Source organism: Paenibacillus jamilae, assembly GCF_050482105.1.
Taxonomy (GTDB): domain Bacteria; phylum Bacillota; class Bacilli; order Paenibacillales; family Paenibacillaceae; genus Paenibacillus; species Paenibacillus jamilae_B.
On sequence record NZ_JBCNHI010000018.1, the window covers coordinates 173,014 to 230,684 of the forward strand.

The 57,671-nt window shown below is 44.2% G+C and carries 53 protein-coding genes and 1 pseudogene (1 of these 54 running past the window's edge); 40 read left to right on the plus strand and 14 right to left on the minus strand.

Annotated features, from left to right (window positions below; translation table 11 throughout):
• Positions 1 to 519: 519 nt before the first annotated feature.
• Positions 520 to 1,146, minus strand: coding sequence for a hypothetical protein (locus ABEW32_RS15890; protein ID WP_430189133.1), 627 nt, complete (start codon positions 1,144 to 1,146; stop codon positions 520 to 522).
• Between the two features lie 448 nt (positions 1,147 to 1,594).
• Positions 1,595 to 2,089 (minus strand): annotated as a pseudogene (locus ABEW32_RS15895) (Y-family DNA polymerase); the annotation flags it as partial.
• Between the two features lie 188 nt (positions 2,090 to 2,277).
• Here ABEW32_RS15895 and ABEW32_RS15900 point away from each other — a divergent pair.
• Positions 2,278 to 4,803 carry a transglycosylase domain-containing protein gene (locus tag ABEW32_RS15900; RefSeq protein WP_430189135.1) on the plus strand — a complete coding sequence of 842 codons (2,526 nt, stop codon included), beginning with the start codon at positions 2,278 to 2,280 and terminating at the stop codon, positions 4,801 to 4,803.
• A gap of 262 nt (positions 4,804 to 5,065) precedes the next feature.
• Here the strand turns inward: ABEW32_RS15900 and ABEW32_RS15905 are convergent, their stop codons facing one another.
• The 3 genes from ABEW32_RS15905 to ABEW32_RS15915 form a co-directional block, all read right to left on the minus strand.
• Positions 5,066 to 6,157 carry a GerAB/ArcD/ProY family transporter gene (locus ABEW32_RS15905; protein WP_430189137.1) on the minus strand — a complete coding sequence of 364 codons (1,092 nt, stop codon included), beginning with the start codon at positions 6,155 to 6,157 and terminating at the stop codon, positions 5,066 to 5,068.
• Positions 6,150 to 7,676: a spore germination protein gene (locus ABEW32_RS15910; protein WP_430189140.1), complete on the minus strand. Its 1,527-nt coding sequence runs from the start codon at positions 7,674 to 7,676 to the stop codon at positions 6,150 to 6,152. Before ABEW32_RS15910 ends, ABEW32_RS15905 begins: the two co-directional genes overlap by 8 nt.
• A gap of 90 nt (positions 7,677 to 7,766) precedes the next feature.
• Positions 7,767 to 8,180: a YhjD family protein gene (locus tag ABEW32_RS15915; protein ID WP_430189142.1), complete on the minus strand. Its 414-nt coding sequence runs from the start codon at positions 8,178 to 8,180 to the stop codon at positions 7,767 to 7,769.
• Between the two features lie 303 nt (positions 8,181 to 8,483).
• Here ABEW32_RS15915 and ABEW32_RS15920 point away from each other — a divergent pair, with 303 nt between their 5' ends.
• Together ABEW32_RS15920 and ABEW32_RS15925 are read left to right on the plus strand one after the other, a co-directional pair.
• Positions 8,484 to 9,386, plus strand: a complete 903-nt coding sequence (locus tag ABEW32_RS15920; protein ID WP_430189144.1) for a DMT family transporter — start codon at positions 8,484 to 8,486, stop codon at positions 9,384 to 9,386.
• Positions 9,387 to 9,823: 437 nt separating this feature from the next.
• A complete protein-coding gene (locus tag ABEW32_RS15925) occupies positions 9,824 to 10,528 on the plus strand; it encodes a YitT family protein (protein ID WP_430189147.1) in 705 nt (234 codons plus the stop codon).
• Positions 10,529 to 10,622: 94 nt separating this feature from the next.
• Here the strand turns inward: ABEW32_RS15925 and ABEW32_RS15930 are convergent, their stop codons facing one another.
• Positions 10,623 to 10,814: a DUF2188 domain-containing protein gene (locus tag ABEW32_RS15930; protein ID WP_430189149.1), complete on the minus strand. Its 192-nt coding sequence runs from the start codon at positions 10,812 to 10,814 to the stop codon at positions 10,623 to 10,625.
• 153 nt (positions 10,815 to 10,967) lie between these two features.
• On the opposite strand from ABEW32_RS15930, the gene ABEW32_RS15935 reads away from it, so the two are divergent.
• Positions 10,968 to 11,771, plus strand: coding sequence for a lipid II flippase Amj family protein (locus ABEW32_RS15935; RefSeq protein ID WP_430190393.1), 804 nt, complete (start codon positions 10,968 to 10,970; stop codon positions 11,769 to 11,771).
• A gap of 95 nt (positions 11,772 to 11,866) precedes the next feature.
• Here ABEW32_RS15935 and msrA read toward each other — a convergent pair whose 3' ends face one another.
• Both msrA and ABEW32_RS15945 read right to left on the minus strand, forming a co-directional pair.
• A complete protein-coding gene (msrA, locus tag ABEW32_RS15940; RefSeq protein ID WP_430189152.1) occupies positions 11,867 to 12,838 on the minus strand; it encodes a peptide-methionine (S)-S-oxide reductase MsrA in 972 nt (323 codons plus the stop codon).
• A 179-nt stretch (positions 12,839 to 13,017) separates the two neighbouring features.
• A complete protein-coding gene (locus ABEW32_RS15945; protein WP_430189155.1) occupies positions 13,018 to 13,635 on the minus strand; it encodes a TVP38/TMEM64 family protein in 618 nt (205 codons plus the stop codon).
• 349 nt (positions 13,636 to 13,984) lie between these two features.
• Between ABEW32_RS15945 and ABEW32_RS15950 the strand changes: the two genes are divergently transcribed.
• The 5 genes from ABEW32_RS15950 (at position 13,985) to ABEW32_RS15970 (ending at position 18,347) form a co-directional block, all read left to right on the plus strand.
• Entirely contained in the window at positions 13,985 to 14,674 is a 690-nt protein-coding gene (locus ABEW32_RS15950) for a TerC family protein (protein WP_430189157.1), read from the plus strand.
• 170 nt (positions 14,675 to 14,844) lie between these two features.
• Positions 14,845 to 15,789, plus strand: a complete 945-nt coding sequence (locus ABEW32_RS15955; protein WP_430189160.1) for a Gfo/Idh/MocA family protein — start codon at positions 14,845 to 14,847, stop codon at positions 15,787 to 15,789.
• Positions 15,790 to 15,845: 56 nt separating this feature from the next.
• The gene (locus tag ABEW32_RS15960; RefSeq protein WP_430189163.1) at positions 15,846 to 16,163 is read left to right on the plus strand and encodes a hypothetical protein; all 318 of its coding nucleotides are present in this window, start codon (positions 15,846 to 15,848) and stop codon (positions 16,161 to 16,163) included.
• A 98-nt stretch (positions 16,164 to 16,261) separates the two neighbouring features.
• On the plus strand, positions 16,262 to 16,540 hold the full coding sequence (locus ABEW32_RS15965; RefSeq protein WP_430189166.1) for a hypothetical protein: 279 nt from the start codon (positions 16,262 to 16,264) through the stop codon (positions 16,538 to 16,540).
• 322 nt (positions 16,541 to 16,862) lie between these two features.
• Positions 16,863 to 18,347, plus strand: coding sequence for an alpha-N-arabinofuranosidase (locus tag ABEW32_RS15970; protein WP_430189168.1), 1,485 nt, complete (start codon positions 16,863 to 16,865; stop codon positions 18,345 to 18,347).
• An 83-nt stretch (positions 18,348 to 18,430) separates the two neighbouring features.
• On the opposite strand, the gene ABEW32_RS15975 is transcribed toward ABEW32_RS15970, so the two are convergent.
• Entirely contained in the window at positions 18,431 to 19,249 is an 819-nt protein-coding gene (locus tag ABEW32_RS15975) for an AraC family transcriptional regulator (protein WP_430189170.1), read from the minus strand.
• Positions 19,250 to 19,737: 488 nt separating this feature from the next.
• Here ABEW32_RS15975 and ABEW32_RS15980 point away from each other — a divergent pair, with 488 nt between their 5' ends.
• The 6 genes from ABEW32_RS15980 (at position 19,738) to ABEW32_RS16005 (ending at position 25,438) form a co-directional block, all read left to right on the plus strand.
• Positions 19,738 to 20,505, plus strand: a complete 768-nt coding sequence (locus ABEW32_RS15980; protein ID WP_430189172.1) for a sugar phosphate isomerase/epimerase family protein — start codon at positions 19,738 to 19,740, stop codon at positions 20,503 to 20,505.
• Positions 20,498 to 21,580, plus strand: a complete 1,083-nt coding sequence (locus ABEW32_RS15985) for a Gfo/Idh/MocA family protein (RefSeq protein ID WP_430189175.1) — start codon at positions 20,498 to 20,500, stop codon at positions 21,578 to 21,580. Before ABEW32_RS15980 ends, ABEW32_RS15985 begins: the two co-directional genes overlap by 8 nt.
• Positions 21,581 to 21,656: 76 nt before the next feature.
• Entirely contained in the window at positions 21,657 to 22,625 is a 969-nt protein-coding gene (locus ABEW32_RS15990; protein WP_430189178.1) for a sugar phosphate isomerase/epimerase family protein, read from the plus strand.
• 20 nt (positions 22,626 to 22,645) lie between these two features.
• A complete protein-coding gene (locus tag ABEW32_RS15995; protein ID WP_430189181.1) occupies positions 22,646 to 23,377 on the plus strand; it encodes a ThuA domain-containing protein in 732 nt (243 codons plus the stop codon).
• A 243-nt stretch (positions 23,378 to 23,620) separates the two neighbouring features.
• Positions 23,621 to 23,965 (plus strand): winged helix-turn-helix transcriptional regulator, encoded by a 345-nt coding sequence (locus ABEW32_RS16000; RefSeq protein ID WP_013371810.1) that lies wholly within the window; start codon positions 23,621 to 23,623, stop codon positions 23,963 to 23,965.
• A gap of 705 nt (positions 23,966 to 24,670) precedes the next feature.
• The gene (locus ABEW32_RS16005) at positions 24,671 to 25,438 is read left to right on the plus strand and encodes a DODA-type extradiol aromatic ring-opening family dioxygenase (RefSeq protein ID WP_430189185.1); all 768 of its coding nucleotides are present in this window, start codon (positions 24,671 to 24,673) and stop codon (positions 25,436 to 25,438) included.
• A gap of 84 nt (positions 25,439 to 25,522) precedes the next feature.
• On the opposite strand, the gene ABEW32_RS16010 is transcribed toward ABEW32_RS16005, so the two are convergent.
• Positions 25,523 to 26,239: a Crp/Fnr family transcriptional regulator gene (locus ABEW32_RS16010; protein WP_430189188.1), complete on the minus strand. Its 717-nt coding sequence runs from the start codon at positions 26,237 to 26,239 to the stop codon at positions 25,523 to 25,525.
• Positions 26,240 to 26,497: 258 nt separating this feature from the next.
• On the opposite strand from ABEW32_RS16010, the gene adhE reads away from it, so the two are divergent.
• From adhE to ABEW32_RS16050, 8 genes are all read left to right on the plus strand, one after another.
• Positions 26,498 to 29,110 carry a bifunctional acetaldehyde-CoA/alcohol dehydrogenase gene (gene adhE, locus ABEW32_RS16015; protein ID WP_430189191.1) on the plus strand — a complete coding sequence of 871 codons (2,613 nt, stop codon included), beginning with the start codon at positions 26,498 to 26,500 and terminating at the stop codon, positions 29,108 to 29,110.
• A gap of 328 nt (positions 29,111 to 29,438) precedes the next feature.
• The gene (gene pflB / locus ABEW32_RS16020; RefSeq protein ID WP_430189194.1) at positions 29,439 to 31,700 is read left to right on the plus strand and encodes a formate C-acetyltransferase; all 2,262 of its coding nucleotides are present in this window, start codon (positions 29,439 to 29,441) and stop codon (positions 31,698 to 31,700) included.
• Between the two features lie 65 nt (positions 31,701 to 31,765).
• Entirely contained in the window at positions 31,766 to 32,524 is a 759-nt protein-coding gene (gene pflA, locus ABEW32_RS16025; protein WP_430189197.1) for a pyruvate formate-lyase-activating protein, read from the plus strand.
• A gap of 218 nt (positions 32,525 to 32,742) precedes the next feature.
• On the plus strand, positions 32,743 to 34,962 hold the full coding sequence (locus ABEW32_RS16030) for a copper amine oxidase N-terminal domain-containing protein (RefSeq protein ID WP_430189200.1): 2,220 nt from the start codon (positions 32,743 to 32,745) through the stop codon (positions 34,960 to 34,962).
• Positions 34,963 to 35,218: 256 nt separating this feature from the next.
• A complete protein-coding gene (locus tag ABEW32_RS16035) occupies positions 35,219 to 35,710 on the plus strand; it encodes a Fur family transcriptional regulator (RefSeq protein ID WP_430189203.1) in 492 nt (163 codons plus the stop codon).
• 1 nt (position 35,711) lies between these two features.
• Positions 35,712 to 36,002: a membrane protein insertion efficiency factor YidD gene (gene yidD, locus ABEW32_RS16040; protein WP_430189206.1), complete on the plus strand. Its 291-nt coding sequence runs from the start codon at positions 35,712 to 35,714 to the stop codon at positions 36,000 to 36,002.
• Between the two features lie 411 nt (positions 36,003 to 36,413).
• The gene (gene metG, locus ABEW32_RS16045; RefSeq protein ID WP_430189209.1) at positions 36,414 to 38,432 is read left to right on the plus strand and encodes a methionine--tRNA ligase; all 2,019 of its coding nucleotides are present in this window, start codon (positions 36,414 to 36,416) and stop codon (positions 38,430 to 38,432) included.
• A 157-nt stretch (positions 38,433 to 38,589) separates the two neighbouring features.
• Positions 38,590 to 39,306, plus strand: coding sequence for a cytochrome c biogenesis CcdA family protein (locus ABEW32_RS16050; RefSeq protein WP_430190396.1), 717 nt, complete (start codon positions 38,590 to 38,592; stop codon positions 39,304 to 39,306).
• On the opposite strand, the gene splB is transcribed toward ABEW32_RS16050, so the two are convergent.
• The gene (gene splB / locus ABEW32_RS16055; protein ID WP_430189212.1) at positions 39,299 to 40,363 is read right to left on the minus strand and encodes a spore photoproduct lyase; all 1,065 of its coding nucleotides are present in this window, start codon (positions 40,361 to 40,363) and stop codon (positions 39,299 to 39,301) included. The two genes, ABEW32_RS16050 and splB, sit on opposite strands and share 8 nt — an antisense overlap.
• Positions 40,364 to 40,613: 250 nt before the next feature.
• Here splB and mntR point away from each other — a divergent pair, with 250 nt between their 5' ends.
• The 3 genes from mntR to ABEW32_RS16070 all read left to right on the plus strand — a co-directional run bounded on the left by mntR (position 40,614) and on the right by ABEW32_RS16070 (position 44,006).
• Positions 40,614 to 41,039, plus strand: a complete 426-nt coding sequence (mntR, locus tag ABEW32_RS16060) for a transcriptional regulator MntR (protein WP_007430946.1) — start codon at positions 40,614 to 40,616, stop codon at positions 41,037 to 41,039.
• 136 nt (positions 41,040 to 41,175) lie between these two features.
• Positions 41,176 to 42,921, plus strand: coding sequence for a family 10 glycosylhydrolase (locus ABEW32_RS16065; RefSeq protein ID WP_430189215.1), 1,746 nt, complete (start codon positions 41,176 to 41,178; stop codon positions 42,919 to 42,921).
• Positions 42,922 to 43,016: 95 nt separating this feature from the next.
• Positions 43,017 to 44,006, plus strand: a complete 990-nt coding sequence (locus ABEW32_RS16070) for a patatin-like phospholipase family protein (RefSeq protein ID WP_430189218.1) — start codon at positions 43,017 to 43,019, stop codon at positions 44,004 to 44,006.
• A 116-nt stretch (positions 44,007 to 44,122) separates the two neighbouring features.
• On the opposite strand, the gene ABEW32_RS16075 is transcribed toward ABEW32_RS16070, so the two are convergent.
• From ABEW32_RS16075 to ABEW32_RS16085, 3 genes are all read right to left on the minus strand, one after another.
• Positions 44,123 to 44,443, minus strand: coding sequence for a hypothetical protein (locus ABEW32_RS16075; RefSeq protein ID WP_430190399.1), 321 nt, complete (start codon positions 44,441 to 44,443; stop codon positions 44,123 to 44,125).
• 7 nt (positions 44,444 to 44,450) lie between these two features.
• The gene (locus ABEW32_RS16080) at positions 44,451 to 45,443 is read right to left on the minus strand and encodes a DUF1385 domain-containing protein (RefSeq protein WP_430189221.1); all 993 of its coding nucleotides are present in this window, start codon (positions 45,441 to 45,443) and stop codon (positions 44,451 to 44,453) included.
• A gap of 262 nt (positions 45,444 to 45,705) precedes the next feature.
• A complete protein-coding gene (locus ABEW32_RS16085) occupies positions 45,706 to 46,707 on the minus strand; it encodes an ABC transporter substrate-binding protein (RefSeq protein WP_430189224.1) in 1,002 nt (333 codons plus the stop codon).
• 261 nt (positions 46,708 to 46,968) lie between these two features.
• Between ABEW32_RS16085 and ABEW32_RS16090 the strand changes: the two genes are divergently transcribed.
• The 14 genes from ABEW32_RS16090 to accC form a co-directional block, all read left to right on the plus strand.
• Positions 46,969 to 47,556, plus strand: a complete 588-nt coding sequence (locus tag ABEW32_RS16090; protein ID WP_430189227.1) for a YqhR family membrane protein — start codon at positions 46,969 to 46,971, stop codon at positions 47,554 to 47,556.
• A 74-nt stretch (positions 47,557 to 47,630) separates the two neighbouring features.
• Positions 47,631 to 48,704, plus strand: coding sequence for a M24 family metallopeptidase (locus ABEW32_RS16095; protein ID WP_430190402.1), 1,074 nt, complete (start codon positions 47,631 to 47,633; stop codon positions 48,702 to 48,704).
• 33 nt (positions 48,705 to 48,737) lie between these two features.
• Positions 48,738 to 49,295 carry an elongation factor P gene (efp, locus tag ABEW32_RS16100; RefSeq protein ID WP_013371789.1) on the plus strand — a complete coding sequence of 186 codons (558 nt, stop codon included), beginning with the start codon at positions 48,738 to 48,740 and terminating at the stop codon, positions 49,293 to 49,295.
• Between the two features lie 195 nt (positions 49,296 to 49,490).
• Positions 49,491 to 50,744, plus strand: coding sequence for an aspartate kinase (locus tag ABEW32_RS16105; RefSeq protein WP_430189230.1), 1,254 nt, complete (start codon positions 49,491 to 49,493; stop codon positions 50,742 to 50,744).
• Between the two features lie 391 nt (positions 50,745 to 51,135).
• On the plus strand, positions 51,136 to 52,131 hold the full coding sequence (spoIIIAA, locus tag ABEW32_RS16110) for a stage III sporulation protein AA (protein WP_430189233.1): 996 nt from the start codon (positions 51,136 to 51,138) through the stop codon (positions 52,129 to 52,131).
• Positions 52,124 to 52,642, plus strand: coding sequence for a stage III sporulation protein SpoIIIAB (gene spoIIIAB, locus ABEW32_RS16115; RefSeq protein WP_430189236.1), 519 nt, complete (start codon positions 52,124 to 52,126; stop codon positions 52,640 to 52,642). Before spoIIIAA ends, spoIIIAB begins: the two co-directional genes overlap by 8 nt.
• A 12-nt stretch (positions 52,643 to 52,654) precedes the next feature.
• The gene (spoIIIAC, locus tag ABEW32_RS16120; protein ID WP_010345636.1) at positions 52,655 to 52,858 is read left to right on the plus strand and encodes a stage III sporulation protein AC; all 204 of its coding nucleotides are present in this window, start codon (positions 52,655 to 52,657) and stop codon (positions 52,856 to 52,858) included.
• Positions 52,859 to 52,866: 8 nt separating this feature from the next.
• Positions 52,867 to 53,256, plus strand: a complete 390-nt coding sequence (gene spoIIIAD / locus ABEW32_RS16125; protein WP_430189239.1) for a stage III sporulation protein AD — start codon at positions 52,867 to 52,869, stop codon at positions 53,254 to 53,256.
• A 12-nt stretch (positions 53,257 to 53,268) separates the two neighbouring features.
• Entirely contained in the window at positions 53,269 to 54,459 is a 1,191-nt protein-coding gene (gene spoIIIAE / locus ABEW32_RS16130) for a stage III sporulation protein AE (RefSeq protein ID WP_430189242.1), read from the plus strand.
• Between the two features lie 38 nt (positions 54,460 to 54,497).
• The gene (gene spoIIIAF, locus ABEW32_RS16135; RefSeq protein WP_430189245.1) at positions 54,498 to 55,265 is read left to right on the plus strand and encodes a stage III sporulation protein AF; all 768 of its coding nucleotides are present in this window, start codon (positions 54,498 to 54,500) and stop codon (positions 55,263 to 55,265) included.
• Between the two features lie 16 nt (positions 55,266 to 55,281).
• Positions 55,282 to 55,923 (plus strand): stage III sporulation protein AG, encoded by a 642-nt coding sequence (spoIIIAG, locus tag ABEW32_RS16140; protein WP_430189248.1) that lies wholly within the window; start codon positions 55,282 to 55,284, stop codon positions 55,921 to 55,923.
• Positions 55,924 to 55,985: 62 nt separating this feature from the next.
• Positions 55,986 to 56,810, plus strand: coding sequence for a SpoIIIAH-like family protein (locus ABEW32_RS16145; RefSeq protein ID WP_430189250.1), 825 nt, complete (start codon positions 55,986 to 55,988; stop codon positions 56,808 to 56,810).
• A 138-nt stretch (positions 56,811 to 56,948) separates the two neighbouring features.
• Entirely contained in the window at positions 56,949 to 57,440 is a 492-nt protein-coding gene (gene accB, locus ABEW32_RS16150) for an acetyl-CoA carboxylase biotin carboxyl carrier protein (RefSeq protein ID WP_430189253.1), read from the plus strand.
• A gap of 60 nt (positions 57,441 to 57,500) precedes the next feature.
• On the plus strand, positions 57,501 to 57,671 hold the beginning of the coding sequence (gene accC, locus ABEW32_RS16155; protein ID WP_430189256.1) for an acetyl-CoA carboxylase biotin carboxylase subunit. Its footprint extends 1,173 nt past the window's final position; the window shows 171 of its 1,344 coding nt (coding positions 1–171); the start codon lies at positions 57,501 to 57,503; its stop codon lies beyond the right edge, outside the window.

Genomic DNA, 57,671 nt, shown 5'->3' on the forward strand with positions numbered 1-57,671 from the left:
TTTCACAACATCTTAGTCGGGGTTTTACTAATGCAAGAAAAAGAATAATTAAACAAGAGCATCTTTATTTGGATGATATACCTGCAAGCAATAAGAAAGGAGTTAAGTTCTAATTTGCTCAGATAGCTGATGTAATTTATGAATATTAGTGCAAAGTCAGTTCCCACTACATATTGGCCTGAAGGTTCTTGGGAAACAGGTAAAACTAAAAAACTGTTAATCTTTGAATTAAAGTCTAAAAAAATTATTGCTGGACTTTGTTATTACAATGCTATTTGGTATTTTAGCTGTGGTTTATACTTTTTCTTCAGTTCTGAAAATAAAAGGATCTACATATTAGTTATGGGCAATATGTAAATCCCTTTAATTTAATTATTTTTCTCAACAAGGTCTTGATAATTTTCGGTCTAAAAAAGTATTAGACTCATCCCCAAAATCGAGATAGCAGCAGTGTAAGGAGAAAATTATGTTCTAGACTGCTGTTATTCTGTTTGGCTATCACTTAGCAAAAGGAAGTCATTATTTGTAAATCCTGTGACAAGTTGCTGCTGCAATAGAAGGGGATTCCGATTGAATATATGCTGCCAACGCAAGAGTAACTACAGAGGCGGCTGCAGAGGTGGGGTTCGTGAGTCCCACAGTAGCTTGAGCTTCAAAGTAAACTGCAGCTGCCCCAACAGAAATTCTTACAAAATCTACACAATCATCATAATTTCCTCTTTCACCATCTGGCTGTTTTTCTACGTAAACTTGACCAGATAATTGGGCGATATCATGGATAAAAGCAACCTCTTCATCAGAAAGTTCTTTGTTTAGTTTTTTAATCCAATCATTAAATCCATGAAACAAATTATCTAGATGTGGAGAGCGGAGATAGGTAACACGATTATTAGCTATAGCATCAGTGAACAGTTGGTAAACTTTGTCGGGGTCATCTCCGATCTCTTGAAACATTTCTCTAACCGTCATTCCGTTCTGTAATTTGATATATAGCTTCTTAATTTCATCATTGATAATCACAGGAAGTCCAGGAAGTCCAGGAATCCCGGGAATCCCAGGAATCCCGGGAAGCTTAGGAATATCACATAAGTCTGGATGAATATCACAAATAGGATTGTGTATACCACTAACAATGTTATCAGGCATGTTAACCCTCCTTTTAATTTTCAAACATTATACTGAGTTTTCCCTAGTTATTTATAAATATTCAAAAAATTTAGTGACATGTTTAAAAGAGCCAAAGAAGACTTGGTCATAGCCAGTTTTAACACCCTAATCTCGCTCCAAGGGGGAGTATCTAAGCTACTTGTATCAATCCAACCAACCTTTTTAGGCTCGGGGCGTCTCTTTCGCTGGTTAAGGCTTAGCAGTAGGAATAGCTCGTTAAAGGTTCGCTTCGCAAATGCAGCATATGAAGCCTCCCTTTAGAGCTAATTGAATACCTTATTCCTAGTCTACAAATCTAATTTTACATTTTAAAATCTTCCTGAAGCAATAAATAAAGGAATTAATTACTGTACATTAATTATTCGTTAAAAATCTTGTTCCTACAGGATTTATAATTATGTACACGGAATTTAGTTTGTCTTATTACTGTTTTAGCCAGCATTTTATTGGGACCCATACCTATTCGAATCCATACTCCTGTTTGTGCCAGCACTTTCTGCTGAATTTCACTTGCAATACTCACCGGATCTCCGAACAGGGAGAGACTTCCACTCATATCCAGAAATTGTTCATCAATGCTGAAAACCTCAACCAAATCCGTATATTCATTATAGATTTCTATTATTTTTAATGAGACATCGATATAATGCTGCATGCGCGGGCGTACAATGATAAGGTCAGGACATTTTTTTACAGCTTCACCCAGACGCTCTGCGGTGGATATACCATATTTTTTGGCCAGCGGGCATGCAGCTAAAATAATGCCTGAACGAAGTGCAGGGTCACCGGCCACAACGAGCGGCTTATATTGGTAGGTGGGGTTATCCGCTTTTTCGACGCTGGTATAAAAGCTTTGACAGTCCGCTAGAAATATGGTTCTACTTTTACACTCCTTCAAAATGCCAATCTCCTCTCCTGACATGTGATTAGTCATATTCCAAAATATTCTTGAACGTATACTCTTATAGTAGTATTATATACAGAACAAGTGTTCCTAATGCAAATGTATTTTTTGGAACATTACAGTTTACGTAAAACCTAACATGGCGTATCATATTATCTTGAACAAAAACAAGTGGAAATGAATATTGAGGGGAGAAAACCATTTTTATGAACCCAAAACGTCGACCATCATCTCAAAAACGCAGTAGGTGGCGCATTTTTGGCAGAGTTTTGCTAATTAATATCAAGTGGTTCTCGCTTGTGGGTGTACTTGGAGTGCTGTTTGCCGGAGGGCTTATATCCGGTTATGTAGCGGCATTGGTTCATGATGAACCTGTACGATCACGTCAGTTGATATATGATAAGGTAAATGAGAATGCTCTGACCAGTTTTGTATTTTTTAATGATCAGGTAACTCCAGTTGGAAGAATGCGCATGGAGGAGGACCGGCAGCTCGTTGACCTGAAGGATGTCCCTCAGTCCATTGTGGATGCCCTCATTTCAACGGAAGACAGCCAATTTTATGAGCACCATGGTGTGGATTTAAAGGGGACGGCTCGTGCTGTCAAACAGAAGCTTTTAAATGAAAACCGCCAAACAGGCGGCAGCACACTGACGCAGCAAGTCGCCCGAAGAGTTTTCCTTAGTCTGGATAAAACGGACAGCCGAAAGGTAAAGGAAATGCTGCTGGCACTACGTATGGAGCGTTTTATGGGCAAGGATGAAATATTAACGGCTTACTTAAACAAAATGCCTTTTGGTAATGGTTCCGCTGGTTACAATTTGTACGGGATCAAGTCTGCTTCCTTAGGGATTTTCAATGTAAGTGATCTACATAAGCTTCATATTGCACAAGCGGCTTATTTGGCAGGTCTTCCGCAGCTGCCGTCTGTTTATTCCGCTTTTGATGGTAAAGGGAATTTTGATGAAGAAGGTTTCAACAAAGCAATGGAGCGCCAACGCGTCGTGTTGGGAAGGATGCTGGAAACAGGCAAACTCACGCTGTCCGAATATAACGAGGCGATTCAATTTGATGTGAAGGCAACTCTTGCACCACATCGCGAAAAAAGCTATAACACATTCCCTTATTTAATGCTGGAAACAGAGCGGGAGGCCGCTCAGTTGTTGGCACTCCAGCAGAATCCGAATCTCACGGCAGCCGAGATTTCTAAGCCTGAGCATGCTGAACTTCTTCAAAATACGCGAGAAGAGTTGCAACGCTCCGGCTATCGAATTTATACAACGATAAATAAAAAAATGTATAGTAATATGCGGCAGATTGCAGCCAATCCACAAAATTTTTCTCCATACAGCAAGAAGAAGGGGTTGGAGCAGATTGCAGCAATCATGATTGATCATAAAACGGGGGCTATCCTTGGTATGATCGAGGGCCGGGATTTTAACACCGAGCAAATGAACTATGCAACCCAAATGACACGTCAGCCCGGTTCTGCCATGAAGCCTATTGCTGCTTACTTACCTGCTTTGGAGAAGGGCTATACTCAGCCCGCTGGTCTTATTGATGATTCGCAAATCATATTGAAAGACGGACGTAAAGGATATCATATTCCTAAAAATTATAACAGAAGGTATGAAGGGCTTATGACAGCCCGTGAAGCACTCAATCGATCAATCAACATTCCTGCACTAAGGCTGTTTTTATATGAAGTTAAAATTCCAAACGCATGGAATTTTGTGCGTTCTCTTGGGATTACGACGATTCAACCACAGGATGAACATGCTCAAACAGGGGTCCTAGGTGGACTTAGTAAGGGAGTATCCGTTAAGGAACTGACCGCAGCATATGGGACAATTCCCAATATGGGCGTGTATAATGAGCCTCATTTGATCAGCAAAATTACAGATGCCAACGGTAAGATTGTATATGAATTTAAACCGCAGACGAAGCGTGTATATTCGCAGCAAACCGCATTTTTGATGACAGATATGCTTAGAAGCGTTATATCAGACCCGAGAGGAACTGGCAAACGTCTGCAAAAAGCTTTTAAGAGCTATGGTACCATTGATATCGCGGGTAAAACGGGTACGACACAGAACTTTGGTGATGTGTGGTTTATGGGATACACACCTGACGTTACACTAGGCGTCTGGGCTGGGTATCGCCAACAGGTTAATACATTATCTCAAGAAGGTCACACTAGAGCACAGTCGGTGTGGGCGCTGGTCATGAATGAGGCGGTCAAGGACCAGCCTGAGCTTTTTAAGAATAAGCATTTTATACAGCCAGAAGGCGTTGTGAAAGTTACGGTTTCTAGTCTTACAGGTAAGTTACCAGGGCGTTATTCCCGCCAATCGGGTCACCTCGTGACTGACTGGTTTAATCAAAAGTATGTGCCGACCGAAGTCGGAAGAGAACAGCTTCCACGTTCCGCTAGACCAGTGGTTCCGTCCAAACCAGAAATCAAGAAAGAAGATGTCCCTGAGGTTAAAGTACCTGCAACAAATCAGGAGGAGGCTCCACCAGAGGAAACAGCTCCTGCTGTTCCTGACACAGGTGCAGAGATAGAACCGCCTGATGAGAACGACGATGTTCCGTCAGAAGATGTTTCGCAGCCTTCTGTTGAAAATGAGCCGGAGACACCTCCTGAATCAGAAAATCAGAGTGGTGTTCCAAAAGCTCAGCCTAACGAGAGTATCCATCCTGAACCAACGCCTGATCAATCCAACAACTAAGCAACATGGGTGATCTGGTTTAGAACATCGTTTCCAACAATATGGACAGTGGCCTGCGGATAAAAACGGATATTGGGATACTCTTTACTCCAATCTACATTCTTTCATGCGGAGGGAAAGTGAGCGATCACCTGTCTACCTATACCAAAGGCGTCACATCAATTTGACCATCTCGCTGTACCTTCACTGTAAGCTGTCCTGATCCCAGCAGCCCGTTGTAATTATGAGTAGGGCCAGTATTCCAAGCGCTCTGCTCTTTTTTTCATATTTTAGATTCCTCCTTTTTTTTAAAAATATAAGATAGGATTAACAGTAGAAAAGGGAGCGCGATTAGAAAGATATAAGCAGAATTATTTGCTATCGAACCAATAAGATTAAATTCTTCTCTTTGTTGAGGCCAATAGGCAATTATACACGAGGCGAGCACCACATAGGGCACCGCTTTTCTGTGATTTTTTTGTTTGAGCAAGTAGCCTATTCCGTAAGATGCCGCATAATAATAGCCACTTATAGCACCAAAGATCGAAATGAGCCAAATCGGTAGGAAAATAAAATCTACCCGATCCATCGTTCCCAGCGGAATGGACCTGAGCAAATAAATGACCGGCTCCGGCATTAAATCAAGCTGCTGGGGGCTAAATGCGGTTGCAGAGATGAATACGGTGAAACAATACAACAAGACTACGGTCACATTAGCTACCACAATTGCCTTGAGTTTGCCCACGCTTTTGCCTTCTACCATAGGAAAGACAACGAGAATAAACTCAAACCCGAACATCGCCGTCAGTGTTTCTTTTGAACCGATAATAATATGGGGCCATCCCGCTTCAGTTAAAGGCAGCAGATAAAGTGGATTGGATTGCTTTAAGCCATAGCTGATCAATAGCATCATTGGCAAAATCAGAAATGAAATAAGTACAAGCACCCGCATAATAGTTCTCAAATTTTCCCTAACTAGATAAATGCTGCTGAATAAAAAAAGTGCCAGTATAGCCCAGCGCGGAGTTATTTGCAGCATCCAGCGATTAATAACGTCATAAGCGTTTACAAGCACTGAGGTGCCCATAATCAGAAAATAAGCAATGTAAGCTGTAGTTAGTATTTTGCCAATCCAAGGGCCAGTAAGCTGAGTTAATATTTGATATATAGAAGAGGAGGGGAAGCGCCTTAGCAGGAGCCAAGACATCAGGATGATGAGTTGGATCAGAAAACCGCCAATAAGGACAGATATCAAGCCTCCTCCTTTGGATGAAAAATGCATTTGATAGGGCAGTGATAAAATGTCTACCCCGATTTCAAACTTAATAATCAAAAAAAACAATTGCTTCTGTGTAATAGTACTTTCATTATTCACGTCGTTTCCAGCTCCTAGAGTCGTTCTGCTGCTTTAATTTTTGGGCTTGGGAATCATGTGGCCGCTGATGGAATGTCCAAATCGGAAATCGGATAAAAACATCTTTCATATCACCAAGCCGGATTGGCGCAAGAGGAGCAAAGTAGGGGGTACCAAAGGTCTCCAACTTGCAAAGATGGATGGTAAGAAAAAGCAAACCGAAAGCAATACCAATGTACCCAAACATGGCTGCAACAATCATCATCGGAAAGCGAAGGATCCGGACTGCTGAGCTCATTTCATGAGAAGGCACCAAAAAAGAAGAAATGGCTGTTAATGAGACGACGATAATCATCGTATATGACACCAAACCTGCCCGAACGATAGCATCTCCGATGACGAGACCGCCAACGATTCCTATCGTTTGACCAACCCGGCTGGGAAGACGAATCCCGGCTTCTCTGAGTACCTCAAAGATCAATTCAAGCAACATAGCCTCGACAATTGCCGGGAATGGAACGTTTTCTAGTGATTTTTTGATGGTATGAGCCAGTTCTATTGGCAAAATAGCTGAATGAAAAGCTATGGTGGCGATGTAAACTGCAGGCAGCGTAAAAGCAATTAGAAAGCTTACCATTCGAATCATTCTTAGAAATGAACTAATAATCCAACGGCCATGATAATCATCAGGACTCTGGTAAAATGCAAAAAAAGAAACGGGGGCAATTAAAGCAGTAGGGCTGCCCTCAGCTAAAATTGCTATCCGTCCCTCCATTAGATTGGCAGTTACACGGTCTGGGCGCTCTGTGCTGAGTTGTTGAGGGAAGAGGGAAAAAGGGTTGTCCTCCGTAAACTCTTGAATAAAACCAGGAGGGAGCACCATATCGGAGGAGATCGCTTTAATTCTCATCTCTACTGCTTCCACTAGTTCAGGATTAGCCAAGTCCTGAACATAGACAATAGCAATTTTAGTGCGGGTTTTAGACCCGACATAAAAATAACGTACAACCAGCGACGGAGTAACAATTTGTTGGCGAATCAGATTCAGGTTAACGGATAACTGCTCAATAAATCCATTGTGTGGTCCGCGAATAATTCCTTCGTTCTCCGGTTCGTTCGGACTGCGAGTGTACGTCTTTTCTGAGGAGAGAATATAAAATTCTTCTACTCCATCCATCATAAAGATGCAATTTCCCTGAATAAGTGAATCGGCAGCATTTTGAAGGTTGGTGTCCTTTTGGCTGCTTAAGGTGGTGAACATTTGATGAGAGAATGCGTCGGTTTTCTCATATAAAGCACTCAGGATGTGAGTTTGAATCATCTCCTGGTCTACGAGCGAATCAATAAAAAAGAGCATACTGTCTTTACCGTCAACAGTAATCTCCAGTTTTTTTAAATCATCAGTGTAAAAAAGTGCCTCCTCAATTAAGGAAACATTCCTGCCTAATTCAATGGAAGCTGCGCCATGTCCAGCCAAAGAGAGCACCTCCTTTTGGATGAGATAGGTATAAGGTGTGTAAAATGCACTGTATTTATCCATGATCTGGTGAATTATCCATCTTGAATCACCTTCACTTCATGGTAAGCAGGTGCTTTAACTCAGAATATGGCTGGAAAATCAGAGGCGAGATTATAAAGGGGCATAATCTTGGGTCAGATCAATTCCCAGATAGTATCCGAGTTTACGGCGAACCTCACTGCGGGCAAAGGACGAAAGCATGAAAAATCGCCTTTGGTAACCACGGCATACATACCAAACCTCTACACCTTCACGATCTCGGATTTCTTTGTATATTTTTACCCCCTGTCTTTTCATTTGTGCCTTTGTTTCTGCTAATTGAACAGTTACGCGCTGTTGTACTCCAGTCAGGCTACGAATATACAAATCGGGCATTTTCAGGGGAGAGATATTCATAATACGAATATCTCGTTCCAGCACATCCAGTACAAGTGTTAGAAGAACACACATCTTGATCAGTCCTGCGTCTTCTTCAGAAGGCAAAGGAGCTTTATGCTTGTTATCAGGTACCTTTTTGTTTGTCATAAATATCTCCTTTACTCGGAATGAAATTACAATATATAATAAGTATATAGAACGTATGTTCTATCTATACCTCATCATAGGAATTTATCTGTTGCCAAAGCAATCATCAATTATTGGAAATGTGGCAAGAAGCACTGCTTTCATGTGCCATTGTGTAAAGATTTCTACGTGTATCGCTAATGACAGCCAAACAAAATTTATGCTAAGCTAATGGATAAAAAACTTACATAGAAGGGGATAGTGTTCTGACAGCAGTCGTTTCTACTATTTAACATAAGAGAGTCAAGAAAGAAGGTTTACATATTGTCACGTTCGTTATATGCAGCTTTGTTATTGTTGAGTCTTATTTGGGGCGGTTCCTTTATGTTTATTAAGGTATTATTGCTACATCAAGTGGGGCCGTGGACCATTGTATTTCTCCGTTCCAGCTTTGGTCTTATTTTTATCGTCTTATTAATGCTTCTTATGCGCAGGCCGTTTAAAATCAAAAGCATTCCGTGGAAGTCGGTCATTCTGGTAGCATGTGTCAATATGGTTTTACCATGGACATTGATTGGTTTTAGTGAGACCAGAATAGCCAGTAGCATGGCTTCTGTATTAAACGCCACCACGCCAATATGGACTATGTTGGTAGGACTTGTGTTCTTCGGGGCTATGTTTCATCGCCTGCAGTGGTTAGGAATGGGGCTTGCTTTTATAGGGATTATTATTTTATTAGGTATTAATCCTGCCTCTGTTGTTTCTGTGGATCCTGTAGGATTTGGATGCATGTTGCTTGCGACTCTCTGCTACGGATTTGGAACACAGCTCTCCAAACGTTTTCTCTCCAATCTTTCCATGTATCAGGCTACCTTTGCGACACTGTTTGGTGCGGCAGCAGGGGGTGGTATTATGATGGCAATTATAGAGAGACCAGATTTATCGGTCGTTTCTGTTCCAGAAGTATTGGGTTCTTTAATAGGACTAGGAGTTTTGGGGTCAGGAGTAGCATATATTTTGTTTAACTATATGATTTTGCGGGGAAGTGCGGAATTCGCTTCTTCAGTAACGTATTTTGTGCCTGTGAGTGCCATCGTATGGGGCTTTTTACTTCTAAATGAGCACATCGGCTGGAACGTACTGACCGGGCTTATTCTTATACTCGGAGGCGTATTCATGGCCAATCAGCGAAGAACAGCCAAATTAAAGGGAAATAGCTCTAATTGACTACTCAGTTCAATAAGTGTGTATTCGCCAAATCTTTGGTATAATGCGTCAACTCGCACATACAATAAAGCATGCTCACACATAAAATAAAATATGGTGCAGCAAAAAAGCAAGCTGTTTAGCAAGTGGCAAGGTGTGGTATAATAAATTATAGAAATGATATGCACCACAGAAATGTCGGAGTTTTATTCCACAAAAGAAAGGATCAGGATACCATGTGTCCCCGAAGGATACTTCCCCAAAGGACGATTTGGAAACGATTTGATCTGTCTTATACTTAGCTTTTCCGCGGAGTAACGTCAAGTTGCGAAAGCCAACTCTGCGGAAGAGGGGATTGTACATGCGAAGGACCAAGTCCTCCAGGCACATCTTACCCGGTTGCTTCCGTAAGAGTGGGTTCATCCACATCAAACTTACGAGAAACCGAGGGAGCCTGTATGAGGAAAACTTACGAATCTATCGTGAACAATGGAGCACTGAGACAGATTGCTGTCATGTTGCTCGGAACATGCATTTTAGCTTTTACGTACTATCACATTAATGCCCAAAATCATTTGTCAGAAGGCGGATTTGCAGGCTTAGCTCTACTGGGTCATTATGCGTTCGGCATATCTCCAGCATGGAGTATGCTAATCCTTGATGTTCCCGTCATATTATTGGCATGGGTACTGAAGGGCAAAAGATTTATGATGCTAGCTTTAATCGGAGCCGTTGCCTTTTCTCTGTTTTATGCAGGGTTTGAGAAGTACTCGACTTTGGTTATAGATTTGCATGGAAATCTACTAATAGCAGCTCTACTTTGTGGAGTGCTCACAGGTTTAGGAGCCGGGATCGTGCTGCGATTCGGTGGAGCAACCGGAGGCGATGATATTTTGTCTCTGCTGATCAGCGAGTGGCGCGGATGGAAAATCGGCAACGTGTTTATCGTCAGTGACATCATTGTGCTAGGATTATCGCTGTTGTATCTGCCTGTGAAGGAAACAATGTTTACTATACTGGCTGTGTGGCTTGCCGGGAAAATAATTACATGGACGACTACGTTCCAACTGTACCGACCTGTGAAAAAGGTACTACCCACCGCTATTCCCGCTAAAAAGGTAGTTGCCAAAACAGTGCCGGTTGTCCACAGCCTTCGTCGATAAGGAAAGGGTGTTACGTATAGGAGAGAAATCTTCTTACGTAACACCCTTTCGCTGTATTCAGCTTCATCTGAAAGGCTTTAAAGTAACATTTTTTCTATTGCTTCTTTTCTTGTTCTGCTGGATGATTATCGTTCCATTCTTCAGCTTGAGCAGTGGCAATTGCAATAGAACGTCCTTCTTCATAGCCTTCGCGGAGTAGAGCGTTAGCGATATCAACTGCTTTTTCTCGCACACGAGGTTCCAGGTTTTTCATAGATGGTGGGTAATCATGTTTGTTCCAAGGCATTGCTGCACGCTCCTTTTTTTAGCAGGTGATGTATTATGTATTACCCGTTATCAGCTTAGACAAACAAAATTAAATTAATGAATACATTGTAAAATCTATCTTGAGAAAAGGCGTATAATGGTGTGCAGAATAACAGAAAAAGGAGTGAAGCATTTGCTTGCCTGGGGTTTCGTCTTTTTGCTAACTATCATCATTCATACTACCGATAGTTTGTCCTATGCTCTTCGACTCGGTGGCCTGAGAGCACGTCGGATTGGATTGGCATTAACCGTTGCCGGAATGCTGCTCTTGGTTTCACGCACCTCCAATATGGCACAGGGACCTTTACTTGGAGGGATGGTAGATCAGGCTAAAGCCGCAGCACAATTGGGCGGAACGGATATGAGACTGGAACTATATATGCACGGGGTACTGCTGGCCGCCACCGTCGGAACTATGCTTGCTATATTACTGTATCCAACAATGGTACGCATGTCAGCCAGATGGATTGTGCATTTGGAGCATACTGGATCTATTCCCGCTTTGGTGCGTCATTTAATGAAGCGAAGCCGCTGGAAGCATGCAGGCTACTACATCAAGCGCCCGACCTGGTCTATGCTTACCTCCCTGATCAGTGGAGTGATCCCCAAGCGTCTAATTATGTTGAATGTAACCGTTACTGCAATTTATACAACCGGAGTGGTATCTGCCTTATATGCGTCATTCCTGTGGCCCGCTCAAGGTACGGCAATGTCGATGTCGTCAGGCTTAATTAATGGCATCGCAACGGTATTGTTGACCTTATTAATTGATCCAAGATTGGCGGTGCTGTCAGAAAAAACGCTTCGAGGGGAGCTTCCTTTGATCCGAATGAACAGCGTGTACGGATGGATGATCATCTCGCGTTTGGCAGGTACTTTATTAGCTCAGCTATTGCTGGTACCGCTAGCTATTTGGCTCGGGTGGGTGATGAGCTAGATTAGTAAAGATGTGCTACCATATCCAAAAAAGGCTGACCCGTGATCATCGAATAAAGATAAATTCCGGGTCAGCCTCATTATGTTTACAACTGCTTATTTTTCAAAGAGTGACTTATAGGCTCCATATCCTTCACGCTCCAAGTCTTCCTGAGGCACAAAGCGAAGCGCAGCCGAATTGATACAATAGCGCAAACCTTCTGGACCTGGACCATCATCAAATACGTGCCCTAAATGAGAGTCTGCTTCGCGACTTCGGACCTCTGTACGAATCATGAAATGGCTGAGATCAGTCTTTTCTTTGACATTGTAGCTGCGCAGCGGACGGGTAAAGCTAGGCCAGCCGCAACCTGCATCATATTTGTCCAGTGAACTAAACAAAGGCTCTCCTGATACGATATCCACGTAAATGCCCTCGCCTTCATGATCCCAAAACTCATTTTGAAATGGGCGCTCAGTCGCGTTTTTTTGTGTTACTTCGTATTGAATAGGCGTCAGCCGATCTTTAAGATCAGATTTATCAATCTTGGCTGACCAATTTTGCTCAATAAAATCTTCACGTCCCGAGCCTTTGCGGTAGCGCTTGTAGTGAGCAGGGTTCTTCTTATGATAGTCCTGATGGTATTCTTCTGCTTCATAAAAAGTTGCCGCAGGCAGAATAGGTGTAGCGATGGGCTTGTCAAAGCGGCCGCTTTGAGCCAGAGCTTCTTTGGAAGCCTCTGCCTTAATACGTTGTTCATCATTATGATAGAAAATAGCCGTTTGGTAGGACGAACCTCGATCGTGGAACTGTCCACCTTCATCCGTTGGATCAATCTGTTGCCAAAATAGCTCCAACAGTTTTTCATAAGGGAATACTTGGGGATCAAATGTAATCTGTACGGCTTCCACATGTCCCGTTGTTTCAGAGCATACCTCTTCATAGGTAGGATTCTCGGTATGTCCCCCTGTATATCCAGATCTAACCTTCAAAATACCGGGCAATTCCTCAAAAGGGGAGACCATGCACCAGAAGCAGCCACCTGCAAAAGTTGCCTTTTCTACTGTGTTTGGATTGTTGGTGCTCATATTTTATCACTCCAATCTGAGAATGTTTAATTAGTTGTTATTTAAATAGCTTACAATTAAATTATATACGGGATTTTTGCAAAATCCAACGAAACGTCAGAGAGAACTCTGTGGTGTAGCTGTAGTGTGTCCCAAAAACTGCGCTGAAACATTCTACGGATTGGGTACAAACTCCTATATTATGTTTTGTTAACACGCCGAACTCTTTTTCGGTAAAGTACAAATCCGCCACCTACCAGTGCAGTATATAGCATCAAAATAAGCAAACCCGTGATAGGATGTTCTGCAAAGGTGCCTCCTGCATAAGCATACACCGCAATTGCGGGAAGCTTTCCGATCGCTGTGCCTAGCATAAAGCTCCAGAACGGAAACCCAGCTACTCCGGCGTATACATTTACAGCTGCCTGAGGAATAACTGGAATCAAGCGAGCCACTAGCACAGCAGTAAAAGGCTCTCTCTCCAAGATCTGATTGAAGCGCTCCAGTGCGGGAACACGCTCTAAATAGGCACGTCCTTTATCACGGAACAGGGTACGTACGGCGAAGTATACGACCAATGCAGCCAAAGTAGTGCCAAGCCAGCAAATCAGAGCACCCTGCCAGGCACCTGCTGCATAAGCAATGGACGCGATAATCAGTTTGTAAGGGATAAACGGAATTAACGCGAATAAAAATGCGAGCAGCAGCAAAACTGGAAAGGAAGTTTGCTTGTCTGCCCAGGCGAGCCAATCATATCTGTAGATAAACGCGATGCAGAGCAGCGAAACATAAGCCGCGGGGAGTAGCCATTTTTTCATTTACATACCTCTTTCAATATCCCTGTTCGGCTTATTGCTTATACAGAAAAAATAGGGTTCACATTCCCAAAAATGTATGCTATACTCCCACTAACAGAATAGTTCCCAAAGGGGAGTAGCTCAGCGAGTAAAGTCGTCATTACGGGATTGTTAATCCCCGGCTTTATTGGCAACGTAATGTTGTAAGCGAGACCTTTGCCAGGATTTTAGGAATCCGGGTAAATGGTCTTTTTTTGATGCTCAAATTGGGTCAAGCGCCGTTTCCGGATTCCGTGAAAGGGCGCTTTTTAGTATAAAGCGCTGAACTATGTACAGTATAACAAATAAATAAAGAAGGTGGGCGAAACGTATGGACTTTTTGTCAATCGAGTTTTTAACCGCATTATTGTCTATCATTATTATTGATTTGGTACTAGCTGGTGACAATGCGATCGTAATCGGCTTGGCGGCGCGTAATGTTGATAAGGCCAATCAAAAGAAGGTGATTATCTGGGGAACGGTCGGAGCAGTCATCATCCGTGTAATTGCTACCGTGCTGGTCACATACTTACTGCAAATATATGGATTGCGTTTGGTTGGGGGTCTCGCCCTTATCTATATCGCTTATAAGCTGTTGGTCGAAGAGAAAAAACATGAAATTTCAGCTACAAATCAGATGTGGGCAGCCATCCGCACCATTATTATTGCGGATACGATGATGGGACTTGATAATGTGCTTGCTGTTGCAGGAGCAGCTCATGGAGATATGCTACTTGTTATTTTGGGTCTGGCAATCTCCGTTCCGATCATGGTATGGGGAAGCACGATTATTCTGAAACTGACAGAACGTTATCCGATAGTAATTACGATTGGAGCTGCAGTATTAGCGTATACCGCTGCTAAAATGGTGGTGGCTGAGCCATTAATAGCACACTGGTTCGCAAATGGAGTCGTTAAATACGGTTTTGAAGCCTTGGTTGTCGTTCTAGTTGTAGCTATCGGGATGCGTGTTAAAAAAGTAAAAAGTGAGAAAATAAAAAAAGAAGCATTGCACGCATAAGCTAAATTATTTTGAATGTTGAGGTAATCTGGCTGAAGGTTGGATACTCAAGTCTTAGAGGCTGTTCCTCAGATCCTTCTGGATCGGGTGCAGTCTCTTTTCTTTGCTTGTCAGCGGACTTCCATGTAAACTAGACAACAGATGAAATGAGTGATTAGAGGTGGAACGATATGGACAAGCAAATCAAGACAAGAGTAGCTATTGCTGGATTGGGTGGAATTGCACGTAAAGTGTATCTGCCGTTGCTGGCAGCACACCAAGGTGTGGATATCGTAGGTGTGATGAATCGTTCACAGGAGCCGGTCAGTTCTACTCTGGAGCAGTACAGGCTACCAAGAGGAACGACAGATGTGAAGGAAATGCTGGCATGGGAGCCAGAGGCTGTATTTATACATGCGGCCACCGAAGCTCATTTTGACCTAGTCATGGCCTGTATTGAAAAAGGGATAGCGGTGTACGTGGATAAACCATTGTCCTATGACGTTCGTCAGAATCTGGAAATGACTGCTTTCGCGGAAGCGCAGGCTGTACTGCTGGCGGTAGGCTTTAATCGACGTTTTGCTCCGCACTATGTAGCTGCAAAAGCTTGGCTAGAAGAAGTAGGCGGTTTCAGTCAATGTGCGGTGATTAAACACCGAACTGGATATGACCGCAGACCGGCGGCACAGACGGTTTATGATGATTTAATTCACATGCTTGACTTGCTATTATGGCTGGGTGGCGATGATTATGAGCAACTGCATAGTAGTCTGAATACAACAAGTGAAGGTTACATGGACGCTGCATTTGGGACTTTGCGTTTGGGGAATGCTGCCGGTACATACAGTATGAGCAGACAGGCAGGGGCTGACATAGAGAAGCTGGAGCTTCACGGGGCAGGACGGTCTGTTGAGGTAACGAATCTGGAACAGGCTGTTTTCATGCAAAAAAATAATTTATCACAAACTCAAACTTTTGGAAGTTGGGATACAATATTAGAAAGACGGGGATTCAGCGGGGTGGTGAATCATTTTCTGGAGCATATTCATCGTCCGGAGGAGTGTGCGATACAAGCTGGAAAAGTCCTGGAAAGCCATATGCTGGCAGAAGAACTGATTAGTCGTTTGCATGATTAATATGGAACCATACGATCGAGACATCAAGAGTTATAGGTTGAAGGAGAAATGTATCAATGGAAGACAACCGCGGTAAACAGTTAGAAGAAGCCATCATTGAAAATTATAAGCAAGAAGAAGATATGATGATCCTTGTGTTTGCTCAATGGTGCATTAATAACGGCTTGGAGCCAGAGGAATTATATCGTGTAGCGTATCCGCAGCAGGATAGCAACGAGCGTCTGCTACGAATACGCAAGCTGACTGTATCACGCGAAGAAGCAGGTGATATTCCGCTGGATACAGTATTAGGAGTGCTGTCTATGTTCGGAAATGAGGACTTGGCGATGGTTGTAGCCGAGGCGGCCGCTCAGCTCCCGTCAGAACGGAAATAAGTCCAGCTAAAATAAAGCATCTGGTAAAATCATTTAGGACATCGTGGAAATAACCGTTTTTATTAGAGTATATTGTTGATCGGGAGGATGCGCTGATAATGGAAGATATATTTGTGCCAAGTACTTGTAAAGGCTGTGAAAGAGATATCGCTTTATCGGAAGAGCAAATTACCAGAATTCTAAACAATATGAGACCTAAAATGGAATGTGTAGACGATGAAGTGTACGAAGCCAGACTGTTAGCCTGCGCAGAATGCGATGAGTTAATGTCGGGGCATACATGTGGCATTAGCGGAAGTATTGTTCGTATACGTGCCCTGGCAGCAGCTCAAAATTGTCCCAGCTACCATGGTTCGCGTTGGCAGGAAACAGCTTGAAAAACACAATTCTAGCCTAGTTTAACCTAAGACTTCAGGATAAAGTAGCCATACCTTGGTCTGCCTTAATGGCAGACCTTTTTAGTTTGCTTGGACTTTGTTGTTAGCAATTGACAAATTGTAGACAATAAAATATATTAAACACGTAAAATGTTTTTGTTTAATTATTAATATTTATATTAATTAAAGGACTACTAGATGTGACAATGTGTACATTAGAATTCGAAAAAGAACAGAAGTGTAAGTGAAATTCACGCAATTATGAAAGCGTAAACATTTTTGCGGATGCTCCAATCATCTTAATGTTTTGGGAGGGTTTGTGGTGAAGGGTTCTATTATTGTAAATACCGATTGGGAACAGGGCGTAATTAATAAAAATATTTATGGGCAGTTTGCCGAGCATCTTGGACGATGCATTTATGAAGGCTTATGGGTGGGACAGGAATCTCCAATTCCTAACACTGACGGAATTCGAAATGATGTGGTGGAAGCGCTGAAGAAATTGAACATTCCCGTGTTGCGCTGGCCTGGAGGCTGTTTTGCCGATGAGTATCATTGGAAAGATGGGATCGGACCGAAAGAAAACCGCAAGAGAATGGTAAATACCCACTGGGGCGGTGTGGTTGAAAATAACCATTTTGGAACACATGAGTTTTTCCAGCTGTGTGAGCTATTGAATGCAGAACCGTATATTTGTGGAAATGTAGGTAGTGGCACAGTGCAGGAAATGTCGGAGTGGGTAGAGTACATGACCTTTGATGGGGAGTCTCCTATGGCTGCATGGCGTCAGGAAAACGGTCGTGAGAAACCATGGAAGCTCAAATATTTTGGTGTCGGTAACGAAAACTGGGGGTGTGGCGGTAACATGCGCCCGGAATATTATGCAGACCTGTATCGCCGCTATCAGACATATGTCCGTAATTATGGAGAGAACCGTATTTATCGAATAGCAGGTGGTGCGAATGTAGATGATTATCGTTGGACCGAAGTGCTGATGCGCGAAGCCGGACACCTTATGGACGGTTTGAGTCTGCATAACTACACAATCCCGGGGAGCTGGGAAGGGAAACGGCACGCAGTCGGTTTTGATGAAGCGGAATGGTTTGAGACGATGAAAAAATCATTACACATGGATGAATTGATTACTCGTCATTCTGCCATTATGGACCAGTATGATCCTGACAAACGTGTCGGTCTGATCGTCGATGAGTGGGGAACGTGGTTCCTGACCGAGCCGGGTACCAATCCTGGCTTCCTGTATCAGCAAAATACGATGCGGGATGCGCTGGTAGCCGGACTACACCTGCATATATTCCATAATCATCATGATCGTGTGCAGATGACGAATATAGCTCAAATGGTCAACGTTTTGCAAGCGATGGTTTTGACAGAAGGCCCTGCTATGCTGTTGACGCCGACATACCATGTATTTGAAATGTTCAAAGTCCATCAGGATGCGCAAGCACTGGCTATTCATGCAAAAGTAGGCAATTATGAGTACGATGGAGCTTCCATCCCTCAAGTAAGTGTATCTGCCTCTAAGGCGCAGGATGGCTTTATTCATATAAGCTTATGCAATGTCCATCCGGGTGAATCGGCAAATTTGAGTCTTGAGCTAAGAGGACTTGAAGAGGTTAAGAAGATTGATGGTCTTGTTTTGGCCAGTGACGATATGCAGGCACATAATACATTTGACCAGCCAGAACGTGTAAAAAAGGAAGCTTTTACATCTTATCAGCTGCAAGATCAGCATTTGAATGTTACGCTGCCGCCGATGTCGGTAGTGATGCTGACCATTGCTCCGTAAAAATTTTAGGTGATGGTATGTAAGTAGTACCCGTTATCATCCGTTAGGAAAAAGAGAGCGTTTCTCTGAACGCTCTCTTTTTCCTACAATTGCTCGCGGTGAATCAGTCTAAATTCCTTAGGTGACATACCGAAGCGGGAACGAAATACACGGTGAAAGTATGTGTAGTTTGCAAATCCTGACGATTCGGCGGCTTGTTCCAGTGACATGGGACTGAAAATGATACGCTCCCTTGCCATGTTGAGTCTGATGTCCAGAGTGTACTGCATAATGCTCGTATCGAACGTTTCCTTAAACAGGTGTACCGCTCGGGATACGCTGATTCCGACGTGTGAAGAGACGTCATCCAGCTTAAAATTAGATGATGCATTTTCTTCAATATAATTTTTAATCTGATAAGCAAGATAGTTGTGATGAGTAGCAATCGGTTGCTCGGATAGTATGCGGTCAAACTCCAAACATAAAATACGCATGTAATAGCCAGATATTTCGGGGTAAGGATTAGAAATACGTCGCTGCTCCAATACTAGCTGACGAAATAACCCGAGCAGGGCTTCTGTGAGCTGAACCTTAATTCGGTTGGGACGCTTGTGATGATTCCACCACTCATCTACCCAGGGGCCTCCGAAAAAAATGTGATAATCTCCACTTTCTACAACCTGTTCTCCCATGGGGTTCAACTCACTGTGGATATCCAGTTCATAAGGCTCGATAGGATTGAATAGCAGCAGGTCACCTGCCTCAATCCGTGTCATTTTCCCGTCAATGCGTGCTTGGCAGCGTCCATCTGTTTGCAGACGGAATAAATAATTTTTGATACCATCAGGTTGGTTCGAATAAAAGGGCTTACGGTGGAAGGAATAGCCTGCGGTAAGAACCTGGCAAGGCTCAACGATAGACATGATGATGACTCCTTTGGGCACATGGCTGTTTCAAATATTGACCAGATTGTTCATGTTTTAATCATATTATTCATTTTAAACGAAAGCAAAATAGAATACCATGTGAACTGTAAAGCTTACATGTTAGATGAGAAAGTACATGTTAGAGGCCAAGGAGTGTGAAGACGTAGAACGAATCAAGGCCGGGGGTATCGACTAGGGTAACATTAGCTCGGTATATCTCAAAATTCTCCAAACCACCTCGCCCTTTTGAAGTAGTGACCTTCGGTGATCTATCGGATGAGAGGAGCAAGGAGAGGGCCGATAAATGGAGTGTTGAAAACGTATACAAAATGGATGGATTACTGCATCAGCCTGAGATAGTGCTTGCATCTATCTGTCAGTGCCTGGCAGCCATGCACTGACAGATGTGTGATATCAGAGGCGAGCAAGCATGTGTAATAGCACAGATATAACGGAAATTCATCCTAACGAAGAGGTGAAGGGGAATGGCTAAAGTAGGATTGCAATTATACACAGTTAGGGAAGAGATTGAACAGGATTTTGAAGGTACATTGCGCAAGGTGGCTGAGTTGGGCTATAAAGGGGTTGAGTTCCATAGCTTCTTCGGACGTAGTGCCAAGGATGTCAGAGCGCTTTTGGATGAGCTGAATCTGGAAGTTGTCGGAACTCATATTCAATATACTCGCTTACTGGATCATTTGGATGAAGAAATTGCGTATCACAAAGAATTGGGCAACAAGTACCTTATTGTTCCTTATTTAACCGAAGAAGAGCGGAAGTGGGATGACCTTTTTGTTAATCTGAATCGTATTGGTAAAAAAGTAAAGGAGCATGGGTTGATACTGGCTTATCATAATCATGATTTTGAACTAACGGAGAAAATCAATGATCGACCGGTATTCGATGCTCTATATGATGCTGTTTCCGCTGATTTGTTACAGGTCGAAATGGATACTTGTTGGGTATACTATGGTGGCTATGATCCAGTGGAATACATCGGACGATATCGTGGACGCCTGCCTATCATTCACTTAAAGGATATGGCACGTGACGAGCAGCAAAAAGCAATTACTGTAGAGTTAGGCAAAGGAGAAGTGCAGCTTCAGGCCATTACAGACGCCGCTATTGAGGCAGGTGTGGATTGGGTTGTCGTGGAACAGGATTTCAGCTCAAATCCTCCAATCGAAAGCATTGAAACCAGTATGAAGTGGCTCCAACAATACGCAGCTCAAGGAGGAAATATTCATGTCTAAAACACTCAAGATTGGGATTATCGGTTGTGGGGGCATTGCCAATGGTAAACACTTGCCAAGTCTTGCCAAGCAAAAGAGAGCAGAAATTATTGCTTTCTGTGACATTATACAGGAACGTGCTGAAGAGGCTGCTGAAAAGTATGGTGCAGAAGGATCACAAGTTTACAGTGATTACCGTCAGTTGCTAGAAAATAAGGATATAGAAGTCGTACATGTATGTACCCCTAACGATTCGCACTCAGAAATTACGGTAGCGGCGCTTGAGGCAGGTAAGCATGTACTATGTGAAAAGCCGATGGCCAAAACTGCTGAGCAGGCACGGGAAATGCTTGATGCGGCTAACCGTACAGGCAAAAAGCTGTCCATTGCTTATCAAAACCGTTATCGTGATGACAGTCTCTATCTGAAGCAATTGGTCGAGCAAGGAGAGCTTGGTGAAATTTATCTCGGCAAAGCCATAGCTCTACGCCGTCGTGCAGTTCCGACCTGGGGAGTATTCTTGGATGAAGAGAAACAGGGTGGTGGCCCGCTGATTGATATTGGCACACATGCACTCGATTTGACACTCTGGCTGATGGATAATTACAAGCCTAAGAGCGTACTAGGTTCAACCTTCCATAAGCTGGGGGATCGGAAGAACGCAGCCAATGCTTTTGGACCGTGGAACCCAGAGGAATTTAAAGTAGAGGACTCAGCTTTTGGTTTCATCACCATGCAAAATGGAGCTACGATTGTATTGGAATCCAGCTGGGCCTTAAATGTTGTAGAGTTTGGTGAAGCCAAGACGTTGTTATGTGGTACCGAAGGCGGAGCAGATATGAAGGATGGATTACGCATTAATGGGGAAAAGAACAGCCGCCTGTTTGATACGAAAATAGATTTGGATGCAGGGGGAGTGGCCTTTTACTCCGGTGAAACGGAAAATGAAGCAGACCGCGAAGCCCGCTTGTGGATTGAATCTATTCTGGATGACAAAGAGCTTCTTGTAAAGCCGGAGCAGGCACTGGTGGTTACTGAAATTTTGGAAGCCATCTATGAATCGGCCCGCACAGGAAAAGCCGTCTATTTTGACTAAGCCTGTAATATCCCGAATAAACGATCACTATAATGAAAGCTGCTTTTTTCACATATGATACAGGGAGGGATTTCTTTTGAAACTTGGAGTATTTATGGTGTTGTTCGGTGGACGTTCATTGGAGGAGGCGCTGGATTATGTGGCTTCTCAGGGACTGGATGCTGTAGAAATCGGAACAGGTGGTAACCCGGGAGATAAGCACTGTAAGCCGGATGAGTTGCTGGAGAACGATACGGCGCTCAAAAATTTTAAAAAGGCAGTAGAGTCCCGGGGACTAACGATTAGCGCGCTTAGTTGTCACGGCAATCCGCTTCATCCGCAAAAGCATTTGGCACAGGCTGATCATGAGACATTTCTGAAAACCGTTCGCTTGGCAGAAAAGCTGGAAGTTCCTGTTGTGAACACTTTTTCAGGCTGTCCAGGTGATCATGAAGATGCGAAGTATCCAAACTGGCCTGTGGCTCCGTGGCCTAATGATTTTCAAGAAGTGTTGAAGTGGCAATGGGAGAATAAAATTATTCCTTACTGGACCGAAACGGGGAAATTTGCAGCAGATCACCATGTTAAAATAGGGCTAGAATTACATGGGGGCTTCTCCGTGCATACACCAGCAACCTTGCTTCGTTTGCGTGAAGCGGCGGGAGAGGTTATCGGTGCTAATCTGGACCCGAGCCATATGTGGTGGCAGGGCATTGATCCCGTACAGGCGGTTAAAATTTTAGGCCGAGAGGGAGCCATTCACCATTTCCATGCCAAGGATACGACGATTGATCCAATCAATGTTAATAAATATGGTCTTACCGATATGCAGGAATACACGAATATGTTAGATCGAGCATGGCAGTTCCGTACTGTGGGCTATGGTCATGATGTAAAAACCTGGGCAGATATTATCAGTGCTCTGCGTCTGGTGGGATACGATTATGTAGTGAGTATTGAGCATGAAGATGGTCTGATGTCTGTGGAAGAAGGCTTTACTAAGGCTGTCCATAATCTTCGCCAGGTCCTGATTGAAGAACCGCTGGGCGAGATGTGGTGGGTCTAACCTAATAGGGGGAACTGTGGATGATTAACGTCACCATTTGGAATGAATTTGTGAACGAGAAGTTAAATGATGAAGCCAAACGGATTTATCCTAACGGCATACACCGAGCATTGGCAGACGGCTTGGCAGACGAGGGTTTTGCCATTCGAACAGCTACCCTACATGATGATGCCGAGCATGGCTTGGGAGAAGAAATTCTCAATTCCACAGATGTGCTGCTGTGGTGGGGACATAAGGCCCATGATCAGGTGAGTGATGAAGTTACAGCGCGTGTCGTCAAGCGGGTGCAGGAAGGAATGGGCCTAATCGTACTGCACTCAGGCCATTTTTCCAAGCCATTTAAAGCTCTGATGGGCACCAGTTGTGATTTAAAATGGAGAGTGGCAGGCGAGCAGGAGATTATTTGGTCGGTAAATCCTTCACATCCCATTGCAGAAGGGATAGATGCCAAAATTCTTCTAGAGCAGGAAGAGATGTATGGCGAGTTCTTTGATATTCCTACGCCGGATGAACTGGTATTTATCAGTAACTTTGAAGGCGGCGAAGTATTTAGAACAGGATGTACCTTCTATCGAGGCAGTGGTAAAGTATTTTATTTTCGACCAGGACATGAAACTTATCCGACTTATTACCAGCCTGATATTTTGAAGGTCATTGCTAACAGCATCCGTTGGGCTTCTCCTCCAGGGAATAAGAAACCAATATATGGTAGAAGTGAACCGGTAAGGTCTCTTGGTGGAGTGTTGGTATAGTTACATTCATCCGATATTGATGAATTCTATAAAGAACAGGTTTACGGGCGGAACCTTTGTGGATTCCGCCTTTTTGTATTTAACGATTTAGACATATACCTGCCGCGTTGGTTTGTTGTATAATCAGTTTTGGTCATGGCAACTTTATCAGCACTGGTATCAAATTAAAGAAAGTGTTTTCTTTCGGGATAAAGTATGCTAAAATGATATATACTAACAAAAGGAAAGCTTTATCAAACCGAAATGCAAAAGAAGGTGAAAAATTTGGAGAGTCAACCGCAATTTACAAAAATGTGTCCGCGTTTTGAAACCGCCTTTTCATGTCTGGGTAAGCGTTGGAACGGATTGATCATTCAATCCATGATGAGCGGTCCCAAGCGGTTTAAGGATATTTCCAATCTGATTCCCACAATGAGTGACAAAATGTTATCAGAGCGGATGAAGGATCTGGAAAATGAAGGGATTCTTACACGCCATGTATACCCGGAGACTCCTGTCCGCATTGAATATGAGCTAACCACCAAAGGTCGTGCACTTCAGCCGGTTATGGAGCAGATTCAATTTTGGGCTGAGGAATGGATTAGATGATCACCAAACTCATTAAGTGTTTTTCATAGCAAAACAGCCTTTTCCTAGGAAAAAGGCTGTTTTTTTATTTTGGTTAGGTAGTACGGCTTAATAGCTTTTAGCGCGTCCTGCAACTGAGAATACTCCGGCTGTTGTCCGGCGGGGGATACGAGATTGAATATCCAGTGCGGCTGAACGAAATGTCCCTAGGCATGCGTGGCAAAGTCTTCCGGCATAAATGGGAGAACGGCAGGATTCACAAGGATAATCAAGCTGACTATATGTGGAGGGAAACTTGCCTGCTCTTACCCAATCTGTGAGCAAATCCATAGGTGTACCGGTCACATCACTGAGTTGACGGGTGTGAGTAGAGGGATGCTTCCATAGATGGTTAGAACAGCGGTCAAAGAATATATTTTCTTCCTGAATACAAGAATTACACAGGTTTCTAAGATTTTGACGGAAAACAGAACCGCATTTTGGGCAATTAGAAGTATGTATCTCCATAGAAACCAGTCCTTTGTATCGAAATATAGTGATATTTTAAAATTTATTAGTTACATATTACTATGACTTTATACCTATATCAATCTTTATTTAGAGAATTGCTGATCTTTAAGTATATGTTGAAATCTGTATTGACATTACTCTGTTACTTATGTATTATTACTTACATAAAGTTACTAAGTGAATAAAATAAATCATTAACGATAAGGGGAATTTTTAATGATACCATCTTTATTTTTAGCCCACGGATCACCTATGCTTGCTATTGAACAGACGGACTATACCGCATTTTTAGAGCAGTTGGGGAAAAGCATTCATCCTAAGGCAATTGTTATCTTTACAGCTCACTGGGAGACGCAAGTGTTAACGATCAGTTCAATGGATGACACATACGAAACCATTTATGATTTTGGAGGCTTCCCACCCGAACTGTACGAAGTGAAATATCCAGCACATGGTTCTGTTGAACTAGCTAATAAGTTAAAAAACTTGTATGAACAAAAGGGCATCGATGTACAAACTGATCGGGTTAGGGGGCTGGATCATGGTTCCTGGACATTGTTGCATCGTATGTATCCTGAGGCAGACATTCCGGTAGTTCAGATTTCTGTGAATCCATATCTCTCACCGAAAGCACAGTTTGCCATTGGTGAAGTGCTGCGTGGATTGGGGGAACAAGGTATTCTGGTCATTGGCAGTGGTGTGACTGTCCATAATTTGCGTATCGTTAAATGGGGAGAAACGAAAACAGAGCCTTGGGCAATTGATTTTGATGACTGGATAATCGAAAAAGTGCAGAACGGAGATATAGAGGCTTTAGATCACTATGAAAGCGAAGCGCCATATGCACTCCAGGCCGTACCTCGGGCAGAACACTTTGTACCGTTGTTTATTGCAATGGGGAGTGGCAATCCTGCCAACAAAGCTAATGTCATCCATAGAAGCTACGAGATGGGGAATTTAAGTTATCTATGCTTGCAGTTTTAAAGAGTGGGCGAGAGGAAATAATTTAGGGAGTGTTATAAGCTAATAATGGCTTATAGCACTCCCTTTTACATTAAAAATAATTTATTATATCCGGCAAATCTCACGTGGGCACAATTCACAATGACATACACCTTGCAACATTTCCAAATCCTTGACAACAATCATACCATTATCGTATTCTACTGCATTTTTCTTCCGCAGATCACTGAGCATCCGATTTACGCTTTCCCGGGTAGCACCGATCATATTTGATAAATCAGTATGAGTAATTTTTTTATGAATCAGGATATGATCGCCGTGAGGCTCACCATAGGTGTTGCATAGTCGAATGAGTGTTGAACATAAAGCGCCAGGCTTACCATACATCATCAAATCACGGAACTTGGTCTGAGTAATGCGGTGATGAGAACCCATCCATTTCATAAAGTCAATCGCAAAATCGCAATGCTGGCAAATAAGCAACTCCAGATCCGTATGATCAATTACGCCAATATCACTATCTTCCAAAACCTCGGCAGAAAAGGAATGCTTGGTACCGAAAAATGGATCGGCTTGGCCAACAAGATCGCCGCTTTGATACATATATAGAATAAGTTCCTTACCTTCATCCGTTGTTTTGGTTACTTTTACGCGTCCGCGCTTAATATAAAACAGCTTATCCGCTGTATCTCCTTCCCAGAACAAATGCGAGCTTTCTGGCATAACTCGATCTTTCATCATCACTTGCAACCGGTTGAAGCTGGCCTCCGAGAAGCAACAGGTGTTGCCGCGGGCTTCCATTACATTTGTAGGGTTTCTCATCGTCCATTTCCCCTTTGTATCCTATGTTTTTTATCTGCAACTTGATCAATTCAAATTCATTATATACCTGTGCAATGCGTTTTTGGGGCAAGAAGAGGGGGGAAAAGTGGCAGAATTCCAAACTTTGTGATTTAATTCACTTCATAAAATAAAATTTTAAATAGATTGTGAAAAAAATCACAAAATATATTGAAAAGCTGTGTTACGATCAGTGCGTGAACAAGAGATAGTACACGAGATAACAGGAGGATGAGGGAAATGGCTGTTAAAAACGAGGTTATCCAAAAAGAGCAAAGCGCAGAGCAGTATATTCAAACGCTGATTGACCGGGCGAACCGGGCACAGCAAGCTTTCATGAGTATGAATCAGGAACAGATTGACGAAATCGTACAAGCTATGGCACTCGCAGGGATGGATAAACATATGCACCTGGCGAAGTTGGCTGTTGAAGAAACAGGACGCGGTGTGTACGAGGACAAAATCACCAAAAACATGTTTGCAACAGAATATATCTATCACAGCATTAAAAATGAGAAAACCGTTGGTGTCATTGAAGATAATGATTTCGATAGTTTTCAAAAGATAGCAGAGCCAGTCGGCATCATCATGGGGATCACTCCAGTAACAAACCCGACTTCGACTACGATGTTCAAAGCGTTAATTGCCATTAAAACACGTAACCCCATCATTTTCGGTTTCCATCCATCTGCTCAATCGTGTAGTGCTGAAGCAGCTCGCATCTTGCTTGAAGCAGCTGTCAAACACGGTGCTCCAGCGGATTGCATTCAATGGATTGAAGCACCTTCAATGGATAAAACAAATGTACTAATGAACCACCCTGATGTGGCATTGATTTTGGCAACTGGTGGATCAGGCATGGTTAAGGCAGCATATAGCTGTGGTAAACCTGCATTAGGCGTAGGTCCTGGTAACGTACCTTGCTTTATTGAAAAAACAGCCGATATCAAACAGGCCGTGAACGACCTTATCCTTTCTAAATCTTTTGATAACGGTATGATCTGTGCTTCGGAACAGGCCGTCATTATTGAAGAGCCTATCTTTGAGCAAGTGAAAAAATTGATGATTGCTAACGGTTGCTACTTTGTAAATAAAGAAGAAGCAGCTAAGCTCACTCAAGGAGCTATGAATGTAGAAAAATGTGCAGTGAACCCGGCCATTGTCGGACAATCTGCTGTAAAAATCGCTGAAATGAGCGGCATTACAGTACCGGCAGGAACAAAGATTTTGGTTGCTGAAATTGAAGGAGTAGGAACCAAATTCCCATTATCTGCAGAAAAACTGAGTCCTGTATTGGCTTGCTACAAAGTGAAAAATGCAGAGCAAGGTATCCAACGTGCTGCTGAAGTTGTAGAATTCGGCGGTATGGGTCACTCGTCAGCTATCCATTCGCAAGATGAGGATGTTATTGCTCGGTTCGCAAACCGTTTGCAAACAGGACGTATCATTGTAAATGCACCTTCCACACACGGTGCAATCGGTGATATTTACAACACCAACCTTCCTTCGTTGACACTCGGTTGCGGTTCGTACGGTCGTAACTCGACTTCGTCGAACGTATCGGCAGTTAACTTGATTAATGTGAAAAGGGTGGCGAAACGGACGGTGAATATGCAATGGTTCAAAGTACCTTCCAAAATCTATTTTGAAAAGAATTCGACACAATATCTTGCTAAAATGCCTGATATCACACGTGTAGCCATTATCACTGACCCTATGATGGTGAAACTCGGATATGTGGACCGTGTCATCCATTATTTGCACCAGCGTCAAACACCGGTTGCGATTGAAGTGTTCTCCGAAGTAGAGCCAGATCCATCGACAGTTACTGTAGAACGTGGTACTGAAATGATGAGACGTTTCCAACCGGATTGCATTATTGCACTCGGTGGCGGTTCGCCAATGGATGCTGCTAAAGGCATGTGGATGTTCTATGAGTATCCAGATACTGATTTCAATAACTTGAAACAAAAATTCATGGATATCCGTAAACGGATTTACAAGTACCCACGTCTGGGTCAAAAAGCACAATTTGTAGCCATCCCTACAACTTCAGGTACAGGTTCGGAAGTTACATCGTTTGCAGTTATTACAGACAAAAACCTGGGCAACACGAAGTACCCGTTGGCTGACTATGAGTTGACTCCTGATGTGGCAATTATTGACCCTGTGTTTGTATATTCGCTGCCTAAAACAGCTGTAGCCGATACAGGTATGGATGTTCTGACACATGCTATCGAGGCTTACGTGTCTGTAATGGCCAATGATTACACAGATGGTCTGGCAATTAAAGCCATTCAGCTCGTATTCCAATACTTGGAGCAATCGGCTCTGGTTGGCGACAAGCTGGCTCGCGAAAAAATGCACAATGCTTCTACACTTGCAGGTATGGCGTTTGCTAATGCATTCTTGGGTATTAACCACAGTCTTGCGCATAAATGGGGCGGACAATACCATACAGCGCACGGCCGCACGAATGCTATCCTGCTGCCGCACGTTATTCGCTACAATGCGAAAAAACCGACAAAATTTGCTTCGTTCCCTAAATATTCGCACTTTGTTGCAGATGAGCGTTATGCAGAAATTGCACGCATACTGGGATTGCCTGCGCGTACCACTGAAGAAGGGGTTAACAGCCTGATTGATGCGATCCGTAAGTTGAACAAAACACTCGGTATCGAGGAATCGTTCCAACAACTTGGTTTCGATCCGAAAGACTTTGAATCACGTGTGGACTATCTGGCTGACCGTGCTTTTGAGGATCAATGTACAACTGCGAATCCAAAGTTGCCGCTGGTTACTGAGTTGGCTGATGTATATCGCAACGCCTTCTACGGACGTTTCGACCAATAATATAATAGGTATGAAGAGGCTTGTAACAGAGCATTTTCCCGTACAATACCAATGCAGGCTCTCTATATAGAGGGCCTCTTGGTTTGGGAAGGGAGGTGAACGGCAAGGCTGGAGGTATAGGCGTGAAGCTAGGGAAAATAAAGTGATAAAAATCACTCATGTTGTGATTTTTATCACATACTACACTCTATCATTATTCTACAATAAGAGTGTAACAAAGGTCCCGACACTGAGCGTAAGGCATCGGTGAAAAGGCCGGGCTCAAGAAATAGTTTTAACGTGAAAAAAATCACAAGTCCGGAAGACCAAACAATTTGGAGGGATTTACATGTCGGTGATTGAGAGAGAATTACAAGAGCAACAATCTGGCTGGAGAGGTTTTAAAAAAGGAAAATGGACTAGAGAAGTTAACGTCAACGATTTTATTGAAACCAATATCTCACCTTATGTTGGCAATGAAGAATTTTTGGTTGGCCCTACTGCCAACACAACTGCACTGTGGGAAATTGTATCTGATCTTACTAAAAAAGAGTTGGCAAACGGCGGTGTACTTGATGTAGACGTGAATACACCATCCACCATTATTTCACATAAACCAGGATATTTGGACAAGGACAAAGAACAAATCGTTGGTGTACAAACAGATGCTCCATTCAAACGTTCTTTGCAACCGTTTGGTGGAATTCGGATGATGATTGATGCTTGCAAAGCCTATGGTTTTGAAGTGCCACAAAGCATTGTTGACATTTTTACTCATATTCGTAAAACACACAACCAAGGTGTATTTGACGCTTATACAGATGAAATGAGAGCAGCTCGTAAAGCTGGTATCATTACAGGTCTGCCAGATGCATACGGTCGTGGTCGTATAATCGGTGACTATCGTCGCGTAGCTCTGTATGGTGCAGACTTCTTGATCCAAGATAAAAAACTTCAATTGAAAAGCCTTGAAGTTGATTCCATGGAAGAAGATGTAATCCGTCTGCGTGAAGAAATTTCCGAACAAATTCGTGCTTTAAATGAATTGAAACAAATGGCTGCTGAGCACGGTTTTGATATTTCTAAACCAGCTAACAATGCAAAAGAAGCTTTCCAATGGGTATATTTTGGATATCTGGCAGCGATTAAAGAACAAAATGGTGCAGCAATGTCCTTGGGACGTGTATCTTCATTCCTTGATATTTATACTCAACGTGATCTTGAGGAAAGTACAATGAACGAAGAACAAGCTCAGGAACTGGTCGATCATTTTGTTATGAAACTGCGCATTGTTAAGTTCCTGCGTACACCTGACTACAACGAACTGTTCAGTGGTGACCCAACTTGGGTAACAGAATCCATTGGTGGTATGTCTGTTACTGGAGAAACTCGTGTTACCAAAAACAGCTTCCGCTTCTTGCACACACTGTACAACTTGGGACCTGCTCCAGAACCTAACTTGACTGTACTGTGGTCAGAAAAACTGCCTGAGGGCTTTAAAAAGTATTGTGCAAAAGTTTCTATTGAAACTAGCTCCATTCAATATGAAAATGACGATTTGATGCGTCCAATCTACGGCGATGATTATGGTATTGCTTGTTGTGTATCTGCCATGAGAATTGGTAAACAAATGCAATTCTTTGGTGCTCGTGCCAACTTGGCAAAAGCTCTGTTGTATGCTATTAACGGTGGTAAGGACGAAAAATCCGGTGTTCAAGTAGGACCTGAGTTCCCAGCCATTACAAGTGAAGTGCTGAGTTACGAAGAAGTGTTGAGCCGTTTCAAACCTATGATGGAATGGCTGGCAAAACTGTACATGAACACTTTGAATGTTATTCACTATATGCATGATAAATATAGCTACGAACGCATTGAAATGGCGTTGCACGACCGTGATATTCTTCGTACCATGGCTTGTGGTATTGCGGGTCTGTCAGTTGCAACTGACTCCTTGAGCGCTATCAAATATGCAAAAGTTAAACCAATCCGTAACGAAAAAGGAATTGCTGTTGACTTTGAAATCGAAGGCGAATATCCTTGCTACGGTAATAACGATGATCGCGTAGATACTATCGCTGTAGAACTGGTAGAAACTTTCATGAGCATGATTCGCAAGCACAAAGCTTATCGTAATGCGGTTCCTACTCAATCTGTACTGACCATTACTTCCAATGTGGTGTACGGTAAGAAAACAGGTACAACACCTGATGGACGTAAAGCAGGCGAACCATTTGCACCAGGCGCAAACCCAATGCATGGTCGTGATAAAAAAGGAGCTTTGGCATCTCTGAGTTCCGTAGCCAAATTGCCTTATGAACACAGCTTGGATGGTATCTCGAATACTTTCTCCATTGTGCCTAAAGCACTGGGTAAAGAAGAAGAAACACGTAAAACAAACCTTGTTTCGATGATGGATGGCTACTTTGGAAGCCACGCGCATCATCTGAATGTCAATGTGTTTGCTCGTGAACAACTATTGGATGCAATGGAACACCCAGAAAACTATCCACAACTTACGATTCGTGTTTCTGGCTATGCCGTTAACTTTATCAAGCTGACTCGTGAGCAACAATTGGATGTTATTAACCGTACTTTCCACGGTACAATGTAAATAAGTTTTACGTATCAAAAATTACAATGACGCACGCATAGCGGATGCGGGAAGGATGATGCAACATGTTGAAAGGTCACATACACTCATTGGAAACCTTCGGGACCGTCGATGGTCCCGGCATCCGCTTCGTGCTCTTTATGCAAGGATGCCTGTTGAAATGTCAATATTGCCATAATCCAGACACTTGGGCCTTGAATGAAGGTAATCCGATGACACTAGAAGAAGTTTTGGCTGAGATTGAGCCGTATTTAGCTTATTACCGTTCTTCGGGAGGCGGATTAACCGTATCCGGTGGAGAACCAACATTGCAAGCTCATTTTGTAGCAGAGTTGTTCAAGGAAGTAAAACGCCGCTGGAATTTGCATACGACTTTGGACAGTAACGGATTTAATGATGCAGCTCGTATCCATGATCTGCTGGATGTAACGGATTTGGTGCTACTGGATATTAAGCATATCGACAACGACAAGCATATTAAGCTTACGGGCAAGTCCAACGATCGTATGCTAAGTACGGCCCGCTGGTTGTCTGAGCAAGGGCGCAAAATGTGGATTAGACACGTATTTGTACCAGGTATTCATGACGATGAGCAAGATCTACTCAATTTGGGACGGTTCATTGGAACGTTGAATGGTGTCGAGAAATTCGAAATTTTACCTTACCATCAGATGGGTGTTTATAAATGGGAAATGCTCGGTAAGGAATATCCGCTGGAGGGAGTTCCGTCTCCTACAGATGAGGAAGTTCAACGTGCTTACCGACTTATTGAAGAGGGTCGTCTGGAGACTGCAGGAACGAATGCTGCCTGTCGTCCATCATAATGTAAGTGGATCAGAATTACTTTCAGTTTATGAAGCCACCGTCACATCCAATCAGATGGACGGTGGTTTTTTTGTTGTTGATTTTTTGCAGTCAAAGGAGAAAGTTCCCTTTTTTTTATGATCATCAAAATTTCCAGAAACTTTTTAGTAACTGTCGCGTCTAATAGTATGACTTTTCACGGGAATGATAATAATTTGGGGATAGAAGGAGACAGACAATGAATTTCAAGAAATGGACCATGCTCACCGCCTTGGCGGTAGCTCAGGTGGCTGCAGTAGCCCCTGTAGGAGCAGAAGCAGCATCAACAAGCGTTCAATCCACCGATTCGGTTAGCGCCCAGCAGACGACCAATGTTGCTGATTCCGGCGTTCAGAATAGTATCGGAGATCAAAATGGAACAAGCACACCAGCTAATACGGTAACACCTGATAACACGGGTGTATCCAATGATCCATTGACTGGGCTACCTACAGATACCACTAACGGATCGAACGTAACCAATGATGTATACGGTGGAGACGGAACGATCACCAATCCAGGTGGAGCTCCAACATCCATGAATGCAAATCAACTGATTTTGTATTTAAACAGTGCTAAAATGGAACAAAATGGACAGGTATACACGGCAACTCAGCCAATGACAGTCAAGGACGGAGTTTCCTATGTAGCTATCCGATCCCTTGTCAGCCGTGTCGGATTGCAGTTTAGTTATGACACAGCCACCAAGGAAACCGTAATCACCCAAGGAACAAATGTCCTGCGCTTCAAAACAGACAGCAAGGTTTATACGGTTAACGGTGAAGCTAGACAAATGAAGGGACCGGCTTTCCAACAAAAGAACGTATTTATGGTGCCATTGACCTCGATTACACAGGCCTTAAATATTCCTTATACTGTGAATAATACGACTAAACAAGTTATCATGGATTTGAATCAGAAGCCAAAAGCTTCTTTCACGGTTCAACAAAAGGATATCTATGCGGGTGAAACTCAAGTTACGTATTTGACCAAGGAATCTTCTCCGACAGGTCTTCCGATTGTGAACCAACGTTGGGAAGGTAAGCAGGACGTATTTCAGGAGCCGGGTACATATGTAGTTACCTATTCCGTTCTTGACTCTGCTGGAAACTGGAGTGATCCTTACTCAGTAACAATTACAGTAAGGCCGCCAAACCAGCCGCCAGTAGCTCTGTTTACAACGGATAAAAAAGAGTACAAGATGGGTGAAAAAATCACTATTACCGATCTGAGTACTGACGACGAGAATGCTATCACTAAGCGTGATTGGGAGAACAAGAAACTTGCCTTCTTCCAGCCAGGTGATGTAACCATTACCTTGACCGTGACTGATAAGCATGGCGCAACAGGTACCAAAAGTGAAACAATTAAAATTACGAATGAACTGCTGTACAACGAAGATGATTTCAATAAAATTTTCACGCCATATGGTGATAAATACAGTGTAGATGGCAGTCAGGTGCCTACTATGGCTACTATTCCGGTGACAAGTACATCATCACCACGTCTTCTGATTCGTGCTAATAGCCCGGAACGTGTGTTCCAGGATGGTATCGTGTATCAAGAAACCGGATCAGGTAGTACGCGCATACTCGTCCATCATGTCAATGAAACGGGTCGCGATGTGAAGATGTATGTGATTGCAACCAACAACAATATCGCTCCAACCAATATAAATGTCGAAAACTCCGGTTTTGCCGGTCCATCTGAATTTGCAACAGCTGCGGGTAAAGTTTCGATTCAACGGTATTTTCAATCCATGCAGGATGGAAGCAAACGTTCCAGCACAGTGCTGAATCCGGGCGAAAGCCGTGTGATTTTGCAAGATTTGAATGCGCAAAAAATTAAACAAAAGCAAGTTATTTCTTTGTTATCCGATTTGTATACGGACCAACCTATTCAATACACGGTAGTTGTGTTAGATGCCAATGTAGATCCGTTGACAGTGCTGCCTACTCTGGCAAAACTTCCTAAGGACGGCATTCATAACCGTGGAACGTACGCGAATTCGGATATCTCGCTCAATTATACCGAAGAGGTTGGTAAAACAGCTCAACGTATTGTTCTTGGTGATAATAAGGTAGATCCGAACCTGATTGGTACCGACGGTCTGGACGGTTCTTCTGCTTCTAATGCCGGTAACTTTGGTGTGGTATATAAAGTTAAGCTGGACCATGTAGCACCATATTCACTGATTGCGTTCAACCCACGTGGGGGCGAATATGCTGGCTATGCAATGGTGAATAATCAGGTTGTGGGTATTCCGACCAACGGCTCTGTGCAAGCACCGAATGAGATGAGTGTGCTGTATCGCACAGGTCATATTGAAGAAAGTGTAGAGATGTATTTCACTGCAGCTGCAGGTAGTAATCTGCCAGTTTCCATTGTAGTTATGCCTATGCCAGCTATTAAAAACTAATTTGAAATAACCGGTGTTGTTTACCGGCCTTGACCACTTGAGTCTCATCATTCACCGTTTTAAAAGTCGATGTCACTTGCAGAATAAAGGCGTTCTCCTGATGCGAGCTTGGTTGCAGCACTGGAGAACGTCTTTTTCTGATGAGTAGCATGAATATCTCTTATAATATTGACTTTAATCGTGGTATAATGAATAGATGCAAGCCTAAGCCTGCATCAGAAAACCTGAAACTACAGACAGGGGAGGGTGAAAACGCATGCTGACAAAGGATGAGATTATCGCAACGATGTCCGCTCAGGGGCTGCGTATTACAGATCAACGCAAGACGTTGGCCACGTTATTTTCCGAGAATGAAGGGTATCTGTCCCCCAAAGACGTTTATGAATATATGGGTAAGAAGTACAGCGGACTTAGCTTTGATACAGTTTATCGCAACCTGCGTGTAATGCAGGAATTGGGTGTGCTGGAGCAGGTATCTTTTGAGGATGGGATGAAGTTCAAAGTGAGCTGTAATGAGCACCATCATCACCACCATATGATTTGCTTGAACTGTCAGAAAACATTGCCGATTTCTTTTTGTCCAATGCAAATGACAGATCCGACAGATCAATTCCAAATCGTCGAACATAAGTTTGAAATTTTTGGCTATTGTAAAGATTGTCAGCAGAAGAATGGGCATACTGAGAGTAATGCAGATGGGGGTTTCAGACAGACGAGCAGTCACACTCACAGCCACGGGGGCTACTAAAATGAAAATCACCACACGCAGAGTGGTAAAAGCTCCAATTAAGTTTTATCGTGCTTACATTTCACCCTTAAAGCCGGCTACGTGCAGGTTCTATCCAACGTGTTCAGCGTACGCGCTGGAGGCGGTAGAAGTGCATGGTGCGCTCAAAGGCTCATGGCTGGCTGTAAAGCGTATAGCTAAATGTCATCCATTTCATCCAGGTGGCGTAGATCTGGTCCCTCCTGCAACAAAAGGGATAGATAAATCCAATAAGGATCGTGTGGCTACCCATACCGAGCAGGGCTTGACTTGACAGCGCCGTGCCGATTTGGTTATATTTTGGTTAATATTGTTTTCCTGTGAAGGGATGAGTAGGGTAAGTCGTCCAGTACAGAGAGCCGGGGTGAGCTGAAAACCGGTCTGGTGTGAAGCCTGAATATGGTCCTGGAGGAACCTTTTTCGAGCGTATTTGCCATAATTAGTCTGTGTTCAAGAGGCAATCGTAAGGAGAAGGCGTGATCCAGCGTTAATGGACGGTCAGATTGACCGATGAAGCCTGTATTCTGCGAGGGTACAGGGAATTTGGGTGGTAACGCGTGAGGTGACTCTCGTCCCATAGGGGCGGGGGTCTTTTTTGTGCCCAATTTGTGTCGAATTCATGAATTGGAGTACCTATCATGACAGTGGATCTTTTACTGCCGTGAACAAAACAGGAGGAACGTACATGTCTAGTGAGAACACATTTTACATTACAACACCGATCTATTATCCCAGTGACAAGCTCCATATAGGTCATGCCTACACGACAGTAGCGGGTGATGCGATGGCTCGTTACAAGCGGCTGCGGGGTTATGAAGTTCGTTATTTGACAGGAACGGATGAGCACGGCCAAAAGATTGAGCAAAAGGCAAGTGCTGCCGGTAAAACACCACAACGTTTTGTAGATGATATTGTGGCAGGTATCCAAGACCTGTGGCGGAAGCTCGACATTTCCAATGACGATTTTATTCGTACTACGGAGGAGCGTCATAAGGCTGTTGTACAGGAAATCTTTGATCGCTTATTAAAGCAAGGCGATATTTACAAGGGAGAATACGAAGGTTGGTACAGTATTCCTGACGAGACTTACTACACAGAAACTCAGCTTGTTGACGTAGTGAAGGATGCTGAAGGCAATGTGACTGGAGGTAAAAGCCCAGATAGTGGACATCCTGTTGAACTGGTCAAGGAAGAGAGCTACTTTTTCCGCATGAGCAAGTATGCTGATCGGTTGCTGCAATTTTATGAAGAGAACCCGCAGTTTATCCAACCGGAATCCCGGAAAAAAGAAATGATTAACAACTTCATCAAGCCGGGACTAGAGGATTTGGCTGTTTCCCGTACAACTTTTGACTGGGGTGTTAAGGTCAAAGGGGACCCGAAGCATGTCGTATACGTGTGGATTGACGCGCTTTCCAACTACATCACAGCCTTAGGCTATGGCTCTTCCAATACCGAACTATACGATAAATTCTGGCCAGCAAATGTGCATATCGTAGGTAAAGAGATTGTACGCTTCCACACGATATATTGGCCAATCATGCTGATGGCACTGGATCTCCCGTTGCCCAAAAAAGTATTTGCACATGGTTGGTTACTCATGAAAGATGGTAAAATGTCGAAATCCAAAGGCAATGTGGTAGACCCGGTAACGCTGATTGACCGTTATGGTTTAGATCAACTTCGGTACTACTTGCTGCGTGAGGTGCCTTTTGGAGCGGATGGAACATTTACACCTGAAAGTTTTGTAGATCGTGTTAATTCGGATTTGGCCAATGATCTGGGCAATTTGTTAAATCGTACCGTGGCGATGGTAGACAAATATTTTGACGGCAAAGTTCCCGCTTATGAAGCTAATGTAACTTCATTCGACGCAGCTTTGGTAGACATGGCAGCATTGACTTATAGCAAAGTAGAAGAAGCCATGGAAAATATGGAATTCTCCGTAGCTTTAACGGCGATTAGCCAATTTATTAGCCGCAGCAACAAGTATATTGACGAAACACAGCCATGGAATCTGGCTAAGGATGAGGCAAAACGCCGCGAATTGGCATCTGTTATGGTGCATTTGGTAGAAAGCTTGCGTATTGCTTCCATTTTACTTCAGCCTTTCTTGACGCGTGCTCCTCATCAAATTTGGGAACAGCTCGGTATTCGTCAAGGGAAGCTGACTACATGGGATAGCGGAAAGCAGTATGGACGTATCCCTGAAGGAACACAATTGGTCAAAGGGAATCCGATCTTCCCTCGTCTGGACTCTGAGCAAGAGGTTGCTTTTATCGTAGAAGCAATGACTGGAGGTAAGAAACCGGAGGAAGCTGCTACACAAGCTCAACCACAGAATACATCTGAGGGGAGCCAGGAAGCACCGGAGACGAAGGAAGAGATTGGCATTGAGGATTTTGCCAAGGTAGAGCTGCGCGTGGCTCAGGTTGTCGCCTGTGAGCCTGTGAAGAAGGCCGATAAACTGTTGAAGCTCCAGCTTGATCTCGGTTATGAGCAGCGCCAGGTGGTATCAGGAATTGCGAAGTTTTATACGCCTGAAGATATCATTGGGCGCAAGGTGATCTGTGTAACCAATCTTAAGCCAGTAAAACTTCGGGGTGAGCTGTCACAGGGTATGATTTTGGCAGCATCCCATGGGGATCAGCTTACATTGGCTACTGTACCGGAAGGTATGCCGAATGGCGCAGTTGTAAAGTAAAAGGCTATGTAAAAACGTAATGAGCGTATGTTCGGGAATCAAGGTTCCCGGGCATACGCTTTTTTGGCTTGCATCATAATTTTCTCTGTCTATACGTATGTTTTAAAAGGTAGGCTTGTATCTGCGTATTCACTAAAACAGGTGGGAGGAAACAATGATGTCAGATGTCAACGCCGGGTTGGCCATCGTTGCCGGGCTGTTTTCTTTTTTTTCACCGTGCTGTTTGCCACTATATCCATCCTATTTATCGTACATAACAGGAATGTCAACACGTGAACTGGCTGAAGGGCGGCATAAGGCAGAGGTTCGTTATCGTACGATGGGACACACGCTTGCTTTTGTATTAGGCTTTTCGGTTGTCTTCTATTCACTGGGTGCAAGTGTCGGGTTGCTTGGACAATGGTTTGCCAATTATGGGGATACGCTAAGAGTTGTAGCGGGGCTTCTTATTATACTCATGGGTATGATATCTCTAGGTTTGGTACGTCCCTTATTTCTAATGAGAGAGCATAAGCTGCGTTGGACATGGAAGCCTGCCGGATACGCCGGTTCCTTTGTAATCGGAATTGGGTTTGCGGCAGGCTGGTCGCCCTGTATCGGTCCCATGCTAACAGCTATTATTGCTTTGGCGGCAGTAGAGCATCACGTTTGGTTCAAACTGATTACTGGTTATGCACTTGGTTTTGCAATTCCGTTTTTTGCATTAGCTTTGCTGGCAGGCACTGTTAGGTTATCTTCCCGTTATACTTCCATCCTTGTCCATACAGGCGGTATGTTGCTTGTAATCACTGGCGTTTTGCTGGTAACGGATCATATGACAGATGTTACGCTTTTTTTACAACGAATTACCCCGGATTGGATGCTAGTTATGTGAAATACTCGATGCGACTTAAAGGAAAATGTTCAAAAATGCGTTCTGTGATAAACTCTCGCAGTGCATTTTGCTGTTCATCGGGATAAACATATTTATTTTGGCCCCAGCGGCCCCATTTTTTCTTACGTTTCTCTATGTCCATTTCCAGTTTGGTTTTCGGATAACGTTTCTCAATAACAGCTTTGGATGTTTTGGTGAAGCGGTGTTGAATTAATTCAAATGTAAGATCTTGGGTAGCATGCTGAGGCAAGGTTTCTCCCAATTTACGCAGCAACTCTCCGTAGCCTTCTTCCCAGCCGTCATACCAAATAATGGGGGCAATAATGAACCCTAGTGGATAACCGGCTCGTGCGACTTTACCTGCTGCTTCAATACGTTCAGCGAAGCGCGAAGTCGCAGGTTCAAACTGTTTTATAACATAATCGGAATTAATACTAAAGCGGATGCGAGTATGACCGTTATGTTGAATATCCAGCAATGGATCAACATGATGATATTTAGTAACAAAACGAAGTCGGCCAAATTCCTCATCTGCCATAAAACGAATCAAGTCTCCAAGCGATCCAGTGATGTGCTCCAAACCAACCGGATCGGAGGTACAGGCTGCTTCGAAACGAGTAATTTCAGGCGCGCGTTCCTCGATATAGGCTCTAGCTGCTGATATGATATCGTCAGTGTTGACATAGATGCGAATATATGGCTTTGCTCCCAATGTTGTTTGTAAATAACAGTAGTGACAGTGCCCCATGCAACCAGTCGAAATAGGGATGGCATATTCGGCAGAGGGCTTGGATTGGTCAAAAGTTAATGTTTTACGGATACCAACAACCAGTGTCTTTTTTGCCATTCGGTATTTTTCAACTTCGGTTTCACCTGGTAAATTGGTAATTCGGTTGTGAAAGGTCGTCATCCGATACGGAATATCCTTGGCCTTGACCCAATCCATAATACGCTGACCTTTGGGATAATTCAGCGCGTCTGGTTCAAAAAACACCAAGTCGGGCATGAAGGGCTTGGTTCCTCTGGTTTGGACAGGAGTACGCTCAAGCGTAGACATGGCTAACGCTCCTTTCGAATAATTCTCAGTGCTCTGGTGTCCAACTCTAACGCATCTCCACAGAAATCAACGATACAGGGGCGACATGGTTAGTGTACCCGGCTTAAATTGAACAAATCGTGGCAATAGATGTGAGTGGAGGGACGAGACTTGCCAATGAGCGATGATAACATGTATCATTACATAGTAGGTTTAATGCAGGAAATGAAGGCGGTAAGCGCCCGTTCAATAACAGAAAAGAGGGAAACAAGTGCCAACGCCAAGCATGGAAGATTATTTGGAGCGCATTTACCAACTGATCGATGAGAAGGGATATGCTCGTGTCTCGGATATCGCAGAGGGTTTGGAGGTGCATCCTTCGTCCGTCACCAAGATGATTCAGAAGTTGGATAAGGACGATTATCTTGTATACGAGAAGTATCGGGGACTGATTTTGACACCGAAAGGGAAAAAGGTCGGCAAACGGTTGGTTGACCGCCACCAGTTACTAGAGCAATTTCTGGATATGATTGGGGTTGACAAGGACCTGATATATAAAGATGTGGAAGGTATTGAACATCATTTAAGCTGGGATTCCATTACCCGTATCGAGACATTGGTTGAATATTTTCGCCGAGATGAAGATCGCTTGCGCCAGCTTCATGACATACACAAGGAATTGAGTGGTGATTCCTAAAAGCATCTGTCCTTACGGACGATGCTTTTTTATTTGTCCTGACCGCAACAAATAACCGGTTATTAGCGTCTATCCATTATATAGCAGGACAAGATAGGGGTTAAAATTAACAGGGTTAGCGGAGGATTGTAACGATATGAATCGGAAGAAAATAGGGCTAATGGCTGCAGGTCTGCTCTTAGCAGTACAGACTGCCATCGTGCCTGGAGTTCAAGCAGCATCATCTGGTGAGATTGAGATTATATTGGATGGACAGTCCCTGCAAAGTGATGCGTCACCGTATATTGTGCAGGGAGCGAATGTCACGATGGTTCCATTGCGTGTAATTAGTGAGGGGTTAGGCGCTCAGGTCAACTGGTCAGCTTCGTCTGGTACAGTAACGATTACAGCACAGAACAAAAATATATCTATGGAGAATGGGGCCCAAAGCGCTACTGTAAATGGAAAGTCGGTTCGATTGGACGCATCTGCGCGTATGTCAAGCGGGAGAGTCATGGTACCCCTGCGTTTTGTTGGGGAAGAGCTGGGCTTAAAAGTAGACTGGCAAGCCTCAGAACGGGTGATTACGTTAAGCAGTGGTAAAGAAGGTGCCTCTACTAGTGGGAACACTTCTTCCGTGGGAAGCAGTAGCTCATCATCAAATACATCAGCGTCTGGCAATCAGGAAAGTGTAATCACGGATCAGGGAGCCAAGGATGATGGACAGGACGTTGCCAACGCATCTTCCACATCTACTAATGAGGACAGCTCAGGTTCCTCCCAGGAAAATGTGGCTCAGGTAAAGGCTACAACCTCGATGCGAGGAGCATGGATTTCCACCATTAATGGAGATTGGCCTTCTTCTGCTGCTCGAAGCAGCTCCGAGAAGCAAAAGCAAGAGTTTACAAAAATGCTCGATGATCTGCAGGGCATGGGAATTAATGCAGTATTCGTTCAGGTTCGTGCCAGCGGTGATGCGCTCTATCCGTCTGATCTTGTGCCATGGAGCAAGTATTTAACGAATACTCAGGGTAAAAATCCAGGCTATGATCCGTTGAAATTTATGATTAACGAGTCACATAAGCGAGGGATGGAATTCCATGCCTGGTTTAATCCTTTCCGTGCTAATTCTACAGGAACAACCAGCAGTTTGGCAGCAAACCATGTGGCTAATCAACATCCGGATTGGATTGTTAAGAATGGCAGCCAGTTGTACATCAATCCAGGAATTCCGGCTGCACGTCAGCATGTCATTGCTGCAATTATGGAAGTCGTAAACGGTTATGATATTGACGGTGTTCATTTGGACGATTATTTTTATCCTTACAGCGGGACTTTTGATGATGATGCGACCTTCAAAGCATATAACGCCAACAAAATCTCTAACAAAGGTGACTGGCGTAGAGATAATGTGAATAGTTTCGTTCGCGATTTGGGCAAAAGCATTCATGCCAGCAAGTCGAAAGTTCAATTCGGGATTAGTCCTTTTGGGGTGTGGCGCAACAAATCCCAAGACTTAACGGGTTCAGATACCAAGGCTGGCGTTACTGCGTATGATACGACGTTTGCAGATGTAAGAACTTGGATTAACAATGAATGGATTGATTATGTAGCGCCACAAATTTACTGGAGTATCGGCTTCCCGGCGGCTGGCTATGACAAACTTGTCGCATGGTGGTCTAATGAGGTCAAAAATTCAGATGTTAAACTGTATATTGGCCATTCCCCTTATAAAATCGGCACTCCTGAAAAAGGATGGCAATCAGCTCAAGAGTTAATTAAGCAGCTTGAACTGAACGAGAATTATAAGCAGGTCAAAGGCGATATTTATTTTAGTGCACAGCATTTGCGCAAAAATCCATACGGACTCATTCAACTTCTTCAAAATTATTATCAATTATGATATAAATTGGATCATTTAGGTTCTATATGGACCTCCGTTCTCATACATAAGCAGTAGAACTGCTTACTCCCAAGAGAACGGAGGTTTTTTGATCTATGCTGATCAATGCTGTGTTCCAGGGTGGAGGGGTTAAGGGAATATCGCTGGCGGGTGCAGTGAAGGCTGCGGAGGAGCATGAAATTGTATTCAATCGGTTGGCAGGTACATCATCAGGTGCCATTGTAGCTGCTTTATTGGCTGCGGGATATACAGCGGATGAAATGAAAGCCGTAATTGAGAAAACTCCCTTGGTCAAGTTGTTACGACGTTCTCCAGTGTTCAACATCAAGTGGGTTGGGCCAGCAGCACGTATCTTTCTTAAAAAAGGGCTCTACTCCGGGGAGGCACTGGAGCATTGGGTACGCGAGCTGTTACGAGCTAAGGGAGTGCGTACGTTTGCGGATTTGCCTCCTGGTAAGCTGCGCATTATTGCATCAGACATCACGAATGGACGCATTTTGGTGCTTCCTGAAGATATCAAACGTTTTGGGATAAACCCCTCTTCACTGGAGGTAGCTAAGGCCATTCGGATGAGTACCAGTATCCCTTATTTTTTTGATCCTGTTATGTTAAGACTTGATTCTGCACTTGCCAAGGGAAAAACCTTTTCCCAGCAATTTGTATTTGTTGTCGATGGGGCTTTGCTCAGCAATTTGCCTTTGTGGCTTTTTGATGAGCCTGTAAATGAACGAGAAGCCAAAACGATTCCAACGGTAGGGTTTCAAATGGTGGGCAAAACAGGAACAGAGACCAAGGTTTCTTATATACGGGGCCCATTGACCATGCTGCAGGCTATTTTTGATACAATGCTGTCGGCACATGATGAACGGTATATTGAGCAGGAGAATCGGTATCGGACGATTAAAATTCCAACTTTGGGTATCCGCACAGCACAATTCAGCATTTCTCCAGAGCAAAGTGATTTATTGTATGCTTCCGGAGTGCAGGCAGGAGAAGCTTTTTTCCACAAATGGAGCATTACTTCTTACCAGCAGCAGTATAGTAAGTATCAATTGATGAAAGATACCATGTACGCCATGAAATAAGACACACTTATTGTAATTAAAGTTTATTTTAAAAAAGTAAAAAAGGAGCCTCATCCCGGTCATATCAAAACACGGGTGATGGCTCCTTTGTGCTACATTTTAAAGGATGATAATGATTAATGGTATTTGGGTTGTTCCTCTTCATTTTTGCCCTTGGAACCTTCAATAACATGAAAAGGATACGATTTGCGTTTGCTTGTAGTCTGCTGTTTACGTGCACTGGCTGTTTTGGCCATGGTGCGCGCAGAGGGCTTAACTTTAGGTGTTCGCTTCCGCTGTCCTGGTTGGTATTTGTACAGCAAAAATATAACTGCAAAAACTAAGACGGGAATCAGTAAACTCATAAGAAAGCCCCAGCTACCTTTCCATAGCATATCCACAATTCCATATGCACCCAAAGCAAGGGTAAGCCAGAAAATAACGGCATGTCTGTACATCATTCACTCATCCTTTCACAGGATCAAGGACCGGACTGTTGAGAGTCTCCTTTACAGGTACATTTTCCAACTCAGCATCCAATTCAAGCATACGCTTAAAAGAGGCAATCGATACCTCCACTTGATCATCGGTCGGTTCTTTGGTGGTAAGCAGTTGCAGCCACAGGCCGGGGTAGCCTAGATAACGAAGCACTGGAATTTCCCGTAGTGCATTGGTTAGCTTGAGAAACTCAAAAGAAAGCCCCAGCACAATCGGAAGCAGTAAAAGACGTTGCCCCATGCGTTCCCACAGATTATCGTAAGTAAACAGGGAATAGACGAGTACCCCGATAATCACAGTGAGCATAATAAAGCTGCTGCCGCAGCGATAATGCAGTCGGCTATATTTTTGTACGTTGGCTGGAGTCAGTTCTTCACCTGCTTCAAATGCAGTAATTACTTTATGCTCCGCACCATGATATTGAAATAATCGCTTGATTAACGGAGTTTGGGAAATCCCCCATAAATAAGCCAGCAGCAAAATCAGCTTAATAGCTCCTTCCGCGAGGTTATGCAAAATCTGATTGTGAAACAAACCGCCAAACAGGAAATTCTCAACAACGACTGGAACAAGGGTTAATACAATTTTACCAAAGAGGAAGGACAATATACCGACCGCAGCCACACCGATCATCATGCTCAGGCTCCAACGGGATTCCTCTTTTTTCTTTTGTTCAGCACGTTCTTCTGGATCTACTTCATCATCAGCATATGCATCGGCTGAATAGTTCAAATGCTTAGTGCCCTTGGCACTGGAGTCAATAATGCTGACAATGCCACGCAACAACGGAATTCTGCGGAATTTGGACACCCAGGATTGCTCCTTGCGTGGTACTTCCAAATATGTGATTTCGCCAGATTTGCGGCGAACTGCCGTGACATTGACACGCTTGCCGCCGAACATGACACCTTCAATGACTGCCTGACCGCCGTAGCTCACAGGCTTGGATGCTTGTGACAACCGTCTCACCTCTCTTAATACATGCTTTTTTGTATATTGTATCGAATTTGGAAGGGAATATCTAGTTAGACGAAATTGGGATATGGTGACCTGCTATTTTTAACTTTTGAAAAGGATAAATAGTTATTTCGGAGAAGGTGAAATCCTAGGAGTGGGGGGGCATACCACGGATTTAAAAAAGCATTTATGAGAGCGGCTTGGCCGTCCCCATAAATGCTTAATATCACCTAGTTATAATCTGGGCGGTATCGTTGGATCAAACTTATTGTGTGATTGCCCCGACAACTTGATCAACCAGTCCCTTTGAGGAGACCGGGCCGCCAAACGTCCATGTTGTACTGGCCAACGGATAGGTACGTTTTTCTTTGACGAAATTTAGACCATTCCAGACAGAATTATTTTTCATAGATGAGCCGAAAACATTATCATCCGGCTGTACAATATAGATAAAGTTACTGTCCTGAACAGCTGACAGAGCTTCAATGCCTACCGTTGAAAAGCCATATGATTCAACCTTGCTTGGTTTCCAATCGTTAACCAAACCGATCTTCGCCAGTGTTCCTACGACAACTGAATTATCCGAAAACATACGCAGACTGGCTGCATTTTGCGAAGTGAAAGCCTGTGTCAGTAGAAAATGGAAATTCGATTTGTCTGCCGCGGTGAGTTTTTGCTTGGCTTCGGCATAATGCTGATCCAGTTCGGCAAGCACTTGCTTTGCTTTATCCTCTTTTCCAAGAGCGACTGCGATACTGTTAAAAATACTTACCATCTTATCATAGTCGTAGCCGTTACCGTCGTTCAAATTATATTCGATTGTCGGTGCGATGGCCTTGAGTTGCTCATAGATAGCCTCATTCCCATCAAAGTTGGATATGATGAGATCCGGCTTTAATGCAGCGATTGCCTCCAGATTAGGCTCGTTGCGTGTACCGACATCGACCACGTTACTGTCCAAAGCCGCCTCTGGAGTCACATACACCTTATAGTTGGCATTGTCCGCATTACCAACTGGCTGAACGCCCAAGGCAATCAAATCCTCCGTAAATGTCCATTCAAGCACCACGACACGCTGCGCGGGTTTGTCAAGCGTGAGTTCACCACGATTATGATTTACTGTCACTGGACCGGTCGCTGCTTCAGTGGGGTTGCTGCCCGACGTAGCTGCCTGACCTTTATCCGCTGCTTTGTCAGCTGCTCCGCAGCCTGTTAGTGTGAGCATAAAAGTAAGTAACAATAAGAATCCGATTAATCCCTTTTTCATAGACTATATTCTCCTGTATATATGTATTATAAAATGATAATGATTATCATTTTCATCATTATATTATGAGATAGAATTAAAATCTTGTCAATGAAAAGATTATTAAATTCACTCTTCAACTTCATTATTAAACTGCCCCCGATTGGAGCATACTACCTTTCAAAATGGATTGCATGAATCCCAATGGAGGTACATGTTTTTCCTTATAACCATGAGCCTCTACCACGAGAAAAATGTATGCATTTTGAAAGGAGATCCTATATGAGCGAAACTTACTCTATACCCAAACTAGGTCATGATCAGAAGCAGTCTCGTGAAACTCAAGATCAACGTAATGATGACAACAGTAGTAGAGGCAGACAACAGTCAGGCAAAGTGCATACACCGCTTATTCCCTTTGCGCTTGAGCTGGGCTTTTTTGCCGGGTTGCTCTGGGGATTGCTGCGCTGGCTGTTTTATACGCTGCACTTTACAGTAGTGGCGCCCAGCTTTCTGGCAGAGCCGTTTTTCAAGCATTCGTTCATGAACACCATGGCAGGACATCTGGTAGGACTGCTGTTTTTTATTGCATTATCCGTGGTAGCGTCATTGGTGTACACACTGATTTTACGCAGATTTAATGGCCCTATACCCGGCATTATATATGGTCTGATTTGGTGGGTTGTTTTATTTGTGTTAACTGGCCCTAAGTTGGGGATGATGAAGCCTCCAAATCGGTTAACGTGGAATTCCATATATACGGAAATTTGTGTATTTTTATTGTGGGGACTATTTATCGGATATACCGTCGCTGTCGAGTATACGGATGAAAGGATGCGCGAGCCTGAGAAGGCTGGGGACAGAACGTAACAAAAACTTCTCAAGCGCCTATCCCCTGTGTTAAAATAGCATTTGGTTATTTGACAGAGGGGAGCGGAATGAAGATGAAGAATGACCGGGTGCTAAAGTTGCGGCAGGCGCTGGGCGAGCATAATCTGCGGGCTATGCTGATTACTAGCCCTGTCAATCGTCGATATTTGACAGGCTTCACAGGTTCAGCGGGTTATGTGCTGATTACAGAATCCCATAGCTATTTGCTGACTGACTTTCGTTATATGACACAAGCGGCTGAACAAGCCCAAGGCTTTACGGTAGTGCAGCACGCTGCGCAGGTCATGGAAACAGTGAAAGAATTGCTGTCCTCCCATCAGATTAGCGAAACAGGCTTTGAGCAGGATGATGTAACTGTTGCGACACATAAAGCTTATAGCCAAGATCTGTCACCTATTACGCTGGTTCCGGTATCGGGCATTGTGGAAAAGCTGCGGGTGTACAAGGATGTGGAAGAGCTGGAAGTGATGCAACGGGCAGCGGATTTGGCAGATGCTACATTTGCACACATTTTACCTTACATCAAACCAGGAGTCAGCGAGCGTGAGCTGGATCTGGAAATGGAATTCTTCATGCGCAAGCAGGGAGCTACTTCTTCTTCATTTGACACGATTGTGGCATCCGGAGTTCGATCGGCATTGCCTCATGGAGTAGCTAGTGCAAAGTTAGTACAAGCAGGTGAGCTGATTACGTTTGATTTTGGTGCGTTGCTGGATGGCTACTGCTCCGATTTGACACGTACTGTGGCTACACAAGGGGATTTGGCGCCTCAGTTGCGCGAGATCTACGATATTGTACTTAAGGCGCAGCTTCACGCACTCGAACATATTAAGCCGGGAATGACAGGCCGTGAAGCAGATGCGCTGACCCGGGATATTATCGCAAGCCATGGCTATGGAGACAATTTCGGACACAGTACCGGTCATGGTCTGGGTCTTGAAGTGCATGAATCTACACGTCTGTCGAAGGCAAGTGATGATATTCTGGAGCCGGGCATGGTCGTAACGGTCGAACCAGGTATCTATGTGCCTGGATTGGGCGGAGTACGAATCGAGGATGATATCGTTATTACAGATAGCGGCATCAAAGTATTAACACATTCGAGCAAAGAATTTACAGTCGTTTAATAACGATAACAGTCCTGTAGGAGGGGTATTTTAGTGATTAACGTTAATGATTTTAAAACAGGTTTGACCGTCGAGGTAGACGGAGATATTTTTACAGTGCTGGATTTCCAACACGTAAAACCGGGTAAAGGTGCAGCATTCGTACGCTCCAAGTTGAAGAACCTGCGTAACGGTAATACGGTTGAACGTACATTCCGTGCGGGTGAAACCATCGGCCGGGCGCAAATCGAAAATCGTGGCGTATCTTACCTGTATGCTAGCGCAGACGATCATACATTCATGGACAACGAAACATATGATCAATTTACATTGTCCAGCGATCAACTGAAATGGGAGCTTAACTTCCTGAAAGAAAACATGAATGTAAATATCATAAGCTACAACGGAGAAATCCTGGGTATTAACCTGCCTACCAGCGTGGAACTCAAAGTAATTGAAACAGAACCAGGTATTAAAGGAAATACAGCTACAGGTGCAACCAAAAATGCTAAACTGGAAACAGGCTTGAATGTTCAAGTTCCTCTGTTTATTAACCAAGATGATGTATTGTTAATTGATACTCGTGACGGCAAATACATGTCTCGCGCATAGATTTCACTGCTTTAAGTTTCCTCTGTCCTTGTTAAGGGCAGGGGATATTTTTATATGTACGAAAATTAAAAAACAATGGCTCCGCACAGCACTTTCGTATTATACTGTACTAAAGTTATGCCGCAGGATGTCACGTTCAAATCGTTTGGTGCCATCTTAAGGTTACATACTGTGAGTCTGAGGGAGTGAATATCGTTGTCTTTGTATGTCATGAAATTCGGAGGCAGTTCCGTCGGTGACACGGAGCGCATGAAACGCGTGGCAAAACGCGTTGTTGAGAAACAGAGTGAAGGGCATCAATGTGTAGTGGTCGTTTCCGCAATGGGAGACACGACAGACGACTTGATTGACCAGGCCAAATTACTAAATGAGCAGTTGCCTGCACGTGAACTGGATATGTTGATGACGACAGGCGAGCAAATTTCAATCGCATTGTTGTCGATGGCTATTCAGCAACTGGGTCATGAAGCGGTATCGTTTACGGGATGGCAGGCAGGCTTCCGTACTGAATCTGACTTTGGTCGGGCACGGATTACGGATATTCAACCTCAGCGTGTGCTGGATGCACTGAGCAGCAACAAGATTGTTGTTGTAGCTGGTTTCCAGGGAATGTCTGCAGATGGAGATATTACGACGCTGGGTCGTGGGGGTTCTGATACGACGGCTGTTGCGCTGGCGGCAGCAATTCAAGCGGATGCCTGTGAAATTTACACGGATGTGGACGGCATTTATTCAACAGATCCACGGATCGTGAAGGTGGCACGTAAGCTAAAAGAAATTTCTTATGATGAGATGCTGGAATTAGCCAATTTGGGTGCGGCTGTGTTACACCCCCGTGCAGTAGAGTATGCCAAACATAACCGGGTGCCGTTGATTGTGCGGTCCAGTTTTAACCATAATGAAGGAACAGTCGTAAAGGAGGATGCAGTAATGGAGCAAGGCGTTGTAGTCAGTGGAATTGCATATGATAAAAATGTAGCAAGAATCAGTATTTTGGGCGTTGCAGATATCCCCGGTGTACTGGCAAAAGTATTCGGAACACTGGCAGCAGCCAAAATTGATGTAGACATTATTGTACAGAGCGGGGTTGAAGCTGGCAAAGCAGACTTCTCCTTTACAGTAGCTCTGACAGATCGTGAAGCTGCACTTAAGACGCTGGAAGGTATTCGCGAAGAGCTTCCATACCGTGAAGTAACGTCTGAGGAAAATCTGGTGAAGGTATCCATCGTAGGTGCAGGAATGGTTAGCCACCCGGGTGTTGCAGCACAAATGTTTGCCGTGCTGGCTGAGCAAGGCGTTAGCATTAAAATGGTAAGCACATCCGAAATCAAAGTATCGTGTGTAATTGAAGCTGGAAAGCTTCATGAGGTTATTCAAGCGCTGCATACAGCTTATAACCTGGATACCGAGGAGCAAGCGTTTGTGGGCGGACCTAAAGACCGCCGCTAATAATATCCATGTGATCCAGAGAGAGGCTTAACGGGGGAAAGTTGATATATTATTGGCTCCCTATGTATAGATTGATAAAATATAGAATAGAGAAATAGTTTGAGAGGTTGTTCCATCAGTGAGAGTCAGACTGTGGAGCAGCCTCTTTTTGCTTTAAATCTATCTTTTTTCTCCCAACGGCATCCCTTAGCCAACAAGGCTACGGGGATGCTTTTTTTATTATGTAAATCAGAAGAAGGGGCTTGAGCAAGCGGGAGAAAGGCCTGCTGAGCGTGGATAGAAGTGAGCAAATGTTCGACTAGGTTTTCAATATATTTTCGTCATAAAAAGCGAGAGTCAGCCATAGACTTGTCTTAAAGAAAAAGGACAACTGTGAGGGGGCGGCACTGGTATGGAATGGCTGGAGTTATTTCCGGAACCTCTACACGGTATACTCGGAAGGCTTCCAGAATCGGTATTTAAGCAACTGGAAGAAATCCGGGTCCGGGAAGGAAGGCCGCTGGAAGTTAATGCAAATGGTGATCATCATTTTGTAACGACTGCTGGTCAATTGACTTTGAATCCTGTTGAAGCCTATAAGCCTAATCGCGAGGATGCCCATCGATTACTGGATTTTATCAGTAATCATTCTCTGTACACCATGGAAGAGGAGCTTCGCAAAGGGTTTATTACGATCCCTGGCGGTCATCGTATTGGCTTGGCAGGGAGAACTGTACTCAACCGAGGGCGAGTAGAGCATTTGAGGGATATAAGCAGTTTTAATGTACGAATAGCTCGGGCTATTCCCGGCATAGCTGATCGGATTTTGCCTTATGTAGCGGACCGAAAATCCGGAATAATACGTCATACACTCATCTTGTCACCGCCTCAGCATGGCAAGACGACGTTGCTTAGGGACTTGGCCCGGCAACTAAGTTACGGAGGGATGCAAAGCAACGGAGGGCGACGAAATGGACTTAAGGTGGGCATTATAGATGAACGCTCTGAGATCGCCGGTAGCCACAAGGGCATCCCCGGTTTTGATGTCGGGCCTCGCACCGATGTATTGGACGGATGCCCGAAAGCAGAGGGGATGATGATGATGATTCGCTCGATGTCACCGGATGTCCTGATTGTGGATGAAATCGGGCGGCCAGAAGATGCGGAGGCGGTGCGTGAAGCGCTTCATGCAGGCATCGCAGTCATCGCTTCCGCACATGGTCGTGATGTGGCTGAAATGGCGAGCCGATCTGCCTTTGCCGGATTAGCTACAGGACAGGAGCTGTTCCAGCTCTATGTCATGCTGGAGCGGACGAGCCGGGGCGTCTCTTTTCGGCTGGCAGATGCCAAGCAGCGCAGGTTAACACTGCCTGGGGAAGGGCAAAACGGGGGCATCTCCTATGCTTAAACTGCTGGGAGCTGTCTTGGTTATATTAGCCACAACACTGGCAGGTTGGCAACGGGCAAGGCAGTTTGCCATGAGGCCGCAGCAAATCAGAGAGCTAATTCTCGCACTGCAAAGACTGACCACCGAGGTTTCTTACGGGGTGTCTCCGTTACCAGATGCTTTTGCCAAGACAGGAGAGCCCTTGCGAGAGCCGCTGCGCACCCTGTTTCAGCAAGCCTCACGCAGGATGCACCCCTCTTTTGGCCTGACCGCCAGAGAGAGCTTGCATAAAGCGATTGAAGAATCGTGGAGCCGTTCCTCTATGAAGAAGGCCGAGAAGGAAGCGATGCGTCAGCTTGCGTACAGCCTTGGAACCAGCGACCGTGAAGACCAGATCAAGCACATTGCGCTGACTATCCAGCAGTTATCCCATGAAGAAGCGCAGGCGCAGGCAGATCAGGTGAGATACGAGCGTATGAGCAGAAGCTTGGGACTGCTGATCGGAGCATTGATCGTCATTTTGATCTATTAGCGGGGTGCTCGAATGAATTTAGAAGTGAACGCAATTTTCCAGATTGCCGGAATTGGCATTATTATCGCTATGATTCATACCGTACTAAAGCAAATGGGCAAAGAAGACATGGCGCACTGGGTGACGGTCATCGGTTTCGTTGTCGTGCTGTTCATGGTGGTGCGAATGCTGGATAACCTTCTGCAAGAGATCAAATCTATTTTTCTTTTTCAGTAGGTGAACACATGGAAATCATTCAAGTGGTGGGCTTCGCTCTCGTTGCCACAGTCCTCATCTTAGTTATCAAGGAACAGAAGCCGATGTTTGCCTTTTTGATTGCAACAGCTGCGGGAATCATCATTTTTTTGCTGCTGATTGGCAAGATCGGATCTGTGGTTGCCGTGCTGGAGCGACTAGCCAGGTCTTCAGGCATGGACATGATTTATTTTAAAACCGTATTAAAAATAATCGGCATCGCTTATATTGCCGAATTTGGAGCACAGATCGTACGTGATGCGGGACAAGATGGCATGGCTTCCAAAATAGAGCTTACTGGAAAGGTACTCATCATGGTACTCGCAATCCCGATTATCAGCATTATTATTGATACCGTTCTGAAGCTGATGCCCGCCTGAGGGGGTGATGCCATGAAAAGGCTGGGGGGCATGCCGAATGTCAAAGTCATTGTGATTTTGCTGCTATGCTTCTGGTGCGCCTCGGCGGCGGTCCTCTTTGCAGATACACCTACAAACGAATGGATCAAACAACAGGCGGAGCAAATGCCCAAAGATGATGTTGAACATTATTGGGACGGACTCATGAAGCAGTACGGCGGATTTTTCCCTGACCAGAAAACGCCTTCTTTCATGGACATGCTGCTTCCAGGTGGTGAAGGATTCAGCATAAAAGGTGTGCTGCTTGCCATAGCTGATTTTTTCATCCATGAAATCCGAGTGAATGCCAAGCTGCTCGTCACCATCGTTATGCTCAGCATTATGAGTATGGTACTGGAAACGCTGCAAAGCGCTTTTGAAAGCAAGCAGGTCAGCAAGGTTGCCTACGCTATCGTGTACATGGTCATTATCATTCTGGCGATTAATAGCTTTAGTGTAGCGATCGGTTATGCCAAAGAAGCAATTGACAGCATGATTCACTTCATGATGGCGATGTTGCCCTTATTATTTACCATGTTGGCTTCGATGGGTAACGTTGTCACGGTTTCGGTGACCCACCCGCTGATTGTATTTATGATCAACACGGTCGGAACAGTCATTCATACGCTTGTTTTCCCGTTGCTGTTCTTCTCGGCTGTGCTGTACTTGGTCAACTCGCTAACAGGCAAATACAAGCTGACTCAGTTAGCTGATCTACTGCGGAACGCTGGGGTTGCCGTGCTCGGCGTGCTTCTGACTATTTTTCTAGGAGTCATTTCGGTACAGGGATTAACCTCTTCGGTTACTGACGGATTAACGATTCGCACAGCCAAATATATTACAGGTAGCTTTGTTCCGGTGGTAGGCAAGGCGCTGGCAGATGCGACGGATACGGTCATTTCGGCATCACTGCTCGTTAAAAATGCCATTGGCCTTGTAGGAGTCATCATTATTTTGTTCCTGTGCGCTTTTCCTGCGCTCAAGATTCTGACGTTGGCTCTCATTTATAAAGTGACTGCAGCAATCATGCAGCCTTTGGGGGATACGCCTATTGTGGAATGTTTGGATGCCATCGGCAAGAGTATGATTTATGTTTTCGCGGCACTGGCGGCAGTGGGATTAATGTCCTTCCTTGCGATTACCGTCATGCTCGCAGCAGGCAACATGACGGTCATGATGAGGTGAATATATGCACACAATCCAACGAAAGGGAGGCGAGTGACGTGACCTGGCTGGGGGGCTGGCTCAAGGAACTGGTGCTAATCGTGCTACTAGCTTCTTTTGTCGATATGATTTTACCGAGCCGATCTATGGAAAGGTATGTCAAACTCGTTCTCAGCCTGCTTATTTTGTTGACTTTGCTATCACCGATCGTGCGCTTGCTGAGCAGTAGCCCCTCAGAGGTTCTGGGGCGTGCATTGGATCTACAACGCCAGGCAGAGACAGGTAACAGGGGACCGACATTGGAGGAGATCTTAGCCAAAGGCAAACAGCTAAAGCAACAGCAGGAACAAAGCTCCTTGCAATGGGCAGGCAAAGAGGTCGCTAAGGAGATGAAGGGGCAGCTGGAGCAGTACACCGGGTTAGCAATTCAGTCGGTCCAGGTGACCCTTGCGCAGATTCAGCAGAAAGAATCGGGACTAGAAGCAGGAATGGGTGTTCAGTCAGTAGTGATCAAATTGGCGGAGCAGAAGGCGGAAGAAGAAAAAAATACAAACATCCTGCCAGTTACAGATATCAAGCCGGTTATTGTGGAGCCTGTAGCTGAAAAGACAGTGAATATTCGTGTGGAGCCGACACCTTCAAAAACCTCTAATCTTAATGAAGGAACGCGAAAAGATGATCGTAGTCCTGACGAAACCACAGAGAATGACAAACCTGCGGATCAGAAAGCTTTTGGCTTAATAACAGGAATTCTACGTGAAAAATGGGGGATCGACAGCACACATGTTCAGGTGATTAGTGCGCCAGATGGAACACAGGAATGGTAACAGGAGGTGAACCAAATTGGGGAAATGGATGAAAAAGCTGGAGCAATGGATGGGTGGAGGGGCAGACGGAGCGAAAAGGTTCAATTCATTTCGTTGGCTGATTATTCTTGGCCTCATCGGTGTAGCGATCATGCTCTTTAATTCATTCGTTAATGTGAAAAAAGTCGACCCTGAAAACGTAGGGCGAGAACCGCCAGGCGTAATAAAAAATGAGCCTGCGTTAGAAACAACGGTAGGAGAAGGCAGTTCCTTTGCCGGAATCGAGAAGGCTTTTGAGGACAATATGAAACAGATGCTGGAGCAGATTGTCGGCGTAGGAACCGTCGATGTCATGGTTACGGTGGACTCTACCGAAGAAGTGATTGTTCAACGGAATGTGAAGGACATGCAGCAAGAAAATAACGAGACGGACGTCAATGGTGGACAAAGGCACAATACTCAATATACGCGCGATGGCGAGATTGTCACCTATGAATCATCGGGCGGTCAGCATACCCCGATTGTTACTAAAAAAGTAAAACCACAGGTAAGGGGAGTGCTTGTTGTAGCTATGGGAGCGGAAAACCCTACCGTGAAGCAGCTCATTGTGGATGCTGTGCAGAAGGGACTGAACGTGCCTGCATACAAAATATCAGTCGTTCCGCGTAAGCAGGGATAATATGGGATTGGGGAATAAAGAAGTTAATATTGCAAACCACTTATGAATATGGAGGACGGAACATGAATAATAAAAGACAAACCGTTTGGCTGGTGTCCATGCTGAGTTTAATGGTGGTACTGTCTGCATATTATTTGTTTACGGAGGACTCGAGCCCGGCTAATCCACCAGTGGCAGACAGCGAGCAGGTGAGCAAGGTTAAACAGGATGCTGCCCAGGAAGCAACAACAAAGGCAGAAGAACAAATGAACGAGCTGAAAGTGAATGAAGTGGTAACCAACGGAGAAGTAACAGGCGGAACTGCAGAGACTTCCACAAAGCCAGACACAGCTACTACAACTGATTCAGCAACAGAACCATCAAAAGGTGATAAAGGCACAGCTGCCGCCTCTGCTACGGACACGGCTACTTCTGATCAAAATTCAACTGCGGCTAAGACGGACACAACAGCAAAAAATGGTGACAAGGCAGCTTCTAGTGCCAAAACCGACAAGCAGGTACTTGATCAAGTGGCAAGCGAACAAGCAGCCCAACCAACAGCAGCAGCTGTGATTGACAACTATTTGCTAGAGCGGGATGTAGAAAATCAAAAGAAAAATGACGAGCTGACTACTGCAATGAATGATAGTACACCTCAGAAAGCCGCAGAAGCGCAAAAGGAATTACATGTGCTTGAAGATAAACAGGCCAAAATTACTGGCATCGAGGAAGAGCTACAGCAGCAATTCGCCAATGCAGTCGTCCGTGAGGAGGATGCGGATAAATACAAAGTAGTGGTTTTAAGTGAAAAACTGGATGCTAAGCAAGCGGTGACAATTGTCGATAAAGTTATGAAGGAATTAAATGTTACGCAAGACAAGATCAGCGTCCAGTATGTTACACAATAAGACAAAAAACGCGAAAAAGCCCGGATTTCTGCATAATCCCGGGCTCTTTCTATTTTTAATGATTGTGATATAATACATAAAGCTGTTTCAAAAATGTTATCAGCAACCGGCAAAATGCTGAAGGAGTGATTAATAGAGATGTTTAAATTAAGCGAGATTAAGGAATTGATCAAGCTGGTGGATGAAACGTCTGTGCATGAGCTTGAAATTGAAAATGAAGGAACTCGCCTGATGATCCGTAAACCGGGTAAAAGCGAGATCGTTACGGTACAGGCTCCTGTAACAGCACCTGCTTATACAGTGGCGCCACAAGTTGCAATTCCGAATCCACAAGTACAGTCCGATGTTGGACATGCAACTGCTGGAGAACCAAAGGAATATGCAGCCAATCTACATAAAATCGTATCTCCGATGGTAGGCACTTTCTATAGTTCTTCATCCCCGGATACGGCCCCGTATGTGAGTGTCGGCAGTAAAGTAGGCGATAAAACAACGGTATGTATCATTGAAGCCATGAAGTTGATGAACGAGCTGGAAGCTGAAGTGAAGGGCGAAATTGTGGAAATTTTGGCCGAAAACGGACAGCTGGTTGAGTATGGCCAGCCACTGTTCCTTGTGAAACCGGAGTAAAAAGCTTGCTTGTCCCTTTTTTGAGGGTTCGGCAAGACTGCTCCCAGGGAGGATAAAGTCATGACATTTCAAAAAGTATTAATTGCGAACCGTGGAGAAATTGCGGTTCGTATCATTCGCGCTTGCCGCGAAATGAATATTTCGACAGTTGCCGTATATTCGGAAGCTGACAAGGATTCGTTACATGTGCGTCTCGCAGATGAGGCTTACTGTATCGGGCCGACGTTGTCT

Coding starts and splice junctions, on each gene's coding strand:
- ABEW32_RS15965 (WP_430189166.1), top strand. CDS start 16,262: ATGGAAGATATATTTGTGCCAAGTACTTGTAAAGGCTGTGAAAGAGAT.
- spoIIIAA (WP_430189233.1), top strand. CDS start 51,136: ATGGAATGGCTGGAGTTATTTCCGGAACCTCTACACGGTATACTCGGA.
- pflB (WP_430189194.1), top strand. CDS start 29,439: ATGTCGGTGATTGAGAGAGAATTACAAGAGCAACAATCTGGCTGGAGA.
- ABEW32_RS16030 (WP_430189200.1), top strand. CDS start 32,743: ATGAATTTCAAGAAATGGACCATGCTCACCGCCTTGGCGGTAGCTCAG.
- msrA (WP_430189152.1), bottom strand. CDS start 12,838: ATGAGCACCAACAATCCAAACACAGTAGAAAAGGCAACTTTTGCAGGT.
- ABEW32_RS16085 (WP_430189224.1), bottom strand. CDS start 46,707: ATGAAAAAGGGATTAATCGGATTCTTATTGTTACTTACTTTTATGCTC.
- pflA (WP_430189197.1), top strand. CDS start 31,766: ATGTTGAAAGGTCACATACACTCATTGGAAACCTTCGGGACCGTCGAT.
- ABEW32_RS15890 (WP_430189133.1), bottom strand. CDS start 1,146: ATGCCTGATAACATTGTTAGTGGTATACACAATCCTATTTGTGATATT.
- ABEW32_RS15925 (WP_430189147.1), top strand. CDS start 9,824: ATGAGGAAAACTTACGAATCTATCGTGAACAATGGAGCACTGAGACAG.
- spoIIIAC (WP_010345636.1), top strand. CDS start 52,655: ATGAATTTAGAAGTGAACGCAATTTTCCAGATTGCCGGAATTGGCATT.
- metG (WP_430189209.1), top strand. CDS start 36,414: ATGTCTAGTGAGAACACATTTTACATTACAACACCGATCTATTATCCC.
- spoIIIAD (WP_430189239.1), top strand. CDS start 52,867: ATGGAAATCATTCAAGTGGTGGGCTTCGCTCTCGTTGCCACAGTCCTC.
- ABEW32_RS16075 (WP_430190399.1), bottom strand. CDS start 44,443: ATGTACAGACATGCCGTTATTTTCTGGCTTACCCTTGCTTTGGGTGCA.
- ABEW32_RS15910 (WP_430189140.1), bottom strand. CDS start 7,676: ATGGATAAATACAGTGCATTTTACACACCTTATACCTATCTCATCCAA.
- ABEW32_RS16000 (WP_013371810.1), top strand. CDS start 23,621: ATGCAAAAGAAGGTGAAAAATTTGGAGAGTCAACCGCAATTTACAAAA.
- ABEW32_RS16065 (WP_430189215.1), top strand. CDS start 41,176: ATGAATCGGAAGAAAATAGGGCTAATGGCTGCAGGTCTGCTCTTAGCA.
- ABEW32_RS15975 (WP_430189170.1), bottom strand. CDS start 19,249: ATGTCTATCGTTGAGCCTTGCCAGGTTCTTACCGCAGGCTATTCCTTC.
- ABEW32_RS16070 (WP_430189218.1), top strand. CDS start 43,017: ATGCTGATCAATGCTGTGTTCCAGGGTGGAGGGGTTAAGGGAATATCG.
- spoIIIAE (WP_430189242.1), top strand. CDS start 53,269: ATGAAAAGGCTGGGGGGCATGCCGAATGTCAAAGTCATTGTGATTTTG.
- ABEW32_RS15930 (WP_430189149.1), bottom strand. CDS start 10,814: ATGCCTTGGAACAAACATGATTACCCACCATCTATGAAAAACCTGGAA.
- ABEW32_RS15980 (WP_430189172.1), top strand. CDS start 19,738: ATGGCTAAAGTAGGATTGCAATTATACACAGTTAGGGAAGAGATTGAA.
- ABEW32_RS16095 (WP_430190402.1), top strand. CDS start 47,631: ATGAAGAATGACCGGGTGCTAAAGTTGCGGCAGGCGCTGGGCGAGCAT.
- ABEW32_RS15950 (WP_430189157.1), top strand. CDS start 13,985: ATGGACTTTTTGTCAATCGAGTTTTTAACCGCATTATTGTCTATCATT.
- ABEW32_RS16035 (WP_430189203.1), top strand. CDS start 35,219: ATGCTGACAAAGGATGAGATTATCGCAACGATGTCCGCTCAGGGGCTG.
- ABEW32_RS15900 (WP_430189135.1), top strand. CDS start 2,278: ATGAACCCAAAACGTCGACCATCATCTCAAAAACGCAGTAGGTGGCGC.
- ABEW32_RS16050 (WP_430190396.1), top strand. CDS start 38,590: ATGTCAGATGTCAACGCCGGGTTGGCCATCGTTGCCGGGCTGTTTTCT.
- yidD (WP_430189206.1), top strand. CDS start 35,712: ATGAAAATCACCACACGCAGAGTGGTAAAAGCTCCAATTAAGTTTTAT.
- ABEW32_RS16145 (WP_430189250.1), top strand. CDS start 55,986: ATGAATAATAAAAGACAAACCGTTTGGCTGGTGTCCATGCTGAGTTTA.
- ABEW32_RS15955 (WP_430189160.1), top strand. CDS start 14,845: ATGGACAAGCAAATCAAGACAAGAGTAGCTATTGCTGGATTGGGTGGA.
- adhE (WP_430189191.1), top strand. CDS start 26,498: ATGGCTGTTAAAAACGAGGTTATCCAAAAAGAGCAAAGCGCAGAGCAG.
- splB (WP_430189212.1), bottom strand. CDS start 40,363: ATGTCTACGCTTGAGCGTACTCCTGTCCAAACCAGAGGAACCAAGCCC.
- ABEW32_RS15995 (WP_430189181.1), top strand. CDS start 22,646: ATGATTAACGTCACCATTTGGAATGAATTTGTGAACGAGAAGTTAAAT.
- ABEW32_RS16010 (WP_430189188.1), bottom strand. CDS start 26,239: ATGAGAAACCCTACAAATGTAATGGAAGCCCGCGGCAACACCTGTTGC.
- accB (WP_430189253.1), top strand. CDS start 56,949: ATGTTTAAATTAAGCGAGATTAAGGAATTGATCAAGCTGGTGGATGAA.
- ABEW32_RS15915 (WP_430189142.1), bottom strand. CDS start 8,180: ATGACAAACAAAAAGGTACCTGATAACAAGCATAAAGCTCCTTTGCCT.
- ABEW32_RS15945 (WP_430189155.1), bottom strand. CDS start 13,635: ATGAAAAAATGGCTACTCCCCGCGGCTTATGTTTCGCTGCTCTGCATC.
- spoIIIAB (WP_430189236.1), top strand. CDS start 52,124: ATGCTTAAACTGCTGGGAGCTGTCTTGGTTATATTAGCCACAACACTG.
- ABEW32_RS15985 (WP_430189175.1), top strand. CDS start 20,498: ATGTCTAAAACACTCAAGATTGGGATTATCGGTTGTGGGGGCATTGCC.
- ABEW32_RS16005 (WP_430189185.1), top strand. CDS start 24,671: ATGATACCATCTTTATTTTTAGCCCACGGATCACCTATGCTTGCTATT.
- ABEW32_RS16090 (WP_430189227.1), top strand. CDS start 46,969: ATGAGCGAAACTTACTCTATACCCAAACTAGGTCATGATCAGAAGCAG.
- ABEW32_RS15960 (WP_430189163.1), top strand. CDS start 15,846: ATGGAAGACAACCGCGGTAAACAGTTAGAAGAAGCCATCATTGAAAAT.